Below are 53678 nucleotides of genomic sequence, written 5' to 3'. Positions count from 1 at the left end.
GACAAGGCGCCAGGCAAACTGGTGGGATAGGGGAAATGCCCCTTCGTGTCGTCTTCATGGGTACGCCGGAGTTTTCGGTGCCGACGCTGCGCGCCATTGCCGAAGTGGGACATGATGTCGCCGCCGTCTACACGCAGCCGCCGCGCGCCGCGGGCCGGCGCGGGCTGGAGCTGACGCCGTCGCCGGTGCAGCGCGAGGCCGAGCGGCTGGGCATCGAGGTGCGCACGCCGGCATCGTTGAAAGGCGAGGCCGAACAGGCTGCCTTTGCTGCGCTCGGCGCCGATATCGCCGTGGTCGTCGCCTATGGTTTGCTTCTGCCCAGGGCGGTTCTGGAGGCGCCCCGGCTCGGCTGCATCAACGGCCATGCATCGCTTTTGCCGCGCTGGCGCGGCGCCGCCCCCATCCAGCGGGCCATCATGGCAGGAGACCTGGAAAGCGGCATGATGGTGATGCGCATGGAGGAGGGCCTCGACACCGGACCGGTGGCATTGCTTGAAAAATGCGCCATCGACCCCGATATGACAGCCGGCGATCTGCATGATCGATTGATGAGCGTTGGCGCTGCCCTGATGGTGGAAGCGCTGGAACGGCTGGAACGGAATACTCTGACATTTACCGCGCAAGCGGCCGAAGGGGTGACTTACGCCAGGAAAATCGATAAATCCGAGACGCGCGTGGACTGGACGCGGCCTGCGGCCGACGTCCACAACCACATTCGTGGCCTGTCGCCCTTTCCCGGCGCCTGGTCCGAAATTGAAATTGGCGGCCGCATGGAGCGGCTGAAACTGCTTCGCTCGACTCTGTCCGAAGGCCTGTCGCCTTCGGAAGATTTGGGCGAGTCGGGAGGAATTCTCGATGACCGGCTGACGGTCGCCTGTGGAAAAGGCGCGATCAGGCTGGTCGAAGTTCAACGTGCGGGCGGAAAGCCCGCCGCCGCGTCGGAATTCCTGCGCGGAGCCAAGATCGAAAAAGGACTGAAATTCTCATGAGCATGATGTCGATACGCGCGGCGACGCCGCGGGACCGCGAGGCCATCCGCCTCGTCGAGGAACACGCTTTCGGCCAGCAGGCGGAGGCCGGACTGGTCGACGCGCTGGTGACCGGCGGTGATGCCGTCGTCGAACTGGTGGCGGAAGAAGACGGGCAGGCCGTTGGCCACATCCTGTTTTCGCGCCTGTTCGTGCAGAACGGCGGCAAGAGTTTTGCCGCCGTGGCGCTTGCCCCGCTGGCGGTGGAGCCGTCTTTTCACGGCTCCGGCATCGGTGGCGCGCTGATCCGCGAGGCCCATATCCGGCTCAAGGATGCTGGCGAGACGCTAGCCGTTGTGCTTGGAGATCCGGCCTATTACGGCCGTTTCGGCTATAGCCACGCCCGGGCTGAAAAGTTCGACAGCGAATACCAAGGCGAGGCGCTGCAGGCGCTGGCCTGGGGCGACGCACCCGAAGCCGGCAGACTGGTCTACGCCTCCGCCTTCACCGCTCTCGCCGCCTAGGCGAGAGCGTACAGCCGACCGGCATGCCGCGTTTTCGCCTCGACATCGAATATGACGGCAGCCTGTTTGCCGGCTGGCAGCACCAGGCCGATCAGCCTTCGGTGCAGCAGGCGATCGAACAGGCGATCGAGAAATTCTGCGGCGAGGCGGTCCGGCTGCGCGCCGCCGGCCGCACCGATGCCGGCGTGCACGCCACCGCGCAGGTGGCGCATGTCGACCTTGCCAAGGCGTGGCCCGACGACAAGGTGCGCGATGCCATCAATGCGCACCTGCAGGCGGCGGGCGCGCGCATTGCCATCCTGAAAGCTGCAGTCGTTTCCGACGACTTCGATGCGCGTTTCTCGGCCACCGGCCGGCACTATCTCTACCGTGTCCTCAATCGGCGCGCGCCTTCGGCACTGGAACAGGGCAAGGTGTGGTGGGTGCCGAAGCGGCTCGATGCCGCCGCCATGCACGAGGCGGCGAAGCTCCTGCTCGGCCGGCACGACTTCACCACTTTCCGCTCCACCCAGTGCCAGGCCAACAGCCCGATCAGGACATTGGAGCGGCTCGATGTCAGCCGAACGGGTGACGTGATCGAGGTGAGAGCCTCGGCGCGGTCCTTCCTGCACAACCAGGTGCGCTCCATGGTCGGCTCGCTGAAGCGGGTCGGCGACGGCGGCTGGACATCAGGCGACCTCAAGGCCGCGCTCGAGGCGCGAGACCGCGCCGCCTGCGGCCAGGTGGCGCCGCCCGATGGGCTTTTCCTGATAGGCGTCGATTACCCCGGATAGACACCAACTCTGCCCTGGCTAGAACTGGGCTCTACCCCGGATAGAGTCCCGAGAGGCTCTGAGCCCCGATATCGTCCGGCACGGCGATGCCAAGCAGCATCTGCAACCCGAACAGCACCAGCAGCGAAGCGATGAACATGCCGACGAAAACGGCGGTGCCGACGGCCGCGCCCTTGCCGATCGTGGCATTGGTCATGCGCCAGGTCAGCACCATCGACAGGGAAAATAGGAGCAGCGACACAAGGCTCGAGACCTGGCTTGTCGATGACAGGAAAAGCCTGATCAGCGCCGAGGGCAGCATCAGCCAGGCGGTGATGGCCGAGGCCCAGTTGCTGGCGACGACATAGTGGACGAAGCGCCCGCCAATGCCGGCGCGCGGCGCCACCAAGGCGAGCGCTACCAGCGGCAGCACCCAGGAGCCGATATCGACCGTCGCCAGCCGCACCAGCATGGAGAAGCGGCCGGCGAAGGCATCGGGATCGCCGATCTGGTTGGCGATGCCGACCCAGCCGACGATCAGCGCCGGAGCCGCGATGATGATGGCGAAGAACGAATTCCAGAAGCCGTCGGCCGACAGGTCGAGCAGGCGCAGCCCATCGGCCTTGCCGAGCATCAGCCGCCAGGCGCCGGTCAGCGAAGCTTGGGTTTCGTCCGCCGAAAGCATGCCGGTCAGCCCTGTCCGAACCAGTCGTCGATGAAGCGCTGGTAGATTCGCGTCAGCGTTTCCAGATCGGCAATGGCGACGCGCTCGTCGACCATGTGCATGGTCTTGCCGACCAGGCCGAATTCGACCACCGGGCAATAATCCTTGATGAAGCGCGCATCCGATGTGCCGCCGGAGGTGGACAGCGCCGGCTTTTTGCCGACCACCGCACCGACGGAGCCGCTCAGCGTCTCGACCAGCCTGTCGTCGCGGGTCAGGAAGACATGGCTCGGCCGGTCGCGCCAGACGAGGTCATAGTCCACCGGCGTCTTCTTGCCTGGCCGATACTTCTTGCGCCCCGCCGCCTGATCGAGGCGGTTGTGGATTTCGGCCTGGACCGTCTCGGCCGTCCAGCTGTCGTTGAAGCGGATGTTGAAGGTGGCGGTCGCCTTGGCCGGAATGACGTTGGTGGCCGGGTTGCCGACATCGATGGAGGTCACCTCCAGATTGGTCGGCTGGAAATCCTTCGTGCCCTTGTCGAAGACCGGGTGCAGCAAGGCATCCACCAGGCTCATCAGGCCGCGCACCGGATTGTCGGCAAGCTGCGGATAGGCGGCATGGCCCTGGCGGCCATTGACGGTGATGCTGCCCGACATCGAGCCGCGCCGGCCGATCTTGATCATATCGCCAAGCGTGTCCGGATTGGTCGGCTCGCCGACGATCGAGGCGTCCCATTTCTCGCCTTTGGATGCGGCCCATTCGAGCAGCTTGACCGTGCCGTTGATGGCAGGCCCTTCCTCGTCGCCGGTGATCAGCAGCGACACCGAGCCCTTCGGTCCGCCATTTGCCTCGACATGGCGCGCCACCGCGGCGATGAAGCAGGCAATGCCGCCCTTCATGTCGACAGCGCCGCGGCCATACATCTCGCCATTGGCGATCTCGGCGGCGAAAGGCGGGTGCGTCCAGGCGGCTTCGTCGCCGACAGGCACCACGTCGGTATGGCCCGCGAACATCAGGTGCGGGCCGTTGCCGGAGCGCCGTGCATAGAGGTTCTCGATATCCGGCGTGCCCTCCTCCGAGAACACTGGCCGGTCGACCAGGAAGCCGAGCGGTTCCAGCATCGCCTCCAGCGCGCTCAGCGCGCCGCCTTCGGCTGGTGTCACCGAGGCACAGCGGATGAGAGAGGCGAGGTTTGCGGCGGGATCAGTCGGCAGCGTCATGGCAAAAGCGATAGTCGAAAGCGAAAGGCCTGTCACGGCCAGACGTAGGGGCCAGCCCCATGGCCGACGATACCGCCGACATTATGGTTTTCATGTCGTATAGTCGACTGATGCGGAGCAAGAGATGGAAAACGGGGAAAAGAGGATCGTCATTGCCGGCGCCGGCAGCATTGGCTGTTATGCCGGCGGCTGCCTGGCACTCGCCGGGCGGCAGCTTGTCCTGCTCGCCCGACCGCGCATCGAGGCAGCGCTGCGGCAGGGCGGATTGCGCGTCAGCGACCTCAAGGGCCGCGATCGACTGATCAAGCCGGAAGCACTCGCCGTCACCGTGGATCCCGCTGTCGCCTTGCCGGTGGCCGATGTGATCCTGGTTACAGTCAAGAGCGGCGCGACGCAGGATATGGCGGCCCTAATCAAGGTCCATGCCCGTCCCGATGCCATGGTTGTGAGCCTGCAGAACGGCGTCGACAATGCCGACAGGCTGCACGCGGCGCTTGGCCGGCAAACGGTGCTGGCCGGCATGGTGCCGTTCAATGTCGTGCAATCGCCGGACGGCGAACTGCCGCTGCGCGTCCACCGTGCCAGCGACGGCAAGGTAATGGTTGAAGATGGGGACGCCGGCCTTGCCGGCCTTCTCGACGTCGAAGGCCTCGCCGTCGAAGCGCATGGCGACATGAAGGCCGTGCTGTGGGGCAAGCTTCTGATGAACCTGAACAATGCGCTGGTGGCGCTGTCGGGCCTGCCGCTAGCGACCGAACTCGCCGACAGGCGCTGGCGGCTGATCCTCGCCGGCCAGATCGATGAGGCTCTCCGGGCGATGAAGGCCTCGGGCATCGAGCCGGCGCGCATCGCCGGCCTGCGCCCTGCGCTGCTGCCGAAGGTGCTCAGGCTGCCCGACTGGCTGTTCAAGCTCTTGGCGCGGCGCATGCTGGCGATCGACCCCGAGGCGCGTTCGTCGATGTGGGATGATCTGCGGCGCGGCCGGCCGACCGAGATCGACGACCTGCAGGGTGCTGTCTTGCGGCTCGCCGAAAAAGCCGGCACGCAGGCGCCGACGGTCCAGCGGGTCAGCGCCTTGGTGCGCGCGGCGGAAGCCGAGCGGCTTGGCTCGCCGGGCCTGGTGCCGGAGAAGGTTCTGGCGCCGCCGGCCGGCCGTCGATCAACGTGATCTTCTGCCAGATCTTGCGCGACAGGTTGGACGCCAGGTTCTCGATGTCGTTGACGCCGTCGATGACGACGGCGTCGTTGACGGACTGGGCGAACAGCGCCGCGATCTTGCCGGTGATCGACAGCATTTCGGAGCAATAGTCGAGATAGCGCGCGAGATCGGCGGCATTGGTGATGCGGGCCGGCGAATGCGAGGTCGGCTTGAAACTGGCCGACAGGGCCGCCGGATCCTTGGTCAACTGGTGCATGTCGATGACGTGGATCAGCGAACGCAGGCCGTGCAACTGGCGAAACACCTGCTTGCGCTTGATGCGCTCCTCTGTGCGGATCAGGGCAAGGAAACCGAGTACGGCGAGGATGATCATGTTGATCGTGGCTTCGATGCCTTGCACCGACTGCACCGCGTCGTCGGCCTGGGAGATGTGAATGAGCGGCAAGATGGTGCCGACGAACAGGAAGATCAGCGCGCCCGCGATCACGGCGGCGACGATGATGCCGCGCAGCCACCAGATCGGCGCTTCCAGTGCCTTGGCGGCCTTGGCCAGATCGCGCGACAGCGACACCAGTTCGGCGGCGACGCCGCGCAGCCCGGCGTCCGGGAAACGGTCGGCGACGCGGCCTTCAAGCCGCTCGGCGGTTTCGATGATCAGTTTCGGATCAAGCGTGCGGTAGCGCATGGCGAGATATCCGATCGGCCCCTAGAACATGATGCCGAAAAGTGCGGAGCGGCTTTCGGACGACGTCATGCCTCTCTATCTCTTCGATTCAGCCGGCTCGTTGGTGCGCCGGCCATAGCGGTTGGGCCCAGGCTGCCCTGGAAACAGGCACAACACAAGGAAGGCGACGATCGAGACGACCGGCACGAACAGGATCAGCGCGGCAATGCCCGGCTTGTCGAGGTCGTGCAGACGCTTCACCGCCAGCGCGATGTTCGACCACAGCGAGGCGATGAAGGCGATGAAGAAGATGAACGACCACATATTGCTCTCGGCCGAGCCCTCCGGCACCAGCGTGAAGCGGTACAGCGGGAACGCCTGGATGATGGCGACGAGCAATCCGCCGAGAAAATAGGCCGCGCGGCTGACGCGGCCCGATGTCTTGAAGAAAAGCCAGTTGAGATCCGATCTTTCAGGCAAGCGGGTCCGATCCATATTGGTTGGCACCCTTGGTGCCTTCGAGGATGCCGAGTTCGACCAGCAGCCAGATGCCGCCGATGATGGGTACGAGGCCGATCAGCGTCCACCAGCCCGACTTGTTGCGGTCGTGCCAGCGTTTGGCATAGAGGGCAATCGCGAAATAGATCGATGCCAGCGCGAAGAGGATGCCGATGATGCCGATCTGGGCACCGCTGGCGGTGGTGAAACGCGTGCCGAGGATCGCATCGAGAATGAAAGCGATAATGCCGATCACGATGAATACGCCGATGCCGGCCCAGAACTTGGCTCGGTTGATGCGGCCATCAAAGCTTGTGAGCAGATACTTCCAGTCCATGTCACCCCCTCCATGTTGAACCAGCGCGACCGATCGTCGCGCCGGCGGAAGGTGCGCCTGACCGGGGCAAAGATCAATCGCGCAGCAATTCGTTGATCGAGGTCTTGGACCGGGTCTTGGCGTCGACCCGCTTGACGATGACGGCGCAATAGAGACCTGGGCCCGGTTCGTTGTTTGGAAACGGCTTGCCCGGCATCGATCCAGCGACGACGACGGAATTCGGCGGCACCTCGCCATAGAAGACCTCGCCGGTGGCGCGGTCGACGATCTTGGTCGACTGGCCGATGAAGACGCCCATGCCGAGCACCGAGCCCTCGCGCACGATGCAGCCCTCGACCACTTCGGAACGCGCCCCGATGAAGCAATTGTCCTCAATGATGGTGGGACCGGCCTGCATCGGCTCCAGCACGCCGCCGATGCCGACGCCGCCCGAAAGGTGGACATTCTTGCCGATCTGGGCGCAGGAGCCGACAGAAGCCCAGGTATCGACCATTGTGCCGCTATCGACATAGGCGCCGACATTGACGAAGGACGGCATCAAGACGGCGCCTGGCGCCACATAGGCCGAACGGCGCACGATCGACGACGGCACGGCGCGGAAGCCCGCCTTTTCGAAATCGACGGCGCTCCAGCCGTCGAACTTGGACGCCACCTTGTCCCACCACACGGCCTCGCCGGGGCCACCCTTGATGATCTCCATCGGATTGAGCCGGAAGGAGAGCAGCACGGCCTTCTTCAGCCACTGGTTGACGTGCCATTTGCCGTCGGTCTGCCGCTCGGCGACGCGGGCGGTGCCGCGGTCGAGCAGGTCGAGCGCCGACTGGATGGCGTCGCGCACCTCGCCGCGGGTCGCGGTCGAAATGGCGTCGCGTTCCTCGAAGGCCTTGTCGATGGTCTTTTCGAGGCTCGCCAGATCGGGCTTCGACATGAATTTGCTCCATTACCAAGCTGTTAAGGGGCTGCGCCTTAACCTGTTTAAAAGTCGCGCGGACCCTATGTTAAGGCTCAATGGGGGTCAATCGCGACTGCGTCACGGGACGACGCAAGTAAAGGAATGGACGGGTGGATTCGATGACTCCCATGGAAAAGGCGGGATGGACGCCGCTGCCGCATTCGGATGAGGATCTGGAGCGGTCGAAAAGCGTGCCGGACACGCCGCAGACGCGGGCCGAAACCTACCGCCTGGCCTGGAACGATCCCGACTTCATGACCCGGCGCGAACTGCGCGCGGTCAGGCTGCAACTGGAACTGCTGAAGCCGGAAATGATCCTGGCCGAGCGCGGCATCCGTTCGACGGTGATCCTGTTCGGCGGCGCGCGCCTGCCGGAGCCCGGTGGCGAAGCCTGGGCGGCCAAGAACGAGACGCAGAAGAAGAACCTCGAGGAAAACAGCAAATATTACGAGGAGGCGCGCAAATTCGCCCGCCTCTGCTCGCGGCAGTCAGCCACGTCATACTATCGCGAATATGTCGTGGTGACCGGCGGCGGACCCGGCGTGATGGAAGCGGGAAACCGCGGCGCCGACGATGTCGGCGCGCCGTCGATCGGGCTCAACATCGTGCTGCCGCACGAGCAGGCACCGAACCCCTATGTGACGCCGGAGCTCTGTTTCAATTTCCACTATTTTGCCATCCGCAAGATGCACTTCGTCATGCGCGCCAAGGCCGTGGCGGTGTTTCCCGGCGGCTTCGGCACGATGGACGAGTTCTTCGAGACGCTGACGCTGATTCAGACCGGGCGCATGGAGCGCGTGCCGGTGATCCTGTTCGGCAAGTCCTTCTGGAAGCGGGCGATCGACCTCGACTTCCTCGCCGAGCAAGGCACCATCAGCCCGGGCGATCAGGACATCATCGATTTCGTCGACACAGCCGACGAAGCCTGGGGCATCATCAGCCGCTTCTACAAGCTGGGGGAATAGGAGTTGGGGGAATTTGGGAAACGAAATGAGGAACTGGGGAAATGAAGAATTGACGAAATAAGGGGCATGGTCTTGCGTCCCTCCTCAATTCCTCAATTCCTCAATTCCTCAATTCCTCAATTCCTCAATTCCTCAATTCCTCAATTCCTCAATTCCTCAATTCCTCAATTCCTCAATTCCTCAATTCCTCAATTCCCTACTCCCTTGCGACTATGGTCGTGAGGAACGTGGCGAGATCGTCGGTGACGAAATCGACGTCATCCTCGTTGGCCGGGTCGCGTTCCCAGATTTCGGAGAAGGTCGGTTCGAAATTGCGCGGTACCACGAGAACCGTGGTCATGCCCAATGACTTCGGCACGGCCAGGTTGCGGGCGAGATCCTCGAACATCACCGCATTGTGGCCGGTGACGGCGTGCAGCTCGGCGAACTTCTCGTAGGTCTGGCGCGCCGGCTTGGGGTTGAGGTCGGCGGCGACAATATCGAAGATGTCGTCGAAATGGTCGAGGATGCCGAGCTGGCGCGCGGTGCGCTCGGCGTGCCTGCGGTCGCCATTGGTGAAGATGAACTTGCGACCGGGAAGCTGCCGGATGGCGGTGCCGAGAACGGGATCGGGCACCAGCCACGAATAGTCGATGTCATGGACCTTCTCGAGGAAGTCGTCGGGATCGATGCCGTGGCGCGTCATCAGCCCGTTCAGCGTCGTGCCGTATTCGAGATAGAGCTCCTTCTGCAGCTTGCGCGCCTCCTCGCGCGGCAGCGCCAGCAGCTCCCCGACATAGGCGGTCATCTTGACGTCGATCTGCGAGAACAGATTCGAGTGGTGCGGATAGAGCGTGTTGTCGAGGTCGAACACCCAGTCGGTGACATGGGCGAAGCGGGCGGGATCGGGAAGCGTCGTCATGCGCTCCTTATGGCATGAAACAGGGATTCCGAAAGGGACTTTATCCACAACTTCTGCCCGTTGAGGTTGCAGAAATGGCCTCACGGTTCAAATTTTAACCGTCCGGGAAAGGTGGCCTTCAGGGCTTGCTGGCACAGAGACAAGTCCTGAGGGGAGTTCGCGATGAACAGCATTATTCTCAAATCCGCCGCCATCGCTTTCGCCTCCGTCGCCGCCTCTCTCATGCTGACGTTGATTGTCGTCCCAGCCATGGGATTCCCCATAACGCGCACGATCTGGCTGACCTCGACGCTCTGTCCGCTGGTCCTTGCCTGGGCCGCATGCGCCAGCACGTTCTGGCAGAGCGACAGGCTGAAAAACGCGCATCGCGAGCTTGCCCGTGCTCATGCCCAACTCGCCGCCGCGCACCGCCGCCTGGCGGAAAAGGCGAGCCGCGACGACATGACCGGCATGCTCAACCGGGAAAGCTTCTTTGCCGCGCTGGACGGCTCCCGGCGCAAGTCCGACCGCGGCGCCCTGCTGATCATCGACGCCGACCACTTCAAGACGATCAATGACAATTTCGGCCACCTGACCGGTGATGACGCGCTGCTGTTGATCGCCAGCGCCATCGAGCGCGGCGTGCGCAGCGGCGACGTGCTCGGCCGCATCGGCGGCGAGGAGTTCGGCGCGTTTCTGACCGGAGCCACGGAACAGGAGGCCAAGCGCGTTGCCGAGCGGATCCGCCGCGAGGTCGAACTGATCCGCTTCCGGCCGGTCGATGAACGGACCATTCCGTTGACCGTCAGCATCGGCGGCACTGTCTGCGGCGAGGATGTCAACGTATCGGAGCTGATGCGCGCCGCGGACCGGCGCCTCTACCAAGCCAAGCATGCGGGCCGCAACCTGACGATCCTCGATACCGATATTTCCGAAGCGGCATGAGCAGGCCGGGCCGGCACACCTGGCCCGTTAAAAAATTTCTAACCCTGTTTGCATCCGGTTGTGCCGCTTGTCGGCACTTTCCCCGCCTTGATGCCATGCTTGGCACGATACTGGCTTCCGTGACGATGTGTGTGCCGTTCGGGGAATGTCATGCGCGCATCGAAGCCCTAGCCGAGAGACCTGCCATGAGTTTCCTCATAAAAAAAATGTCGCGCCGCACGCTCGTGCAGGCGCTGATCGCCCTGCCTGCCCTGTCGTTGTTCCGCAAGCTGCCTGATGCCGACGCCACCCATGCCGGTTCATCCCGGGCCGATCCTGACGAGATCGTCGAGGTCAATGGCTGGATCCTGAAGCGGAGCGACCTGGCATGATCTTCGACAGCTACGAGGCGTATCGCGCCGCCAACTTTGTGCCAAGGGTCTGCATCCTTGGTTCCGGTCCGGCCGGCACAACGATCGCCAGAAAACTTGGCGCTGCCGGCATTCCGGTCGTGGTGCTGGAAGCCGGTCCGCGGGAATTCAGCGACGACTCGCAAGACTTCTACCGCGGCACCACGGTCGGCGATTTCTATTTCGATCTCGACATCACCCGGCTGCGGTTCATGGGCGGCAGCTCCAATCACTGGGCCGGTTGGTGCCGCGTGCTCGACAAACTGGATTTCGAGCCCAAGGCCTGGGCGCCCGACACCGGCTGGCCGATCCGCCGCGCCGACATCGAACCCTACCTCTCGGAAGTGCGCGCTATCCTCGACCTTCCCGATTTCCGGCCTGATGTGCCGATTTCGGACGACATTCGCTGGGTGCAGTTGATCAAGAGCCCGGCGGTGCGGTTTGCCGAAAAATTCGCCGACGAACTCGACAAGAGCAAAAACATCGCCGTCGTGCTCAACACCTACGCCACCGAGCTTGCCGGAGACGGCAAACGCGTGACCGGCGCCAAGCTGTGGTCCAACGGACAGGACGCCGGCTCGTTCAGCGCTGACTATTTCATCGTCTGCACCGGCGGGCTGGAGAATTCGCGGCTGCTTTTGTGGTCGAACCAGCGCTCCAACGGCGGCGTCGTGCCGAACGCGACGGCGCTTGGCCGCTACTGGATGGAGCATCCGACCTTCGAGGGCGGCAACGCCATCCTGGCCGACTATGGTGCGTTCGAGGTCGATGCCGTCAAGGAGGCCTTCTTCTCGCCGATGCCTGCCGCGATGGAACGTCTCAAGATCATGAATTTCGGCATCCGGCTGATCGAGACGCCCTATCCGGGCGTCAAGAGCCTCATCGCCGACCTAGCCTGCACGGCGCCGCACATGGCGGAATGGGTATCTGGCAAGCTCGACCAGAACCTGCGTTGCGCCGCTCAGCTTTATGTCGCCTGGGAACAGGCGCCGCTGGCTTCGAACCAGATCGAGTTGTCGAAGACCGAGGTCGACCATGCCGGCGTGCCGCGCATCGAACTGCACTGGAAGAAATCGAAACTGGAACAACGCACCCTTCTCGAAGGCCTGAGGCTGTTCGGCACGACGCTTGCCCAGAAAAACCTGGGCCGGGTGCGCATTGCCGACTGGATCTCGAACGGCGAGGATTATCCGACCAACGAAGAGACGGCGGGCCATCATCATATGGGGGGCACGCGCATGGGCACGGATGTCACCAGGAGCGTGGTGGACGCCAATTGCAAGGTGCATGGCATGGACAATCTCTATGTTGGCGGCTCTTCCGTGTTCTGCACGTCGGGCCAAGCCAACCCGACGACGACGATCACCGCGCTCGCCTGCCGGCTGGGCGACCATCTGAGCAAGGTCGTCATGGCCTGAACGACCTCCACGAAGCCGTCGTCCTGCCAAGCCACGACCGGCAGGGCCGGCGCCAAGGATGGCGCCGGCAGAGGCTCAAAAGCCGTAGACGGCGATCCGGACCAGCACGGCGGCGGCGGCCAGCGACACCAGCAGGATACCGAGACCGATCGGAGAGCCCCAGCCATACCATTCCATGGCCAGCTTGGCGTATTTGAATTCTTCCTCGTGCGAGAGAGGCGTACGCTGTTGAATCAAACTCATTTTTCATATCCTTGCCCGGGAGCGGCTCTTGCCTTGTCGGGGGCGTAGCCGCATATTGCTATAATGGTCTAAATGTTAGACGGATTGATAGTTAGATGATCGAAGTAAATTCGTCAAGCGGGAATCGAGCCGAACTGACGACAGCCATCGGTCTTGCCATCATGCAGTGGCAGGACGCGACGCAGGCCTATGACGAGGCGGTGGGGATGAGACTCGGCCTCAACATGGCCGAGCGCCATTGTATCGGACTGCTCCACGGCGGCCCGCAATCGGCCGGCGCGATCGCGACCGCGACCGGGTTGACGCCGGCCGCGGTGACCGCGCTGATCGACCGGCTGGAGGCGCGCGGCCTCTTGACGCGCATGCGCAGCCTCGAGGACAGGCGCAAGGTGGTCATCGAGGCAACGGAGTCAACACGGGAGCTGTCGGCACGCTATTACGGCGCCATCGCGCGGGAAGGGGAGAAGCTCATTGCCACGTTCAGTGACGCGGAGCTTGCCACCATTCGGCGCTTCGTCACCGCCGCGCTCGACCTGCAGCGCGACCAGCTCATGCGGCTGAAGGCCGAGGCGCCGCAGCCGCGCTGATCTAGAGGGTCAGACCACCTAGCGTCCTGATCGGCCGAAGCGCCGTTCGAGATAGGCTTGGCCGAATTCCAGCGCGATCGACAGAATCCAGTAAATCATCGAGGCGGTAATCAGCATCTCGATATGGCGGAACTCCGTCTGGCCCATCGTGCGGGCGAGATACATGATCTCCCAGACGCCGACGACGGAGACCAGCGAGGAATCCTTCAGCATGGCGATGAACTGGTTGCCGGTCGGCGGGATGATGACGCGCATGGCCTGCGGCAGGATGACGAGCGCCATGGTTTGGCCGGGGCTCAGGCCGAGCGCCGTGGCGCCTTCGCTTTGACCGCGCGGGATGCTTTCGATGCCGGCGCGGAAGATCTCGGTCATGTAGGCGCCGTAACACAGCGACAGCGCGACGATACCCGCCGGCACCGCGCCGATCACGTAACCGATCTGCGGCAGCCCGAGATAGATGATGTAGATCTGCATCAGCAACGGCAGGCCGCGAAACAACGATGTGTAGAAGGTGGCCAGCCCGTAAACGATGCCGTTCCCGGTCAACTTGGCGATGGCGCCGACCAGTGCGATCAAGGTCGCGATCAGGATCGAGATCGCCGAAATGTAAAGCGTCGTGGTGACGCCCTGGGTGATCAGGAAGCCGACTTTCCTGGCGATGAAGGCGAGGGAGAGGTCGAAGGAATAGAAGAACAGCATCAGCAGCACGAACAGCTCGATCCAGACGCCGACGATCTGCTGGCGTCGGGGCAGGAGCAGAAGCAGCTTGCAATTCACCAGCACCAGCAGCGCGATCAACACGGCCGAGAGGGCTCGCGACAAGGCTGGGTTGGCCTGCAGCCAGTCGGACGCAAGCGGCATCAATGAGCCGATCCAGCTCGACTTGATGCCCATGGCGTAGAGGGCTGCGGCCAGCAGCGCCGGAAAAAGCGCGGCCGCGGCGCGGCGGGCGAGCCCTGGATGGGAGAGCATCAGCCTGCCGATCATGCCGTCACCTTGTCCTTGGCGATGGCGTTGCGTTCCCGCCACCAGTCCTGCGCCTGCAGTTTCCAATAGGTAAGCTGCGCGGCGGCCAGGCCGGCGGCGCCGCCGGCCCAGCTCAGTCCGAAGGGCGCGAACTGCCGGTACCGGTCCGAGGCGCCCAGAATGCCCTCGGCGACAATTTTTCCGGCAATCGCCGTGGTGTTGAGCCCATGGCCGCCGAAAGCGGTGCAGTACCAGACGCCTGGCTGCATCTCCCCGATCTGGGGCATCAGATGCCGGGCATAGGACATTAGCCCCGACCACGCCAGTTCGGTCTTGAGGCCGGCAAGCTGCGGGTAGGTGCCGACCATCTCGCGGCGCAATTCGCGCGCCAACGCGTCGGCGGAAGCGGCGCGCGTGGTGATGCGCCCGCCCCACAGGAGGCGGCGGCCATTCTCGACCAGGCGATAATAGTCGCCGGCCCGCCTGTTGTCGCCGACGGCGTCCGTCGTGGCGACCGCTTGCGCGATGAGGCGGGGGGCCGCCTCGGAAACCATGACATAGGTCGCGATGGGCAGGAACGCCCGGTAGAGCTGGCCGAATACCGGGCCGGTATAGCCGCCGGTCGCGAGCACGATCCGGGGCGCCCGAAGCGTGCCCTGTCTGGTGCGAAGCATCTTTTGCGGCCCCGAGAGGTCGCACTGCACGACTTCGGAGCTTTCATGAATCTCGCCGCCAAGCCGCTCGATCTCGTCGGCAAGGCAACGCAGATAGTTGAGCGGATGGATGTGAAAGGCGTTCGGGTCACGCAGGCCCTGGTGGTAGCGAGCGGACTTCAGCATCGATCGGACGTCTTCTCTCTCGAGATACTGAAGTTCATAGCCGTGGTCGCGGGCCATCTGTTCGGCATAGGCCTTCAGCGCATCGCCGTCGTCGTAGCGCAAGACGCTGAGCAGGCCGGCACGCGGCTGGGCGGCCGATATTGCGAGCGTCTCGATGGTGTCGCGCACGAATTCGACGCCTTCGATCGACAGCCGGTGCAGGTCGCGCGCGGCCTCCCCGCCGACACGTGCGGCGATATTGTCGCCGCCGGTGGCGAAGCCGGGCGTGACGAAACCGCCATTGCGGCCCGAAGCGCCGAAACCGACGAGCTGGGCTTCGAGCACGGCGACATGCAGTCCGGCCCGCGCCAGCTGCAGCGCCGTCGTCAGCCCGGCCAATCCGGCGCCGACGACGGCCACGTCACATTGCGCCTCGCCCTGCAGCGGAGGCCTCGTCTTCCGGTCGGCCAGGGTGCGGGCGTAGTAGGTATCCGGATAGGCCATCGACGACTTTGCGGTGAGGGGCATGTATTTGGTGGGTGACGCCGCCGGCTGCCGAGGGGCAGCCGGCGGAATGACTTTACTTGGCGCTGTAGTCCTTGCCGTACCACTTCGTGGTCAGCGCGGCGAGCGTGCCGTCCGTCTTCATCCCGGTGATGATGCCCGCGACCTTCGCGGTCCACTCCGGATCCTTCTTCTCGGCGATGACGACGAGCGGCTCGCGGAAGGCGTACTCGCCTTCGAGGATCTTCACGGGATAGCCGTTCTTGATGGCGTTCTGCGCCGTCTGCTCCGGTGCGATCACGGCATTCAGGCGCACGCCGTCGCCAAGCCGCAGGTCATCGAAGGGAAGCATGGAATCCGCGTAGGTGCGGACCTCGCCCGGTTCCAGCTTGTATTGGATGGGAGCCAGGCCGGGTGCGTCGATTTCGAGCTTGCGGCGGATGAAATCCTCCGAGGTGGTGGCCGTCTCGACGCCGATGATCTTGCCGTTGAGATCGGCGACCGACTTCGCGCCGCTGTCCTTGTGCAGGACGTAGACATAGGGGCTGTAATAATAGATGCCGACAAAGTCGATCACCTTGGAACGGGCCTTGGTCGGCGTGACCGATCCGACGCCGAGGTCGTAGCGTCCCTGCCAGCGTCCGCCGGTCAGCGTCGCCCAGTCGGGCGTTTCGAACGAGACCTCGACACCAAGCCGCTTGCCGATCTCGCGCGAGACATCGATGTCGAAGCCGGCGAGTTCGTTGCTGTCGTTGAGAAAGCTCTGCGGTGGCCAGGCCGCGTTGGTGGCGATGACCATCGCCTTTTTCGACGTGACGCGGTCCAGGGTTTCCCCGGCCATGGCCGCCGTTGTGATCGCGAATGTCGCGGCGGCAAGAACGGCTAAATCGAGCAGCTTTTTCAAAGTTATCCCTCCCTTGTGGTTGAAACTGATAGGATGCGTAACGTCGGACCTCAGCGCTTTCGGCCACAGGTTCAACGCGGATCGGTTTGTGCCCACCACAGCCGAAGCTCGTTCCCCCTGATGGACCGGCGTTTGTGACCCCAGACAGTCAGGTCGCAAAAAGAAGGGTTCCACCCGGCGAAATGCGGGATAATGGCGATCGCGCAGTCATTGCGTGCCTTGAGACGGCAAAGTGCCGGATATGTTCGCCTTGTTCCGTTCGCTAAGGCCGGTCTTCCGGATTGTCGCGGGGGCGGTTCAGCCGATAGGATCGCGGCGGTTACAGCGCGGATCGAGCGAGAGGATTTGTTTGTGGAATTGACCGAGAAGGATCGTCAGCTGCTCGCGCTGATGCAGAAGAATGCGCGTGAGCCGGTCGCGTCACTGGCACGTCAGCTCGGCGTATCGCGGACAGCGCTGCAGGAGCGGATCCAGAAGCTGGAGGCCGGCGGCATTATCGAAGGCTATAGCGTGCGGCTGACCAAGGAGGTGGCCCAGAACGCCGTCCACTGTTTCACGCTCGCCGCCCTGAACAACAAGAGCTATCCGGACGTCTCCAGAAAGATCAAGGCGATGCCTTCGATCCAGGCGGTCTACGCCATCACCGGCGAGTGGGACCTGATCATCCACCTTGCCGCCGAGACGCTCGAGAAGCTGAACCGGGAGGTGAATGCCGTGAATGAAATCAGCGGCGTCGTCAAAACCGCTTCCCATGTGGTGATGGAGACGAAGTTCAATCGGACCATCTACGCCTTGTAGGACGTGGCGGCGGGATTGCGGACCTCCCGGCGGCCGGGACAACGCTGGCGTTGCCGCAAGCGTCGGCGGGCAACGGGGCTATTTCGGTTGGACCCCATAGGCGACAAGAAACGCCTCGACCGAGGCATCCGCGTGCCGTTCAAGTTCGGCTTTGGAACGCGGGTTGCTCCCCGTGAACATGGCTTCATTCATGGGGATCCAAAGGATCATCCCAAAAAGATGGCTGGCCGCCAGACGGGGATCACTGGTTTGCATCAGCCCCCGATCGGTGAGCTTTTGAAAGCAGGACGCCGTCGAGGCAAGCATGCGCTCAAAGCCTTTTTCGTACCAGCCGCGGCCAAGCTGCGGCATTCGATCCGCGTTGGCGATGATCAGGCGGCGCAGCTTCAACAACTCGTCGTCCATGAGCATCGTTATCAAGCACCGAGCAAGCTGCTGCAGGCCGCCCTCCATGAATTTCGCCTCGGAAAGCAGTGTCGTCACGGACTCGATGATGTCGTTGACCTGGCCAGCGGTTGATAGAACGACTTCACCGAAAAGTGTCTCCTTGTCGGTGAAATGCTTGTACACGGTCTGCTTGGAAGCTCCCGCCCTGGTGGCGATTTCCTCCATGCTGGTTCCATCATAGCCCTTGGCGATGAACGCCGCCGTGGCCGCCTGGATGATTTCACGATCCTTGCGTGCCGATCTGGTCTCCCCCTTGATTTCCATGGCACCCCTTTGACCGGTACTAGACGGTACCGTTCTCTCGTGATAGTCGTCAAACGGTACTGGACTGACTAGTACCTGTCAACGAAGGCGAGGCTTTAGACCGATGACCAAGATGATCTTCATAAATCTGCCGGTGCGCGATCTGCAGGCAGCCACCAATTTTTATCTCGCGATCGGGGGCACGCTCAATCCGCAGTTCTCGAGCGACCAGGCCAGCTCGATCATGTTCTCGGACTCCATTGGCGTCATGTTGCTTTCGCATCAGTACTACAGCCAGTTCACCGAGCGGCAGATCGGCGACCCCAGGCGTGAAAGCCAGATGCTGATCGCGCTCACCGCCGACAGCAAGGACGACGTCAACGCCATGATCGAGAAGGGCGTGGCGGCAGGCGGACGCGCTGATCCCAATCCAGCGCAGGATCTCGGCTTCATGTTCAACCGCCACATCGAAGACCCCGACGGCAACGTCTGGGAGTTCATGTGGATGAACCCCGCCGCCCTGCAATAGCCTGCCGGGATCAAAGCGTCTGAAGCGCGTCGCGTCGAAACGGAGTCATGCGACGCGCTTTAGGTCTTTGTTTTTATGTCGTATTCCCAAAACCGAAACGGACTAGACCGTCGCCGGGTCGAGCGCCGGCTGACTCTTGCGGCGTGCGACGATCGCCTCGAAATCCGCGCTCTGGAAGGCGTCGCGCAAGGCGTCGAAGGACGGCAGCACGAAATAGGCGCGCTGGAACTTGTCGATCTCGTAGCCGGTGCGCATCACCGTTTCCAGGTCGAACGGCACATGGTGGGCGTCCTTGCCCTCCACCGCGAATTGCAATTCGGTGAACGACGACATCAGCCCGGCGCCGAAGGCTTTCAGCGGCTGGCCGGCTTCCCGCATCAGGCCATACTCGGCCGTGTACCAGTAGAGCCGGGTGATCATCTCGTCGCCGCCGAGCGCGATGATGTCGCCGGCCTTCCTGCCATACATCTGCATGAAATCGGCGAACACCGGCTGCGACAGCACCGGCACATGGCCGAAGAAATCATGGAACATGTCCGGCTCGACGATGTAATCGAGTTCCTGCCTGGTGCGCAGCCAGTTGGTGACCGGGAAGCGGCGATTGGCGAGGTGATCGAAGAACGGGGCCGCCGGAATGAGGCCGGGCACGGCGACGATCTCCCAGCCGGTCAGCTTGCGCAGCCTGGCGCTGACGTCGGCGAAATCGGGAATGGCGTCGAGCAGGCCGAGCTTCTCCACGCCGTCGAGATAGGAATGGTGGGCGAGCTTGCGCGTCAGCCTGGTCTGGCGGTCGCACAGCGTGCGCCACACCGCCTGCTCCTCGGCGCTGTAGTCATAGCCCTGTGCCACGGTGAAATCGGCGCGGCAGACCGAATAGTCGCCGCGCAACCCTTGCGCCGCGCAGTCGCGGGCATATTCGGCAACGCTCATCGTCGTCATATGTCTTCTCCCTCGCAAAGCATCGATGGCTGCGGTGCCGAAAGTGTAGCCCGACTTACCGAGGCAAATTGGTTTTGATCGTAGATGGAGCGGCATATTCGAGATAACATTCACTCAAAATCGACACAAGGAGAGTGAAAATGCCTCAGTTCGATGATTTCGAGATCAGGATGCTCGATGTCCTGCAACGCGACGGGCGCAAACCTGTCTCGGAGCTGGCGCAGGAGATCGGCCTCTCCACCACGCCCTGCGCGCGGCGCTTCGAAGCGCTGCAGGAAGCCGGCATCATCAAGGGATTTGCCGCCGTGATCAGCCGCCGCGCGGTCGGCCTGATGGTCGAGGTGTTCATCCAGGTGCGCCTGGTCAGCCACAGCGACGGCTCGCCCGAGAGCTTCATTGCCGCTGTCCAGCGTATGGACGAGGTGTCGTCGTGCTGGACGATGACCGGCGACCACGATTTCCTGCTGCATGTCATGGTGCCATCGGTCGACGAACTCAACGCCTTCGTAATGCATCGGCTGATGCGGCTCGAGGGCGTGCGCGACGTCCACACCCAGCTGGTGCTGCAGAACATCAAGGGACCCGGCCACGTGCCGCTCGCGCATCTCAGGCGCTGACAGCGCTCACTCGTTTCTGCGGAAAAGCTGCGAGCAAACTGCTGAAACGGGCCAACCGGGCGGCACGATCGCCGGCCAGCATGCGGACCAACGTCCTGGAGGTCCGCTATGAAAATCGTCCTGATCAATCCGCCGCACACCGCCATCGGCAGCCGCGTGCCCGACGATCACCTGCCGCCACTCGGCCTGCTGGCCATCGGCGGCCCGCTGGTCGACGCCGGCCACGACGTGCGGCTCGTCGATGCCGAGTTCGGGCCGATGCCGCTCGCCTCGGTCGTCGCGGAAGCCCTGAAGGACTGTCCCGACTTCGTCCTGATCGGCCATTCCGGATCCACTTCTGCGCATCCGACCGCCTTGTTGATCGCCGCGATGATCAAGGCGCGCGAACCGGCGACGATCGTCATCTATGGCGGTGTCTTCCCGACCTACCACTGGCGCGACATCCTGGCCGAAACGGACGTTTTCGACTTCATCGTGCGCGGCGAGGGCGAGGCGACCGTGGTGGCGCTGGTCGAGGCGGTGGAAATGCGCCAGCCGCCGGCAAGCGTCGCCGGCATCGCCTATCGCGACGATCTGCGCCGGCCCTTCGCCACCCAGGCGGCGATGACCATCGCCGACCTCGACGCCTACCGCGTCGGCTGGGAACTGATTGACGTCAGCAGATACAGTTACTGGGGCGGCAAGCGCGCGGTGGTCATGCAGTTTTCGCGCGGCTGCCCGCATCTGTGCAATTATTGCGGCCAGCGCGGCTTCTGGACCCGTTGGCGGCATCGCGATCCCAAGAAATTCGCGCAGGAGATCGCCTGGCTACACCGCGAGCACGGCGTCGAGCTGATCAACCTCGCCGACGAGAACCCGACCGTCTCGAAGAAGGCCTGGCGCGCTTTCCTGGATGCGATGATCGCCGAGAACGTGCCGGTGCTGATCGTCGGCTCGACACGCGCCGACGATATCGTGCGCGACGCTGACATGCTGCACCTCTACCGCAAGGCCGGTGTTATCCGCTGGCTGCTCGGCATGGAAAACACCGACGAGCAGACGCTGCGACTGATCCGCAAGGGCGGCAGCACCTCGTCCGACCGCGAGGCGATACGGCTGCTGCGAAAGCACGGCATCCTGTCGATGGCGACCTGGGTGCCCGGTTTCGAGGATGAAGGTTTTCGTGATCTCTGGCGTGGTTTCCGCCAGCTCATCGCCTATGACCCGGACCAGATCCAGGCGCTCTATGTGACGCCGCATCGGTGGACGCCGTTCTTCCGCATCGCGCGGGATCGCAGGGTCATCCAGAAGGACGCCCGCCTGTGGGACTACAAACACCAGGTGCTGCACATGACGCGGCTCAAGCCATGGATGCTGTTCTTCTCGGTCAAGCTGATCGAACTCGCCGTGCAGTCGCGGCCGAAGGCGCTGGCGCGCATCCTGTTCCACCCGGATCCCGAGCAGCGGCATTCGATGCGCTGGTACACCAAAATGGGCCGCCGCGTCTGGTTCCGCGAAGTGTGGGGTTTCCTGGTGACCGACAACCGGGTGAAAGGCGGCCCGACGCTCGCCGAATTCTGGGGCGCGCCGCAGGATGCGGAGGAAGAGTCGATGACCTTTCAGCGCCCGGCGAAGAGACCAGTAACGGCGCCTGCCGCCGAGCAGCATGCCTTTGGCGTCTCACCGCCGCCGGCCTGACCCGTCTCGCCCTGGCCGCCAGCGGACCTCGCGCTAATTTCTGGCGATCGGATGATGGTGGCCAGCAGGAGGAAGCGATGAAACTTGTCACGCATAAGAAGATGAAAGGTGGCCGGCCTATGCCTTGGGGGAAAGGCACCGTCGTGACCGGAGCCAAGGGGTATGTCTTCCTTGCCGGCAATACAGGCACGGCCGAGAATTATGACCCGTCGAGCGGCAAGGGGGGCGCCGTCGGCGACGCGGCGACGCAATGGCGTTCCATTCTGACGAACATCAAATCGGATCTGGAGGAGCTCGGCAGCTCGCTCGAATATCTCGTCAAGATCACCCAGTACGTCAAAGGGCCGTTTCCCGACGGAGGCGCGCTGAGCTCCCCAAATTTCCGGCTGGACGTGATGGACGAATTCTTCGCCGAGCACTGCCCGAAGCACTGCAGCTACAACAATCCGCCGCCCTCGGAAGTGATCGGGGTCGCCGCGCTCGCGCAATCCGATCTCGTCATCGAGATCGTGGCCGTCGCCGCTCTGCCGGACTGAGGATGCCGGGCTCCGAAGCGCAAAATGTCAAGGCACGATCAGTGTACCGGCGCCGTGTTCGGTGAAGAGTTCGAGCAGCACCGAATGCGGCGTCTTGCCATTGAGGATGACGACGCCCTCGACGCCGCGCTCGATCGCCTCGATGCAGGTCTCGACCTTGGGGATCATGCCGCCCGAGACCGTGCCGTCCTTGATCAGCGCCTTCGCCTCGGTGACCGTCAGCTCGTCGATCAGCTTCTTGTTCTTGTCGAGCACGCCCGGCACGTCGGTCAGGAACAGGAGGCGCGAGGCCTTGCAGGCGCCGGCGATGGCGCCTGCGAAAGTGTCGGCGTTGATGTTGTAGGTGTGACCGTCACGGCCGGGCGCCACCGGCGCCAGAACGGGGATCATTTCGGAGCGTGCCAGCAGGTCGAGCAGCGTGCGGTCGACCTCGACCGGCTCGCCGACGAAACCGAGATCGAGCACGCGCTCGATGTTGGAATCGGGGTCGATCATGGTCTTGCGCGCCTTTTCGGCGAACACCATGTTGCCGTCCTTGCCGCACAGGCCGATCGCCCATTCGCCCTCGGCGTTGATCAGTGCGACGATCTCCTTGTTGATCGATCCGGCCAGCACCATCTCGACGATCTCGACCGTCTTCTGGTCGGTGACGCGCAGGCCGCCCTCGAACTTGGATTCGATCCCCATCTTGTTCAGCATGGCGCCGATCTGCGGGCCGCCGCCATGGACGACGATCGGATTGACGCCGGACTGCTTCAACAGCGCGATGTCGCGGGCGAAGGCCTTGCCGAGCTCGATGTCGCCCATGGCATGGCCGCCATATTTCACCACGACCGTCTTGTGCTCGTAGCGCTGCATATAGGGCAGCGCGCGCGACAAGAGTGCGGCCTGCATTTCGGCGGTGGCGGCGACGTCCGTCATCGGCGTGGTTCCCTGGCTTTTGGTTTTATGCATGCCGTTGTCCCCAAACCGCTGGGCACTTTTGGGCGACATGCATCAGGTAAGGACGGCGGCGTCTTAGCGGGAATTGACGCGAGCCGCAAATGGCATTGCTGTCATATTCGAGCCGTTCACGGTGTCGTCATTGTGACGGCACCATCAGCGGCGCCCGCCGCTTCAGCCAGCCCGAGATCTTCTCCATCTGCGCGGCGAGCGACAAAAGCGTTTCCTCGTCGCCCGGGCGGCCGGCGGCCTGGATGCCGAGCGGCAGGCCGGCGTCCGTGACATGGACCGGTAGCGCAATCGACGGCTGGCCGCTGACATTGTGGATTGCGGGCCAGTGCGTGAACCATAGGCTCTTGTCCATCAACTGGCCGAACAGTGGTTTGATCCTGAGCAGCGCCGTGAGATGCAGCTTGTCGAGCAGGGTTTCGATCAACTCGTCGGCGCCTTTGGGATCCATGGCGCCGCAGGCAAGCGGCGGGTGCGCGATGACGGGCATCAGCACCGCATCATAGCGCGCAGTGTCCTCGATCAGGCGGCGCGAGGCGGCATGCAGCCGCTGCAGGCCGGCATAGACGTCGCCGGCCGAGACCATTTCGCCCAACCGGCCGAGCACCCGCGTGGCGCGCTCGATGTCGCCCGTCACGGAGCGGCCGACGCGCAGCGCTTCACCCCGCAACGAGCCGGCAACGGCGGAGGCGACCGTCGTGCAGAAATCGGCGAAGAAATCGCGGCCGATGAAGGGCAGCTCGATGTCCTCGACGGTATGGCCGCCCTCACGGGCGAGCGCCACGGCAATGTCGAGCGCCTTGAGCGTCTCGGCCGAAATCGGCAGGCCGAGCGGCGACTTGCGGTAGACGGCCAGCTTGAGCCTGCCGGGATCGCGCGCGGCAGCGGCCGCGAACGGACCCTTTGGCGGCCGCGCGGCATAAGGCGCCAGCGCATCTGGACCATGAGTGAGGTCGAGCAGCAGCGCACAGTCGCGCACCGAGCGGGTGACGGCGTGATCGACGACCATGCCGTACCAGCTTTCGCTTACCAGCGGCGACAGCGGGACACGGCCGCGCGAGGTCTTGAGGCCGACAAGGCCGCTGCAGGCCGAAGGCACGCGGATCGAGCCGCCGCCATCCGACGCATGCGCCGCCGGCACGACGCCGGCGGCGACCAGGGCTGCCGAACCGCCCGATGAGCCGCCGGTGGTGTGGCCGGTATTCCAGGGATTGCGGGTGATGCCGAAGGCTTTGGATTCCGTCATCAGCCGCAGCCCGTGCTCGGGCGAGGTCGAGGTGACGATCGGGATCAGCCCGGCGGCGAGATAGCGGTCGGTCATCACCGAATTGAAATCGGGCACCCATGCGGGAATGCGGCTGCCGCCATGCGAGGGCACGCCCTTGGCGGCGATGCCGAGATCCTTGATGGCAAAGGGGACGCCGGCCAGCGGCAAGGAGCGGTCGATGCTCTTCGCCCGCGCCCGCGCGGCGTCATAGAGCGTTTCGGCCGTGGCATTGATTTCGGGGCGAGTGGCCTCGGCGCGGGCGATTGCCGCTTCGGTCAATTCGATCGCCGACACGTCGCCCTTGCGCACCAGAGCGGCGAGGCCGGTCGCGTCTTCTTCCCAAAGGATTCGTTCGACCGACATGCGCGCTCCCCCGTTGCCGCCAAGCTAGTCAGCAGCGATTCCGTTGGCAATCCAGGCCAATAATGTCTCAGTTTGGAATTTGAGCGGCGAGTTTTTGTAAGACGCCTATCTCATGGAGTTGGAGGGGGAGCAACCGCCCCCGGAACAATGTCGGTATTCTGGGCAACCTTTATCCGCCAGCCCGACGGTTCTTCCTTCACAACAACCAGAAGCAGAATGCCTTTTCGCGTTCCAGCGGATGAGCCGTCCGGAGCGGATGCACCAGTCAGGATCCATGTATAATGCACCGATGCAATGCCGGAAGATAATTCAACAACTGACGAGACGGCACCTTCTAATCGGCTGTCGCGAAACATGGTTTCATGAGTTGCGCGGTGCGCCCTTTCGATCTCGGTGTGGTTCTTCCACCACATGCCCACGACATTGACAAAATTAGCGTCGTCGGCGAACAGCGCCGCGAAGTCGTCCATGTCATGTCTATTCCAAGCATCGGCAAAGGCAGTCGCGACATCCTCAGGTTTGGCGACTACCAATCTCATGCCAAATCTCCCTTGCTTTCCGCTAAAGTGTAGCATGTCGGGGTCATCGCCTCAAATGCGATTGCCAATCTTTGAATTCAAACTGGGACACAGCCTCGAGGCAGGTGTGCGGACGCCGGAACTTTAGGCGCGCGGAATATTTCCGCGTTGCAAATACATCGCAATTGCCTAATTTGGACCCGCATGACGCCGCAGGACATCACCAAGCTGATCGTTCGGACTTCGATGAAGGATCGGGCTGCGTTCGACCTGCTGTACCGGCAGACCAGTGCGAAACTTTTCGGCGTGTGCCTTCGTGTATTGAACGACCGGGGAGACGCGGAAGAGGCGTTGCAGGAAGTCTTCGTCAAGATATGGACGAAGGCGGATCGTTTTGCCGTCTCCGATCTGAGCCCGATCTCCTGGCTGGTGGCGATCGCGCGCAACCATGCGATCGATCGCATCCGAGCGCGGCGCAAGCCTGCAGTCGATATCGATACCGCGCTCGACGTGGCCGATCCGGCGCCGGGACCAGAAGCGATGGCGGTGGCGGGCGATGAGACCGAACGCATCCACCACTGTCTCGATGAACTGGAAAAGGACCGGGCGGCGGCCGTCCGCGGCGCTTATCTCAAGGGCGAAAGCTATGCCGAACTGGCGGAACGTCACGGCGTGCCGTTGAACACGATGCGTACCTGGCTGCGCCGCAGCCTGATGAAACTCAGGGAATGCCTGGAAAGATGACGCTGGCAGAGGACAATGGACCGGAACGTGGAGGCGACGACCTGTTCGCCGCCGAATACGTTCTTGGTGTTCTGCCGGCGGAAGAGCGGCAGATCGCATCCAGGCGCATCGACAGCGAGACAGAGTTCGCGCGGCTCGTCGATGGTTGGGAAGTTCACCTCTCGCCGTTGGGCGCGGGCTATCCGGAGATCGAACCGCCGGCTTCGGTGAAGCCGGCGATCGACCGCCGGCTGTTTTCATCCACCGCCGCCGCGCCCGCCGAACCGCGCGCCGGCCTGTGGTCCAGCCTCGCCTTCTGGCGTGGTCTCGCCGTGGCGGCTGTTGCCGCGCTGGCGCTCTATGTCGCCGTTCCCTATGTCAATCGGCCGGCCGAACAGCCGCAGGCGCGACTAGTCGCCTCGCTGGCCGCCGACGGCAGCGACGTCAAATATCTCGCCGTCTATGATTCCGAACGGCATGAAGTCAGCCTTTCGCATGTTTCCGGCGCGCTCGCCTCCGGCAAGGACTTCGAACTGTGGATGATCGAGGGCAAGAACGCGCCGGTCTCGATGGGCGTCATCCCGGCCGGTGCGACGGCGCACATTGGGGTCTCGCCCGCCACGCAGCAGAAACTCGCGCAGGGCGCCGTGCTGGCCGTCAGCCTCGAGCCTGCCGGAGGCTCGCCGACCGGCCAGCCGACCGGCCCCGTTGTTGCCGCGGGCGATCTGAAGGGCATCTGATCGACCCTCCGGATGGTGACAAGATAGAAATTACCCAGTCTATCTTCCATCACATATGTCTAATAGGCCCGTAAGCCGGCAAACCGTCGTGCTCGAAAATTTTTCCGCAATGCAAATAAATCTAAAACCAGGAAATAGTCTGAAACTCACGCATCTGTGTTCCGTATCTCCTCGCGTCCCCAAAAATGGGAAGAGAAACCCGAGGAGTCCAGATATCATGCGTAGATTCGCCACCCTTTTGCTCGCCGGTACGATCGCTGTCTCCGCGCTTGCCACGGCTGCTTATGCTGAAAACCCGATGGTCGGCGGCGCCGCCATGTTTGCCAACAAGACCATCGTCGACAACGCCGTCAATTCCAAGGATCACACGACGCTGGTCGCCGCCGTCAAGGCCGCCGGCCTGGTCGAGACGCTGCAGGGAGTCGGCCCGTTCACCGTCTTCGCGCCGACCAACGAAGCCTTCGCGGCACTGCCGGCCGGCACGGTCGACACGCTGCTCAAGCCCGAGAACAAGGACAAGCTGACCAAGATCCTGGCCTGCCACGTCATCGGCGCCAAGGCGATGGGGGCGGATGTGGCCGCGATGGCCAAGGCCGACGGCGGGACGCATAAGGTCAAGACGGTCGGCGGCTGCGAGCTGTCGCTCAAGGCCGATGGCGGCAAGGTCACCGTCACCGACGAGAACGGCAATGTCGCTAATGTGACGATCGCCGATGTCGAACAATCCAACGGCGTCATTCATGTCATCGACAAGGTTCTGCTCCCGAAAATGTGATGGGACCGAAAATGTAACAAGGCGCTTGCCGCGGACGAAACAGCAGGCAAGAGCTCTCTGTCGATCGCGTCGTCTCGCTCCCGTGATCCGCAATCGGCACGCCTGCTCCGCGCCGTTCCACGGTCAGCCGTGAACGGCGCGGAGTGTCGTTTGAGGGCAACCGTCACCGGCTTTTGACTTTTGCGTGGCGGGTATAGTTTGGCAAAACGGACGACAGGAGGAACTGGTCATGAACCGTCGCGACTTTCTTTTGAGCGGTGCCGCCGCGATCGGCGTTGTCGGTGCCGCGGCGACGGTGCTTCGCATGGGCAGCCCGCAGGCCGCCCAGGCCGCCGAGAAATTCGAGATCACCAAGACCGACGACGAATGGAAGGCCATCCTGTCGCCGGCCGCCTTCGACGTGCTGCGCAAGGAGGGCACCGAGTATCCAGGCACCAGCCCGCTGCTCAACGAACACCGCAAGGGCATCTTCGCCTGCGCCGGCTGCGACCTGCCGGTCTATCCCTCGGAGACGAAATTCGATTCCGGCACCGGCTGGCCGAGCTTCTGGCAAGAGATCGCGAATGGCATCGGCAAGACCGAGGACCGGTCGCTGGGCATGACCCGCACCGAAGTGCATTGCCGCCGCTGCGGCGGCCATCTCGGCCACGTCTTCGACGATGGCCCGGCGCCGACCGGCCTGCGCCACTGCATCAACGGCGTCGCGCTGACCTTCAAGCCCGCCACCGCCTGACGCTAGAGCAGTTCAGCGATTGGTAGAATCGCTGAACTGCTCTAACTATTTGTTTTTACGCAATTCCGGACGGAAAACCGCTACTCACTTTTCCTGGAATTGCTCTAGCAAGGGCAATAAAAAACTCCGGGCTTTGCGGCCCGGAGTTTTTTGCGCTGTCAGCGTTTCAGGCGTGGACTGGAGGAGCTTCCTGAAACCGCTGCCGCGTATGGTTCTTTTGTTTCAGTGCCCGCCGCCTCCGCCACCACCGGGCGCGGCCGGCTTCCTGATCAGCATGGTGAACAGGCCAAGCGTCGCGAACAGCACCGTGAGCATGTAGAACACGTCCATGAAAGACAGCAGCGCCGCCTGTTGATGGACCATGCCCGACAATTTGGAGATCGCCGCACTGGTGGCGTCCAGGCCTGATGTCTGCTCGAAGTTGAGCGTCATGTTCTGCAGCTTCTGCTGGGCCGCCGCGCTGCCCCACTGCACGTGCTCGCCGAGCCTTGCGTAGTGGAAGGCATTGCGGTCGATCAGCACGGTGTTGATGAGGGCAAGGCCGACCGCACCACCGAGATTGCGGGTGAGGTTGAACAGGCCGGATGCATTCTTCAACCGGTCCGGCGGCAAGGTGCCGAGCGCGATGTTGTTGATCGGCACCATGCACAGCATCATCGAACAGCCGCGCAGGATCTGCGGGATGAGCAACTCATAAAAATCCCAGTCGGCGGTCAGGTGGGTCATCCACCATGTGCCGGTAGCGAAGCCGAAGAAGCCGATCATCATCATCAGCCGCAAATCCATCTTGCTCGACAGGATGCCGGAGATGGGCGCGGTGAAGAACATGGCCAGGCCGCTGACGAACAGCGCTTCGCCGATCATCATCGAATCGTAGCCGCGGATGCGCCCCAGGAAGACCGGATAGAGATAGGTCAGGCCATAGAGGCCGATGCCGATGACGAAGGAAAACAGCGAGCCGAAGGCGAAATTGATGTTGCTGAACGCCTTGAGGTCGACGATCGGTTCCTCGGCGGTGAAGACACGCCAGAAGAAGATCACCGCGCCGATGGTCATGATGATGGCGCAGATGAACACGGCCTGGTCTTGCAGCCAGTCGTTGTTCGGACCCTCTTCCAGCACGTACTCCATGCAGCCAAGGAAGGCGGCCATGCCGGCGAGGCCCCACCAGTCGAACTTCGAGAACAACTTGAGATTGGGCTTGTCGAAATCGATCAGCGACCAGGCCACGGTCGCCACCAGAATGCCGGGCACGACATTGACCAGGAACAGCCAGTGCCATGAAAAGGCGTGGCTGATATAGCCGCCGACGGTCGGGCCGATGGTCGGCGCCAGCGTCGCCACCAAGCCGATCATCGGCGAGACGATGGCGCGGCGCGACGGCGGGAAGATGGTGAAGGCGGCAGCGAAGACGCTCGGGATCATGCCGCCGCCGATGAAGCCCTGCACGGCGCGGTAGACGATCATCTGGTCGATGTTGGTGGCGGTCGCGGCCAGCGCGCTGGCCGCGGTGAAGCCCGCGGCCGCGACGGTGAACAGCACGCGCGTCGACAGCATCCGGCTGAGGAAGCCCGACAGCGGGATCATGACCACCTCGGCGATCAGATAGGCTGTCTGCACCCACGGGATCTCGTCGGAACTGGCGCTGAGGCCGGCCTGGATTTCGGCCAGCGAGGCCGAGACGATCTGGATGTCCAGGATCGCCATGAACATGCCGAACACCATCGCCAGGAAGGCAATGACGCGTCGCGTCGAAATCGTGTCGGGAACCGCCGGCATGGCCGGTGGCGATCCTGCGGTGATGGTTGCGGTTGCCATGTCCTAAGCCTCCTTGAGGCAGGCCGGGCGGCCAGGTGCTTCAATCAGCCACCAAGCCGCCCTCCGAAAAGCGATTAGTTACTGGTCGCGGCAGGCGCCGTGCGGCTGTCGACGGCGACGACGACGCTCAAGCCGGCGCGCAGCTTGCCGGTTTTCAGCGCATCGGCCGGCACGTCGATGCGGACCGGCACGCGCTGCACCACCTTGGTGAAGTTGCCGGTGGCGTTTTCCGGCGGCAGCAGCGAGAACACCGCGCCCGACGCCGGCGCCAGCGAGGAGACGGTTCCCTGGATGGGGTAGCCGTCGATGGCGTCCACCGAGATGTTGACCTTTTCGCCGGGAACCAGCCGGGCAAGCTGCGTCTCCTTGAAGTTGGCGACGATGTAGAGCTTGTCCATCGGCACGACCACGGCGAGCTTCTGGCCGGGGCTGACCAGATCGCCCTGTTCGACGGAGCGGTTGCCGACGACGCCGTCATACGGCGCCTTGAGCACGGTGAAAGAGAGATCGCGCGCGGCCTTGTCGCGGCCGAGCTGCAAGGAGGCAAGCGTGCTCGCCGATTCGGCACGCTGTGCCTCGAGCACGCCGATATTGGCCTGCGCAGCGGCGATCTGCGCGTCGGCGCCGACGAGAGCGGCCTTGGCCTGGTCGAGCGCGGTCTGGGCGTCGTCCAGCTGTGCCTGCGTGCCGACATGCGTCTTGACCAGTTGCGCGGCGCGCTGCTGGGCGCGGCCGGCATTGTCGGCGGCGGCCTGGTCGGCGACCTTCTGCGCCTGCGCCTGCTGCAGGGAGGCCTGCGCGGCCTTGGTCTGCGCGTCGATGCGGTCGAGCGTCTTGGCCAGCGTGGCGATCTGCGCCTCGGCCTGGGCAACGGCGATCTTGTAGTCGCCGGCATCGATCGTCAGCAGCGGATCGCCGGCCTTGACCTGCTGGTTCTCGCTGACCAGGAGCTGATCGACATAGCCGGAAATTTTTGGCGAGACGAACGCCATGTCGGCCTGGACATAAGCATCGTCCGTGGAGATCATGAAGCGGCCCGTGGTCCAGTAATCATAGCCGTACCAGGCTCCACCGCTCAAAAGGGCAAGGCCGATGATCGGCAGCAGGAAAGAACGCACCGAGCGCTTCTTCTTGGCCGGAGCTTCAGCCTCCGGCGGCGGTGCGACGACTGGCTGGACATGCACATCGGGCGCTTCCGTCGCCGGGGCAACCTTGGCGTTGGGGAAAGGGCGGACTTCGGCGGTGACGGACGTATTCGAGGACATGACATCTCTCTAAAGTTATAATACTGAACCGTTCGGTTCGATCTGGGCGTTGACATAGCGCGTAAAGAGGACCATATCAAGAGGCAATCGAACCGGTTGGTTCGAATTATTTTCGGGGTGTGATTTTTATGGTTGAGACTGTGCGCAACGCCGAAGCCGACCAGTGCGAGGATCTGCTGGATGGTCTGCGCCGTGGCCGCCCGGCAGCCGGACAGGATCCGGTCAAGCGCAGCCAGATCATCGACGGTGCCCGCCGCGTCTTCATCGAAAAGGGCTTCGAGGCCGCCTCGATGAACGACATCACGCGCGAGGCCGGTGTCTCCAAGGGCACCATCTATGTCTACTTCGCCAACAAGGAAGAGTTGTTCGAGGCGCTGATCGAGGAAGAGCGCGGCACCATCTTCAAGAACATGTACGACATGCTCGACCGCGCCGACGATTTGCGCCAGACGCTGGTCAAGTTCGGCAAGGTCCTGTCGATGAAGATCACCTCGGCCAGGGTCATCCAGGCGCAGCGCACGGTTATCGGCGCCTCCGACAGAATTCCGGACATGGGCGCGCGTTTTTACGAACGCGGGCCCAAGCGCGGCCATGACAAGGTGGTGGTCTTCCTCAACGCCGCCATCGAGCGCGGCCTGCTCGAGATCGACGATGTCGACCTCGCCGCCTATCAGTTCACCGAACTGTGCCTGGCCGGTCTTTTCCGGCAGTGCATCTTCGCCTACCGCACCAAGGCACCGACCCAGGACGAGATCGATCACATTGTCCGGTCGGGCGTCGGCATGTTCCTCAAGGCCTACGGCACCGAAAGGCTGGCAGAGGAAGAAAACAGCTCACACTCGCCCTGACAGGAATCTCCGAAACGGCCGTCCAGTGGCCGATTTTTTGCGGAGGGCGGCTTGACCTCAAGGCGCGGAGCGTCAACGTCTGGATCTGGGTAGAACCGATCATTCGGCGGGAATGGTTCTCGTTCGCGAGCGTGAGGGCAGATCGGGATGGGCGTTCCGAAGCTCCAGAATCAGATGCGACGCATCGTGGCGGACTTCAACGCCGGTCGCCACGAGCAGGCACGGCTGCTTTGCGGGGAGGCTCTTCGCGAGGCGGCTGACGACCCTGCTCTCAACCACCTTATGGCTGCCGTTCTTTTCGCCAAGGGAGAGATATCGGAAGCCCGCGCCCATATTCAGGCAAGTCTGGCGATCCGGGCTGACAACGCATCCGCCCAATTGCTCGCCGGCCGCTTGGCGCGGGCGGCGCGGGATTTTGACCAAGCACTGTTCCATCTCGCGCGCGCGGCGGAATTGGCGCCTGGCGCCGCTGTGCTCATCGAGCAGGGGCGCACGCTCGATGAGGCAGGCGACCGGGCCCATGCGCTCGAGGTATGGCGACAGCTGACACTTGCCGATCCCTTTTCGGCGGAGGCGGCAGCACGCCTGGGCCGCATGCTGTTCGAGGACGGAATGCCCGCCGATGCGGCACCCTTGCTGGAGCGGGCCGTAAAGGGAAGCGCGCCCGCGTCGGCATGGTTCGACCTCGCCCTTGTCAGGCAGGATCTGCATGATCATGTGGGGGCAGCGGCCGCCTATCGCAAAGCGCTGGAGATACGCCCCGACGACGCCGAGGCGGCGGTCAATCTGGGGGTAGCGCTTCAGGAAGCGGGCGATATGGACGCCGCGATCGAGGCCTATCGAACGGCCTACGGGCAGCGCGCCACAACCTTTGGCACCATCGCGATGGCCCTGACGTCAGCGCCGCACGGCAAGCTTTGGATCGATCGCGAAACGTTGAAGGGCTTGCTTGGTAAAAACAAAAATTAGGTCGGGTCGCATTTGGAGCGGCGGCACTCGGATCGGAGCTCTAGCGGGTGCGTTTCACGCGAAACTGCTTACGGTAGACGCCGGGTTCGGCAAGAACATCGGCGACGGTTTTTTCATAGGAGGCTTTGCGTGTGACATCGAAGCTTTCGAAAACGAGTTCGGGCGCAGCGCGCGGCACGGGAAAGCATTGCGCAACCGGCGTGCCCTTCGCCAGCACGCCGGAGAAACCCTGGTCGGTCCAAATCGCCGGGAAATTGATGCCGGCGTCCTGGAAGTGATCCGAATCGACGACACCAGTCACCAGGCGGAAAGGAAGATCATCGCGGTTGACCGGATGGGTGGCGAAGAGGGACCAGCCTTCCTCCAACTCGATCGTCCAGAAACTGTTGAATTTTATCGCCGCCAGCCCATTCGACAACGGTGCGCCGGAGAGCTGTTCGGCGACATGGAAGCTGAGCGGCGAACGCGGGTGGCCCTTAGTTGACGGCTCGGCGATGTCCCACCGCCATTCAAAGGCCCCGTTCTCAACTGTCACATCGCATGGCAGCAGGATCATGAAGCCATGTGTCATCGCATCAACGAAGGGCGGACACTGTTTTACTGTCCTGATCTCTCGCCCATGGATTTCCGAATAGGCTTTCGGAGGCATGTTGCGGAGCCAGTCAGGCAGCACGCCACGCGCGGGAACCGGCCGGGGCAGCATTTCGGCAAGCGCGGGATCACAACGAAAAACGATACGCATCCGGTTGCCCTCGAACGGCACTGCGATGTTGACGGATTGCCAGGGCGCGGTCAACGTATGCGCGCACGACGACTAGCCGCCATTCGCCGCGAGCACGATGGCAGCCTGCAATTCCTCCAGGCCTTCGCCCTTTTCCGATGACGTCGCCAACACGAACGGGAACGCCGCCGGACGCTTCTTGATCTTTTGCAGCGTCTCCTCGATCAGCCGCGGCACGCCGGCAGCCTTGATCTTGTCGGTCTTGGTCAGCACGATCTGGTAGGATACCGCCGCCTTGTCGAGCAGCGACAGCACCTCGTCGTCCTTGGCCTTGATGCCGTGGCGGGCATCGATCAGCACATAGACCCGCTTCAGCGTGACGCGGCCCTTGAGATAGTCGAAGACCAGCTTGGTCCACTCGTCGACTTTCTCCTTGGGCGCGGTGGCGTAGCCGTAGCCCGGCATGTCGACCAGCGCCATCGGCGGCAGGTCGGTGCCCTCGCCTGAAAATCCGTCCGGCACGAAATAGTTGAGTTCCTGCGTGCGCCCCGGCGTGTTGGAGGTGCGCGCCAGGCCCTTCTGGTTGACCAGGGCGTTGATCAGCGACGACTTGCCGACATTGGAGCGGCCGGCAAAGGCGATCTCCGGCGGCCCTTCCGGCGGCAGGAACTTCATGGCCGGCACGCCGCGGATGAAGATCCATCCGCGCGTGAACAGGTCGGTTTGGATCGCGGTGCTGTTGGGAACGTTCAAGCTGCTGCCTCCAGTAGAGAGATATCGGCGCTCCTGATGGCGTCGAGATTGCGGCCGATCTTGTCCACCGGCCAGTCCCACCATGCCACCGCCAGCAGCCGTCGGATCGTCCTGTCGTCGAAACGCATCTTCACCACTTTCGCGGCGTTGCCGGCAACGATCGCATAGGGCGGCACATCGTGCGTCACCACCGATTTGGCGGCGATGATGGCGCCATGGCCGATTTCCACGCCGGGCAGGATCACGGCCTCCATGCCGATCCAGACATCGTTGCCGACCATCGTGTCGCCGCGCAGTTCCTTCGACCATGTCTGGGGGTCGAAACCCTTTTCCCAGCCATGGCCGAAAATGTTGAACGGATAGGTCGAGAAGCCGGACATGGCGTGATTGGCGCCGTTCATGATGAAGCGCGCGCCCTCGGCGATAGCGCAGAACTTGCCGATGATGAGCTTGTCGCCGATGAAGGGATAGTGATGCAGCACGCATTTTTCGGCGAATTTGTCCGGCCCGTCCGGGTCGTCATAATAGGTGAAGTCGCCGATCTCGATGTTCGGCTCTGTCACCAGAGGCTTCAGGAAGCCGACGCGCGTGTGCATCGGGATCGGGTGCTTGATGCTGGGGTTGGGTCCGTCCATGTCGAAGTCCGTCCAGGAAGTGATAGCCACGCGGATCCGCAATCCGCGCGCCTGGTCAAAATAACGTGATCCGCCCTATAGCACCAATCGGCTGACGAGCGAGCCTTCCTTGCCCGCCACGCTCATTTGTTGCCGCGGCAGATCACGATCGGGTTGGACAGCGCGCTGTCGAAACCACTGCCCTGATAGACCTGAACGTTCGACGCTCCGGGCGGCAGCATGAAGCTGCCTTCGACGACCTTCTGATCTCCCGCCATCGTGTGAAGATCCCAACTAAACGTGCAGAACTGCGGCGGTGCCTTGGGTTCGACATGGCTGCAGTTGAGCTGCGCGCCGCCCAGCATGGCGGCGCCGCCGCAGCTGACCGCATCCTTCGCGGCAGCGGCGCCGGGGCACCCAACGACAGCCGTGAGAGCCGCGATCCTGATCCAATCCATCGCCAAAATCCTTGCCGGCAAATCCACATCGCCACGCGGCTTTTGCATGCCGTGGCCCATGCGTTTTTTCTTCCCCGGGGCTTAATCGGTCTTGCGCGGGGCGTCCAGCAGGATTATGTGCATGATGATAATAAGCATGCTCACGAAAAGTTGCCACCCGACCCCGACCTCCTCCCATGCCCTCTTCCCCCAATATCAGCTTCGTGCTGCACGACGTCGCGCGCCTGCTTCGCAAGCGGTTCGAGCAGCGGTCACGCGCATCGGGGCTGACCCGCGCCCAATGGCAGGTGCTGGCCTTCCTTTCGCTGCATGAAGGCATCCACCAGAACAAGCTCGCCGACCTCATCGAGATCGTGCCGATCACGCTCGCCCGGCTGCTCGACAAGATGGAGGCGCGCGGCTTCATCGAGCGCCGGCCCGATCCCGTCGACCGCAGGGCATGGCTGCTTTACCTGACACCGCGGGCCCGTCCGCTGCTCGAGATCATGCGCGGCAACGGCCAGAAAACACGAGACGAGGCCTTCGCCGGCCTTTCGTCCGAAACACAGCAGCATCTGCTGCAAACCCTAAGCTTGATCAAATCCAATCTGCTCGCGGCTTGCACCCAGCCAGCCGTCGACCGGGAGAAAGTACATGGCTGAATCGACATCCCCCAAGAAGCCTGCCGGAGACGAAACACCGGCGGGTCGGACCGACCAGATTATCCAGCTCGACAGTGAGCGCGAACAGCGGCGGGCCAGCGCCGTCATCGAAAATGACGAACTGGAAGCGCCGGTCGCCCTGGAGCCGGCGGCGCTGGAGGCTCCGGCCAAGGAGCCGCCGCCACGGCAGGCCCCTGCCGCCGTCGCCCCTCCTGTTCCGGTCAAACCGAAGCGCAGCCTGGCGCGGCCCGTCCTTTTTGCCCTGCTTCCCGTCGCGCTTGTCTTCGGCGGCTATTATTATGTCACCGGCGGTCAGCTGATGACGACCGACAATGCCTATATCCAGGCTCAGTCGCTCGGCGTCTCCACCGACGTCTCCGGCACGGTGCAGGAGATCGACGTGCATGAGAACCAGGCGGTCAAGAAGGGCGACGTGCTGTTTCGCCTGCGGCCGGCCTCCTTCGAGACCGCTCTCGCCGCCGCCCAGGCCCAGCTCGGCACCGTCCGCAACCAGGTGCTGACCCTGGAGGCGAGCTACCAGCAGTCGCTGTCGCAGATCGAGCAGGCGCAGGCCGACATTCCCTATTACGAAGCCGCCTTCCAGCGGCAGCAGGATCTGCTCAAGACCTCCACCGCCTCGAAGGCGTCTTTCGACAGCGCCCAGCACGATCTCGTCGCCGCGCGCCAGAAAGTGTCCGTCGCCAAGGCGCAGGCGCAGGCCACGCTCGCCCAGCTTGGCGGCGACGCCAACCAGCCGGTGGAGAAGAACCCCTTCTACCTCCAGGCCCAGTCGGGCGTCGACGACGCGCAGCGCAACCTCGCCGATTCCGTTGTCAAGGCACCGTTCGACGGCATCGTCACCAATGTCGACGCGCTGCAGGTCGGCAAGTACCTGCCGGCTTCGCAGCCGGCGTTCAGCCTGGTCTCGTCGACCGATCTGTGGATCGCGGCGGAACCGAAGGAAACCGAGCTGACCTATGTGCGTCCCGGGCAGACGGCGACGATCAGCGTCGACACCTATCCCGGTGCCGTCTGGCACGGCAAAGTTGCCTCGATCAGTCCCGCCTCGTCGTCGAGCTTCTCGCTGCTGCCGGCGCAGAACACCACCGGCAACTGGGTCAAGGTCGTGCAGCGCATCCCGATGCGCGTCACCATCGCTGACATCGACGGCAAACCACCGCTGCGCGGCGGCATGAGCGCCGTGGTCGACGTCGACACGGGCCATGCACGCGGCCTGCCGGACTTCGTCACCAATCTCATCGGCCTGTTCGGACAAAAGTCATGACCAGCGCGTCCGCGACAGGTGCCACGCCGGTGGTCGCCAATCGCGGCGCCATCACCGCCTGCGTGATCCTGGCCGTCATCATGCAGGCGCTGGACACGACCATCGCCAATGTCGCGTTGCCCTATATCCAGGGCAGCGTCTCGGCCAGCGCCGACCAGATCAACTGGGTGCTGACCTCCTACATCGTAGCGGCGGCGGTGATGACGCCGCCTTCCGGCTACCTTGCCAACCGCTTCGGCCGCAAGCGCATCCTGTTGACCTCGATCACCGGCTTCGTCGTCGCCTCGGTGCTGTGCGGTTTCGCGCAGTCGCTGCCGCAGATCGTCGGCTTCCGCCTGCTGCAGGGCCTGTTCGGCGCGGCGCTGGTGCCGCTGTCGCAGAGCATCCTGCTCGATATCTACAGTGTGGAAGAGCGCGGCTCCGCCATGGCGCTGTTCGGCGTCTCGGTGATGGTCGGGCCGGTGCTGGGGCCTGTCATCGGCGGCTGGCTGACCGAGAATGTCAGCTGGCGCTGGGTGTTCTACATCAACGTGCCGATCGGCGCGCTGGCCTTCGCCGGCGTGTCGCTGTACGTCCTGGAAACCAAGCTGGATTTCAAGGCAAGGCTGGATTGGCTGGGCTTCGGCATGCTCAGCATCACCATCGCCGCCTTGCAGATGTTTCTCGATCGCGGCGAGCAGCTCAACTGGTTCTCGTCATCCGAGATCCTCGTCGAGGCGCTGATCTGCGCTTCGGCCTTCTACATCTTCCTCGTCCACACCTTCACCGCCCGCAACACCTTCGTCAATCCGAGGCTGTTCCTCGACCGGAATTTCGCCGTCGGCATGATCTTCATCTTCATCATCGGCATCACCTATCTCGCCTCCCTGGCGCTGATGACGCCTTACCTGCAGACGCTGATGGGCTATCCCGTGGTGACTGCCGGCATCGTCATGGGGCCGCGCGGGCTTGGCACGATGGCCTGCATGTTCCTGGTCGGCAGGCTGATCGGCAAGGTCGACACGCGCTGGCTGCTGCTCATCGGCCTGCTGATCACCGCCTGGGCGATGTACGACATGACCGGCTGGACGCCTGACGTTTCGCAGTGGACCATCATCTCCACCGGCTTCATCCAAGGTGCGGGCCTGGGCTTCCTGTTCGTGCCGCTGACCACCATCACCTTCGCCACGCTGGCGCCGGAGCGGCGCGCGGAAGGCACCGGTCTTTACAATCTGTCGCGCAACATCGGCTCCAGTGTCGGAATATCGGTGGTCACCGCGCTTCTGACGCAGAATGTGCAGATCAACCACGCCAACATTGCCACCTATGTGACGCCCTTCAACCAGGCGTTCAGCGATCCGGCGATCTTCCAGGCGATGAACCCTTATACCGCCGCCGGCCGCGCCGCGCTCGACGGCGTGGTGACGCTGCAGGCGACTGTTATCAGCTACATGAATGACTTCAAGCTGATGATGATCCTGTCGCTGGCGGCGATCCCGCTTGTGCTCCTGCTGCGCAAGCCGGGGACGCCGGCCAAGGTCGACCACAGCGCCGTCATGGAGTGATGTGGCGGAAGCGGTCGGGCTTCGAACGCCGAGGCAAAGCGCTCTCACCAAAAGAAACCGGGGTCCTGTGAGGGACGACAGGACCCCGGCCTCGCCGATACGGCTTCGCAAGAAACATGGCACCTCGTCATGAGGCGGGGATGGCGGACCGGGAAAGCACCAACGATCCGCCGACGCCCCCTTTTCGCCGGAAGCCGCTACTTCGGCAACAGAACCTTGTTGACGACGTGAATGACGCCGTTCGACTGGTTGACGTCGGCGATCGTCACCTTCGACTCGCCGCCGGACTCGTCCATGATGTAGAGCTTGCCCTTCTTGACTTCGGCGGTGAGCGTGTCGCCGGAGACGGTCTTCATCTCGTATTTGCCACCCATCGCCTTGACTTTCTTCATCATCTCGGCGCCCGAAATCTTGCCGGCCACGACATGCGCGGTCAGCACCTTGGTGAGCTTGTCCTTGTTTTCGGGCTTCAGCAGCGTGTCGACCGTGCCGGCCGGCAGCGCCGCGAAGGCTTCGTTGGTCGGGGCAAAAACGGTGAACGGGCCGACGCTCTGCAGCGTCTCGACCAGGCCGGCGGCCTTGACGGCGGCGACCAGCGTCGTGTGGTCCTTCGACTTGACCGCGTTCTCGACGATGGTCTTGGTGGCGTACATCGGCGCGCCGCCGACATTCGGGTTCTTGGCATAGGCCGGCGCGGCAATCGCCATGCCGGCGATGAGGGCTGATAGGGCGATGGTCCTGAATGTGGGCAAGCGCATGTGGTCTTCCTCCGGGTGAGGGCTGATCGGGATTGATAGCCTTTGGAAACGCACACGCAGTCACGCCCCGCGCGTGATTGCAGTTTCGCCGATCACGGGATCGTGAAGCGATACCTGGTGCAAACAAAAAGGCCCGGACAAGCCGGGCCTTTTGAGGAGGGAAGGTGCCGGCTATTCGGCCGGCGAAGGTTTCTTGCGGAACAGCGCCACCAGATTGTCCCACAGCTCGATCTTGGCGCCCTGGCGCTTCATGATCACGCCCTGCTGCAGGATCGACAGCGTGTTGTTCCAGGCCCAGTAGATGACCAGACCCGCCGGGAACCCGGCCATCATGAAGGTGAAGATGACGGGCATCCAGGTGAAGATCGCGGCCTGCGTCGGATCCGGCGGCGTCGGGTTCATGCGCATCTGCAGGAACATGGTGACGCCCATGATCAGTGGCCAGACGCCGATCATCAGCATGTGCGGCAGGGTGACCGGAACGAGGCCGAACAGGTTGAACAGCGAGGTCGGATCGGGCGCTGCCAGATCCTGGATCCAGCCGAAGAACGGCGCGTGCCGCATCTCGATTGTGATGTAGAGCACCTTGTAGAGCGAGAAGAAGACCGGGATCTGCAGCGCCACCGGCCAGCAGCCGGCGAGCGGATTGATCTTTTCGGTCTTGTACAGCTCCATCATAGCCTGCTGCTGCTTCATCTTGTCGTCCGCGTATTTCTCGCGAATCTCGAGCATCTTGGGCTGCACCTTCTTCATGTTCGCCATCGACGCGTAGGACTTGTTGGCGAGCGGGAAGAAGATGGCCTTGACGATGACCGTGGTGGCCAGGATCGCCAGGCCGAAATTTCCGAAGAATTTGTAGAGCGTGTCGATGAGCCAGAACATCGGCTTGGTGATGAAATAGAAATATCCCCAGTCGATCACCAAGTTGAACTGGCGAATGTGACGGTCAGTCTCATATGCGTTGATCTTGGCAACTTCCTTGGCCCCAGCGAAGATCTCCGTCTCGACTGTTGCGGATTGGCCGGCGTCGACATTGATTGCATCGGTCAGGAAGTCGGACTGATAGCGATGGCGACCATCCTCGAAAAAGGCATAGCGTGGCTGGAAAGGCTGCTTTTCGGTCGGCACGAGCGTCACGGCCCAGTATTTGTCGGTGATGCCGAGCCAGCCGTCGGTCGACTTGCCCGGGGTGACCTGCTTTTCAGATTCGATCTTGGCGTATTTATATTCGGCCAAGCCCTCGGTGCCGGTGACGCCGATCAAACCTTCATGCAACACGTAGGTACTGGCAACGGCCGGCTTGTCGTATCGCGTGACGCGGCCATAGTTGAACAGCGAAACGGCGCTGCTGCCCGAATTCTGCACCGTGTCCGAAACCGTGAACATGTAGTCGCTATCGACGGAGAAGGTGCGCTTGAAGGTCAGGCCCTTGTCGTTGGTGTAGGTGAGCGTCACCGGCGTCGACGGCGTCAGTGTCGGATTGCCGTCGACCGTCCACGCCGTTTCCGCGCCCGGCACCGTTCCGGTCTTGTCGTTGCCGACAAAGCCGATCTCGGCGAAATAGCCGGTGGGCAGCGCCTGCGGGTTGAGCAGTTCGATCTCGGGCGAATTCTTGTCGACGGTCTCGGTGTAGTGCTTGAGCTTGAGGTCGTCGAGCCGCGCGCCGGTCAGATTGATCGAGCCCTCGAGGCTCGGCGTGTCGATCTTGACGCGCCTGGAAGCCGCCAGCGCCTGGTCGCGGCCGGCCGCGGTGACGATGTCACCGCCGGGGGCGTTGGGAATGGCACCCGGGGCCGTGGTGCCCGGCGCCGGCGTCGATGCGCCCGGATTGGCGGCATCGGCCGCCTTCTTCTGGTCCTCGACGCGCTGCTGCTCGATGCGAGCCGCCTCGCGTTGCTGCTCGCTGCGCGGCAGGACATAAAAATACTGCCACAGCGCCAGGATCAGCACCGACAGGGCGATGGTGATGAAGAAGTTCCGGTTGTTTTCCATCGAGAGCCCTTGGCCTATCGTGTTCCGCGAATCCGGCGGGAGAGTTCGGCCTTCAACTGGCCGAAGGGGGCGCGCAGCGCATCATCGCGCCCGACGATGACATAATCATTGCCGGGCACCATGTCATCTGCGGCATGGACGCGGACGGCCTCTTTCAGCCGCCGCCTGACGCGGTTGCGCACAACAGCGTTGCCGACCTTCTTGGTAACGGTGTAGCCGACGCGCGGCACCCCGCCGTCGCCGCGGTCGAGGACCTCGACGAGGAAAAACCGTCCGCGTCGCTTTTCACCACGACGGACGGCCAGGAATTCCGCGCGTTTCAGAAGCCGCTTGGGATTTTGCCCCACTGGCTTGCCGGTTGCGGGCAACGATCTCGTCTCGCTTAGGCGCTGAGCCGCTTGCGGCCGCGGTTGCGGCGAGCTGCGACGACGCCACGACCACCCTTGGTGGCCATGCGAGCACGGAAGCCGTGCCGGCGTTTGCGGACGAGTTTGGACGGTTGGTAGGTACGCTTCATTTGTTTTAATACCGCGGGGTGCGGCCCTTCTTGATTCTGTCACTTTGTAACAGGAGCTTTGCCGGGCCGGTTTTGGCGCGATCGAAACCGCGCCGGGACGAATGGCCCGAGCGTGAGCGGGCTTATAGAAAGAAGGGTTTTGGAAGTCAATCCGGCGTCGGCGCGCTAAAGACGCACCTCTTTTGGAGCATCTATTTTTCCGACCAAGGGAGAAATTGGCAAAAAAGCCGTAATCGCCTAATCTTGGCTGATCAAGTGATTGTGAAGATCGAGTCGCATGAGCGAAGCCAGCCAAGCAGGGGAAGGGACCGGAACGGCATCAGCCGCCGTCCGCACGGTACCCCTGTCGCGCGGTTTGTCGACGAAGCTGCTGCTGCTCACCATCGTTTTCGTGCTGCTGGCCGAAGTGCTGATCTTCCTGCCCTGGATCGCCAGCTATAGGTTGAGCTGGCTCAAGGAGAGGCTGAGCACGGCCGCCGCCGTGTCGATCGTGCTGGTGCAGGGCGAGTCGACCTCGCTGTCGCGCACGGCCCAGAACGACGTGCTGATGGCCATCGGCGCCAAGGCGATCGCGGTGCGCGACGGCGGTGTCTCGCGGCTTCTGGTGGTGGCCGACATGCCGCCACAGGTCGACGAACACATCGATCTCGCCAGCGTCGGCATGGTCAAGGGCATGACCGGCGCGCTGGACACGCTGTTTTTCGGCGGCGACAGGATGCTGCGGGTTTTTGGACCGGTCGGCGACAGCGACAAGGAGTTCGAGCTGATCATGCCGGACTACTCCCTGCGCAAGGCCATGCTCATCTATTCGCGCAACGTCGCCTTCGTCTCGCTCCTGATCTCGCTGTTCACCGCCATGCTGGTTTATGCCGCGATCGACCTGATCATGATCGGCCCGATCCGCACCATGACGCGTTCGATGCTGTCCTTTTCCCAGGCCCCCGACGATCCTGGGCGGATCATTCACCCCGCCGATCGCGCCGACGAGATCGGCGTGGCCGAACGCGAACTGTCGCAGATGCAGGAGCGGCTGCAAAAGATGCTGGCCGAGCAGAAGCATCTGGCCGACCTCGGCCTCGCCGTATCGAAGATCAATCACGATATGCGCAACATTCTGGCCTCGGCCCAGCTGCTGTCGGACCGCCTGCGCCAGGTCAAGGATCCGACCGTGCAGGCCTTCGCGCCGAAACTGGTGCGCGCGCTCGACCGCGCCGTCGCCTATTCGGAGGGCGTGCTTCATTACGGCCGCACGCAGGAGCCGCCGCCCTCGCGCCGCAGGGTGCGGCTGCGCCAGCTTGTCGAGGACGTGCACGGCCTGCTGGCGATCGAGGAGGGCATCGAGTTCATCAACGCCGTCGAGACGGCTTTCGAGGTGGACGCCGATTCCGACCAGCTGTTCCGGGTGCTCACCAACCTTTGCCGCAACGCGGTGCAGGCGATGGCGGCCGACACCGAAAGCGCCGTCGTGCGGCGGCTGGCGGTCTCGGCCGAGCGCATGGGCAGTGTCAGCCGCATCGCCGTCACCGACACCGGCCCCGGCCTGCCGCCGAAGGCGCGCGAAAACCTGTTCGCGGCCTTCCGCGGCTCCGCGCGCAGCGGCGGCACCGGCCTTGGCCTGGCCATCGCGCATGAACTGATCCGCGCGCATGGCGGCACTGTGGAGTTGGTCGAGTCGATTGGCGGGCGCACGACATTCGCCGTCACCATCCCCGACCAGCCGGTGCGCCTCGACCAGGCCCGTGGCAGCCTGCGCCGCCCGGCCTGACGGCTTCCGGCCGTTTGCTGAGGATTACTGGCCTTCCGGACCCGTCGCTCTTCCCTGACCTTGTCCGATTGTCCGCCGTCTGGATTCAGGCTGATCCCACGGCTCGAAGTGCCAGGATCGGCGCCGGCATCGCTGGATGACAGGCTTGCGACAAAACTTTTGCCGGATCGGCTTGCTTTTCGCAAATTCAGTCGTTAGGGAACTGCACACATTCGCGGCCGGTCTTTCGGATCGGATCGCGGGGCCGTCGAAAACATGGCCTGATGCGCGCCCGTAGCTCAGCTGGATAGAGCACCAGACTACGAATCTGGGGGTCAGGAGTTCGAATCTCTTCGGGCGCGCCATTTCGGTACAGAACTATGAGCGCCGACGCCGCCGATTCTTCGCTGGAAGCGGCAACGAGGGTTCGCAGCAGTTCCGAACTCGATCCCATGATCCATGATTGCGACCGCCGCCGCTGCCAATCTTGGACGTGCTTCTTCTAACTCTTTGTTTTTACGCAATTCCGGACGGAAAGCCGCTACACGCTTTTCCTGGAACGGCTCTAGATTGCTCGAAGTGCGGCAGTGCGCCGCTTCTCGCGACAAATATCCGCTATCGCTAGCGGGAGACCGCGGCGCCCTTGTCGGTCCAGGTGGGCGGCAGGCCGAAGCGGGCGGCGACCATTCCCGGAATGCCGGGAGCCGTTCCGAACGCCTTGCAGGCATCGTATTTCGGATCACCGCCGAGCGAGGCCCGCAGTCTTTGCATCGATGGTATCGCCGGCATTCCCTTGAACGGGTCCTTGCCCTTGAGCAGCATGCGGCTGAAGTCAGCGGCGAAGGCCGAAGAGAGGGAATACGCATCCCCCACCGTGGACACCCGAGCCTTGGTCGTGATTATGTTTGCACCGCGCGACCAGAGCATGGCTGCCTTCTGGGAACTGTCCTTGTCGACGGCCTCGGCCTCGATGGCCAGGCCGCCGAGGCCGATCGGAAGCCGGGGGACTGGAACGCCGAGCCCCGCCACCGAGGCGCCGAGCGACGCAACGACGGAACCCGCCGCCGCCGTACGATTGGTCGCAACGATGTCGGTGACGGTAGCGTGGACGATGAGGTCCGCCGGCAGGCTCGGGGCCACGACCTGGAAGCGGTCGCTAAGGTCAGTGCAGAGCGCCCGGTCGACCGCGTTGGCGACGAGCGCCAGGTCTTTGGGATCGAAGCCACTGCTGCCGATCTGCGTCGCGGTCGGTACAATGCGCACGGTCTGTGCGGCGAGCAACGGCGCCGGATCCACACGCAATCTCGCTTTTGCGAGGATGCCCGTGGATGGGCTCATTCCGGCGTAGGAACTGAGGGACGTGCCCTGGGGCAAGGGCACACTCGTGCACGCGGACAACCACAGGGCCGCGCAGAGCGCTGCTCGCGGCCGCATTTCAAGTCGTCGAAGCTTCAGGATCATTGTCAAATCGTCTGAACCGGCATCATGGGTTCAGCTCTAGCGGCCCCAGCGTTAATCGCGGTAAAGGCAGTGTAAAGTTGGGTAAAACCCACGATCGGCACGGATCTTCAGCCGGCGCATACGTCGCCGGAAGCGCCAGCGTGATGGTGCGGCCAGCGGGGCGTTTCGCCTCAGAACCGTACGCGGGCCGGAGGAAACTTGTTTCATCGGGCCGGCAGCCCAGCCATCAAAAGAGGTGCAGTATTGGTTTGAGGAGCTTTGCGGATTGCAACGACTCGATGAGTTCGGACCCGGGGATTGCAAGGAGAAAGCAGGAACTGTCGATAGCGGTACGCTTCAGCGCAACCGGGTTGAACGTCCTGGGCAATTGATGCGCGACGTCGCCAACGCTTCGTCCGAAGCGAGGGAGGAAGGCGGGCACCTCATGGCAATATTCCCGGTAGGCATCGCCAAAAAGCCCGTCAAGAGCAATCGATTCGCGGCCTGAGACATAAGCGAATACCAGATACCCAAACAGGAAGTAGAAGGCCGCAATCGCCACTGACCCGAAAATCAGGCCGATGCCGGCAAGCCCCAGGGAAGAAAAGAAGTACAGCGGATTGCGGGTGTGGTTATAAGGGCCGTTCGTTATGAGTTCCCGGTTCTTGCGTCCGCCTATATACAGCGATGCCCAGCACCGACCGGCGACACATATGATGATAAATGCGGAGCCAATAAGCTCCATGCCTTGGCGAGGAAGAGTCTCCGGCGGCCAGGCGCTCTGCGACAATAGGACCGGCGTCAAAAGTAATGGCACGGCCAGCCAGAGGAGCCGCATCCTCTTGCCCTGCTGAAACACCGTCGTGGTCACCGACATCAGTCCACTCTCTCGCATTTGAAGAACCGGGGTCGCGGTCCAGCTTTAGCGATGCCAGCGTTAATGGCGGTAAAGGCAGTGTAAAGTTGGGTAAACCTTGCCATCAACCTCGATCGTTGGCCGGCTGCCGAGGAATCTCCAGCATGATGGCCAAGCCGCCGATGTCCGGCAGCGACGCGTATACGCGCCCGCCATGGCGCTCGATTGCCTGTCTCGCGATCGCAAGGCCAAGACCGTACCCGCCTCTGGGTGCCGCGTCGTTGCCGCGGGAGAATGGCTGGAAGATTCGTTCGAGTTCGTCTCGCCTGACGCCCGGCCCCTGATCCACGACGCACACCTTGAGGAGGTGTTCCGTGGTCTCGCATTGCACGATGATTTGCGAATGTTCGGCGGTGTATTTGACAGCGTTGCGAATGACGTTTTCCAGCGCCCGGCAGATCAGCTCGCCTTCGACCTCGGCAAGAAAGCTGTCGTCGACATTGGTGGTGATCGAAACCTGGCGTGCCTGGGCTTCGAACGCCGCGTCGCTCAGGATTTCGTTCAGGAGATCGATGACGTCCAGCCTCTGTGTCGACAGAGGGAGGCGGGAACCGGCCGTCAGCCTGGCGAGCGTCAGCACTTCGCCGACCAGCGCATCGAGCCGTTCGATCTCCCGGTCCATGCGATCCAGCATGGCATCGAGTTTGCCCGGACTCTGCCGAAGGACACCCCCAACGGCTTGCAGACGTGACAGCGGGGAGCGCAGCTCATGGGACACGTCGTGGAAAAGTCTCTGCTGTGCCTCCTGCAGCTCCTGCAACCGCGCGGCGCTAGAATCGAAATCATGCGCGAGCGCGGAGACCTCGTCCTTCCGGCCCGCCATCTTGTGTCCGATGCGGACGTCGAAGCGGCCATGGGCGAGCGCGCTCAGGCCGTCGCGAAGGTGCACGACGGGACGAATGAGATATCGGGCGAGCGCGGCCGCCGATATCGCGCTCGAAATCAGAATACCGAGCCCTGGTACGAACGGACCAAGCTTGTCGAGAATGACGCTGTATTGCCGAGGCACGGAGATCCGGTAGCAACTCCCGTCCTTCAGGACGGTTCTTGTCTCCGCCGTGCTCCTATCGGTGCATGCGCCGGATCCCGCGATCTCGGAGATCGTGAGGCCGACCGGCACCGTGTCCTCGCTTGCACGGGCAAAGCGCCGAGCGGCATCTTCACCGTCCTTGACAAGGAGGTTTTCAGTCAGGTCGAGGACGACTTCCTGCTTCTGGCGTTCCAGTTTCGAAGCGGAAGGAAGCGTCTGAAAGAAGTCGAGCGTTAGGACTATGATCGCGACGGACGCGGCAAGCGTCAGCCAGGTTATCGCGAAGAACTTCTTGAACAGCCGGGGCATGTCAGTCCAAAAGAAGTTGATAGCCTTGGCCGCGAACAGACCTTATCCATGACTGTCCATCGTCCCTGAGGCCGAGCTTCTGACGCACGCTGCTGATATGGACGTCGATGCGGCGATCGAACGGGGCTAGCGGCTTTCCAAAAGCCCGTTTCGAGATGTCTTGCTTCGGCACCAACTGACCGGCATGGCGAGCGAGAACTTCGAGCAGGCTGAACTCCGTACCGGTAAGCTCTAGCAGCTGCCCATCCCATTCGGCGGTTCTGTTGCCCGGATGGATCACCAGCGGTCCCGCTCTCAGCGTGTCAGTGGACGCGCCGACCGCAGGCTGGTTCGCACGGCGAAGGATCGCACGCACTCTGGCCGCGAGCTCTCCCGGCGAACAGGGTTTTGTCACATAGTCGTCGGCACCGAGGTTAAGGCCCGATATCCGGTCGATGTCATCGCCTCTCGCCGTGAGTAGCAGCACCGGAACCTGGCTCAGCTTCCTGATCCTTTGCAGGACCTCGATACCGTTCATTCGGGGCATCATGATATCGAGCACGATCAGGTCCGCCGCGTTGCGCGCGGCGGCGGCAATCGCCGTGCCGCCGTCCGTGCCTGTCGCCACGTCATACCCTTCTTCGACCAGGTATTCCTGCAGCAGCGTCGTCAACTCGACATCGTCGTCGATGAGGAGGACCTTGTTCATTCCACTCCGTCCGTCATTCATGCCGGCCCCTAAGGCACAAATGCGGGCGGGCGGCGGGATTTTACCCAACTTAACACAACTTGACTGCGTTTAACGTTCACCCGGCCAAGCATGGAGCGGCGACACGGGTCGCGTTCAACCACCCTGCGGTTCGTCGGTTGCACGGCCGATGGCGTCGGCCTTGCCATGCCTGGCCAAAGCGCCTGCAAGACGCCGCCATCTCACCCCACCGAGCGTGCCGCCGCTCGGCCGGCGCTGCGGCCCGAGAAGACGCAGCCACCCAGGAACGTGCCTTCGAGCGCCGCGTAGCCGTGCACGCCGCCGCCGCCGAAACCGGCGGCTTCACCGACAGCATAGAGGCCCGGTACCGGTTGGCCGGTGGGACCTAGCACGCGGCTGTCGAGATCGGTCTGCAGGCCGCCCAGCGTCTTGCGGGTCAGGATGTTGAGGCGCACCGCGATCAGCGGTCCGTTCGCCGGGTCGAGCAGCTTGTGCGGCTTTGCCGTGCGGATCAGCCGGTCGCCGAGATAGGCGCGCGCGCCGCGCAGCGCGGTGATCTGCATGTCCTTGGAGAACGGATTGTCGAGCTGCATGTCGCGGGCGCGGATCTCGCGCTCGACCCCTGCTACATCGAGCAGCGGTTCGCCGCCGGCCAGCGCGTTCATGCGCGCCACCAGCTTCGAAAGATCGGCCTCGACGATGAAATCCTCGCCCTTTTCCATGAACGCCTTGACGGGACCGGGGATGCCCGACGTGGCGCGGCCGAGCACCTGGCGCCAGCTTTTTCCCGTCAGATCGGGGTTCTGTTCCGAGCCCGACAGCGCGAATTCCTTCTGGATGATTTTCCTGGTCAGGATGAACCAGGAATAATCGAAGCCGGTACTCATGATGTGGCTGAGCGTGCCCAGCGTGTCGAAACCGGGATAAAGCGGCACCGGCAGGCGTTTTCCCCGGGCATCGAGCCACAGCGAGGACGGTCCGGGCAGGATGCGGATGGCATGATCGGTCCAGATCGGCGCCCAGTTCTTGATGCCCTCGACATAGTGCCACATACGGTCGCGGTTGATGATCGAGCCGCCGGCCTGTTCCGATATGGCCAGCATGCGACCATCGACATGGTCGGGCACGCCGGTGATCATGCGCTTCGGTGCCGTGCCCAGCCGCTTGGGCCAATTCTCGCGGACAAGCTGATGGTTGGCGCCAATGCCGCCGGAGGCGACGATCACCGCCTGGGCATGCAGTTCGAAGTCGCCTGACACATCGCGCGAACTCTTGTGGCCACGCTCGACAGTGCTCGGCTGCAGGATGTCGCCACGCACGCCGGTCACGGCCGCACCCATCCGCGTCAGCTCATTGACCCGATGGCGGAACCTGAAGTCGATCAATCCGCGCTTTTGCGCCTCGCGCACGCGTTGGACGAACGGCTCTAGCACGCCGGGACCGGTCCCCCAGGTGATGTGGAAGCGCGGCACCGAATTGCCATGGCCGATGGCATTGCCGCCGCCGCGTTCGGCCCAGCCGACGACAGGAAAGAATTTCAGGCCGCGCTGCAGGAGCCAGGAGCGCTTCTCGCCGGCGGCAAAGCCGACATAGGCCTCCGCCCATTTGCGCGGCCAGAAATCCTCCGGCCGGTCGAAAGCGGCGGTGCCCATCCAGTCCTCGAGCGCCAGATCATGGGAGTCGCGGATGCGCATGCGCCGCTGCTCCGGGGAATCGACGAGGAAAAGCCCGCCGAACGACCAGAACGCCTGGCCGCCCAGCGATTGCTCCGGCTCCTGGTCGACGATGATGATTTTCTTGCCGGCCTCGGCAAGCTCGGCGGCCGCAACCAGCCCGGCAAGGCCGGCGCCGACAATGATGACATCCGCATCGTCAGCCATTTTTCCTCCAACCGGCTAAGCAAGCAATTCCAGGAAAAGTGTGAGGCGGTTTTCCCGGGAAAAGCGCGTAGCGCTTTCCCAAGGGAATTGCGTCAAACAATGGCTCAGACGGTCTCCCAGCCGCCCGTGTCGCCGGCGCGGAAGATGGCGTCGATGACTTTCTGGTTGAGCACGGATTCTTCCAGCGTGAAGACCCGCTCCTTACCGCCCTGCGCCGCCCGCGCGAAGGTCTCGACCTCGAGCCTGTATTGCTGCGTGCCGGGAAAGCGGAAGACCTGCGCCTCGGTGTGATTCTGGTTGTGCAGTTCGACGCGGTGATGGTCGTACAGCCCGGCATTGAAGGGCGAGAACACTTCGATGAAACCCTTCTCGCCATGGAACACCATCACCTGGCGTGCCGCCATCTGGGTCGACAGGTAGAAGGACAGTTCGAAATCGCCGAAATCGGCGCGGATCGAGGAATAGATGTCGGTGCCGAATGTCCTGTCGCGCTCGATCGTCGCCTGTACGCGCAGCGGCTCCTTGCCGGTCGAAAAGCGCGTCGACACGGTCGGGTAGACGCCGATGTCGGGCAGCGCGCCGCCGCCGAGATCGAGCTTGTTGCGCATGTTGTTGGGATCGACATTGTAGTAGGAGAACGCGCCCTGCACATGGCGCAGCCGGCCGATGGCGCCGCTGGCGATGAGATCACGCACCTTGATCCATTGCGGATGGTAGATGACCATGAAGGCTTCGCAGACCAGCACCTTCTTGGCGTCACGCAGCTTGATCAGGGGCGCGATGTTCTTGGCGTCGAGCGCCAGCGGTTTTTCGACCAGCACATGCTTGCCGGCCTCGATGGCCTTGGCCGTCCATTCGACATGCTGCGACGTCGGCAAGGGGATATAGACGCCGTCGACTTGGTCGGAAGCGAGCAGCTCCTCATAGGAGCCGAAGGCATGGCGCGCGCCGAAGCGGTCGCCCAATGCCTTGGCCTTCGACAGGTCGCGGCTGGCGATCGCCCACAGCACGCCGTTCTCCGCCTCGACGATTGCCGGCAACAACTGCTCGCGGCCGATCTTTGCCGTCGACAACACACCCCATCGGAACATCGCGCTTCTCCTTGTCGGTTACAGGCAAGGAGGTTTGCCCGAAATCGCCGGAAAAGCCAATGCGGGTGCTCTGTCCCCCGCCCCACGAAGCTGTGGCGAGGAACCAGGTCGCGCCTAGCCCCTTCTCCCGGTCAGCGTCATGTCGAAATCGACGACGTTGGAATAGAGCGGCGTGCCGACATCCATGCCGTAGCGCGAGCGCAGCACCTTGCCGGTGACATGGAATTTGATCGTCCCGCCCTTCAACCCGTCGAGATCGGCGGTGAATTTTTCCGGAAACGTCTTGCCGCGCGCCGTCAGCCGGCCGGTGACGAGCGCCGTCGTGTCACCGGTCCGGCTCACGCTTGTCGAGCGGAACTGGATTTCGGGACTGTTGGTCGCATCGAACACCGCGTCGGAGCGCAGGAAGGCATCGATGCGGCCCTGGCCGGTGCCGACACTTTCGGGATAGATGGTGAGGTCGACTTTCGAGCGCCCGACATCATTGTTGTCGATGCGGATCGTGCCCTTGAAACGGGCAAAGGCGCCATCGAAGCCGCCGCCGCCGGCCTTGCCGATGGTGAAGCGGATCGCGGAACCAGCCTGGCTGATCGTATAGCTGCCGGTGGCATCGCCGAGTACGACTGCCGCATTGACGGGCATGGCAAGACAGGCGGCGGCAGCCGCCAATCCGAGGATTCGCGCACGCATTGGATTGTTCCTTGTTCGGAGGCAACGCTCTCTCGCGTCCTCACCGCACCAACGAGATCAAGGCCCGTTCTATTCCCCGGTTGACGAAGGCGTGATCATGCGTGTCAGCACGCTGTCGCGCAGCAGGAAATGGTGGCGCAGGGCCGCGCAGACATGCAGCGCAACCAGCGCGATGCCGGCATAGGCGAGATACCAGTGCGCCGACGCCCAAAAACTTTCGGCGGCGTCGGATTCGGGCAGCGACAGGTTGGGCATGACGAACAGGTTGAACGGCATGCTGGGGATTTCCAGCGTCGAGACCGAAACCAGCGCCCAGCCGGACAGAGGCAGGGCCAGCTGGAAGACATAGAGCGCCAGATGCGCCAACGGCGCGGAGCGGCGCTCCAGGGCGCCGACAGAAGGCGGCAAGGGCGGTGCGGCGTTGCCGAGCCGCCAGGCGATACGCAGGATGATGAGCCCAAGCAGCAGAAAGCCCAGTGATTTGTGCAGCTGGATCAGCTCGAAGGCGGTACGCTGGCTCTGGGTCCTGACCATGACGAAGCCGAGTGTGAACTGGCCGATGAAGATGATCCCGATCAGCCAGTGGAGGACGATGGTTGCCCAGCCATAGCGGGTCGTGGTGTTGGTGATGGTCTGCATGGGAGGCGAACGATGGCGCGGTCAGCTTTCTTCCCCTTGCCGCCAAGGGGCAGAGTTGCCTACCCGCTCACCCTGAAGAAATCGACGAAAGCCCTCAGCGCCGGCCGCATCTGACGGCGGCTGGGGTAATAGACGAAGAATCCCTCAAAGGGCGGGCACCAGTCCTCCAGCACGCGGATCAGCCGGCCGTCGGCGAGCGGCGCGCGGACATAGTCCTCGAAGACGAAGGCGAGCCCGGCGCCGTCGACCGCCGCCTGGGCGATCAGATGGTCCTCGTCGAGGATCAGCGGTCCTTGCGCGGCAATTTCGATCTCCTCGCCGTCCTTCTCGAATTCCCAGCGGTAGAGGACGCCGCTGGAGAAACGGAAGCGGATGCAGCGATGGTCGGCAAGCTCGCGCGGATGGCGAGGTTTCGGCATCGTCGCGAAATAGGACGGCGCGCCGACGACGGCGCCGCGAAGATCGGGCCCGATGCGCACCGCGATCATGTCGCGCTGCAGGCTTTCGCCGAGCCGCACGCCGGCGTCGAAACCGCCTTCGACCACGTCGGTGAAGCGGTCCTCGATGACGATCTCCAGCACGATCTCGGGATAGGCGGCGGCAAAGGCGCCGAGCCGCGGCGTCAGCGTCAGATGCGCAGCCGTGCGCGGGACGGTCAGCCGCAGATTGCCGGCAGGCCGGTCGCGCGCCTCGACGGCCGTTTCCAGCGCCAGGTCGATCTCGGACAGCGCCGGCCGCAACCGTTCAAGCAGCCGTGCGCCTTCCTCGGTCGGAGCGACGCTGCGCGTGCTGCGCGCCAAAAGGCGCACGCCAAGCCGTGCTTCCAGGCTGGAGACTGCGTGGCTGACCGCCGAA

General features: G+C 63.3%; 60 protein-coding genes and 1 tRNA gene (2 of these 61 running past the window's edge). 26 read left to right on the top strand and 35 right to left on the bottom strand.

The genetic code is table 11. The features are described from left to right. The 4 genes in view from def to truA are tightly spaced (at most 23 nt apart) and all read left to right on the top strand, a layout consistent with a single transcriptional unit that may run on beyond the window. A protein-coding gene (gene def / locus EN861_RS04545) for a peptide deformylase (RefSeq protein WP_135862584.1) crosses the window boundary here: on the top strand, positions 1 to 30 show its final stretch. 501 nt of this gene lie to the left of the window's left edge; 30 of the gene's 531 nt are visible here — the last part of the coding sequence; its start codon lies beyond the left edge, outside the window; the stop codon is at positions 28 to 30. Positions 31 to 35: 5 nt separating this feature from the next. After that, on the top strand, positions 36 to 989 hold the full coding sequence (gene fmt, locus EN861_RS04540) for a methionyl-tRNA formyltransferase (protein WP_135862582.1): 954 nt from the start codon (positions 36 to 38) through the stop codon (positions 987 to 989). Continuing rightward, on the top strand, positions 986 to 1492 hold the full coding sequence (locus tag EN861_RS04535; protein ID WP_127280837.1) for an N-acetyltransferase: 507 nt from the start codon (positions 986 to 988) through the stop codon (positions 1490 to 1492). Before fmt ends, EN861_RS04535 begins: the two co-directional genes overlap by 4 nt. 23 nt (positions 1493 to 1515) lie before the next feature. Next, on the top strand, positions 1516 to 2265 hold the full coding sequence (gene truA, locus EN861_RS04530; protein WP_127280838.1) for a tRNA pseudouridine(38-40) synthase TruA: 750 nt from the start codon (positions 1516 to 1518) through the stop codon (positions 2263 to 2265). 31 nt (positions 2266 to 2296) lie between these two features. Here truA and EN861_RS04525 read toward each other — a convergent pair whose 3' ends face one another. Together EN861_RS04525 and dapE are read right to left on the bottom strand one after the other, a co-directional pair. Next, positions 2297 to 2929, bottom strand: coding sequence for a transporter (locus tag EN861_RS04525; RefSeq protein ID WP_127280839.1), 633 nt, complete (start codon positions 2927 to 2929; stop codon positions 2297 to 2299). 5 nt (positions 2930 to 2934) lie between these two features. Then, the gene (gene dapE / locus EN861_RS04520; protein WP_127873291.1) at positions 2935 to 4128 is read right to left on the bottom strand and encodes a succinyl-diaminopimelate desuccinylase; all 1194 of its coding nucleotides are present in this window, start codon (positions 4126 to 4128) and stop codon (positions 2935 to 2937) included. A 124-nt stretch (positions 4129 to 4252) separates the two neighbouring features. Here dapE and EN861_RS04515 point away from each other — a divergent pair, with 124 nt between their 5' ends. Next, positions 4253 to 5296, top strand: a complete 1044-nt coding sequence (locus EN861_RS04515) for a 2-dehydropantoate 2-reductase (RefSeq protein ID WP_135862580.1) — start codon at positions 4253 to 4255, stop codon at positions 5294 to 5296. On the opposite strand, the gene EN861_RS04510 is transcribed toward EN861_RS04515, so the two are convergent. From EN861_RS04510 to dapD, 4 genes are all read right to left on the bottom strand, one after another. Beyond that, a complete protein-coding gene (locus EN861_RS04510) occupies positions 5196 to 5972 on the bottom strand; it encodes a hypothetical protein (protein ID WP_127873293.1) in 777 nt (258 codons plus the stop codon). The genes EN861_RS04515 and EN861_RS04510 overlap by 101 nt on opposite strands. Before the next feature lie 75 nt (positions 5973 to 6047). Then, entirely contained in the window at positions 6048 to 6431 is a 384-nt protein-coding gene (locus EN861_RS04505; protein WP_245458575.1) for a DUF805 domain-containing protein, read from the bottom strand. Continuing rightward, positions 6424 to 6786 (bottom strand): DUF805 domain-containing protein, encoded by a 363-nt coding sequence (locus EN861_RS04500; RefSeq protein ID WP_127873295.1) that lies wholly within the window; start codon positions 6784 to 6786, stop codon positions 6424 to 6426. Before EN861_RS04500 ends, EN861_RS04505 begins: the two co-directional genes overlap by 8 nt. A gap of 73 nt (positions 6787 to 6859) precedes the next feature. Further along, positions 6860 to 7714 carry a 2,3,4,5-tetrahydropyridine-2,6-dicarboxylate N-succinyltransferase gene (dapD, locus tag EN861_RS04495; protein ID WP_127276047.1) on the bottom strand — a complete coding sequence of 285 codons (855 nt, stop codon included), beginning with the start codon at positions 7712 to 7714 and terminating at the stop codon, positions 6860 to 6862. A gap of 143 nt (positions 7715 to 7857) precedes the next feature. Between dapD and EN861_RS04490 the strand changes: the two genes are divergently transcribed. After that, positions 7858 to 8703 (top strand): LOG family protein, encoded by an 846-nt coding sequence (locus EN861_RS04490; protein ID WP_135862990.1) that lies wholly within the window; start codon positions 7858 to 7860, stop codon positions 8701 to 8703. A 196-nt stretch (positions 8704 to 8899) separates the two neighbouring features. Here EN861_RS04490 and EN861_RS04485 read toward each other — a convergent pair whose 3' ends face one another. After that, positions 8900 to 9604, bottom strand: a complete 705-nt coding sequence (locus EN861_RS04485; RefSeq protein ID WP_135862578.1) for a pyrimidine 5'-nucleotidase — start codon at positions 9602 to 9604, stop codon at positions 8900 to 8902. 162 nt (positions 9605 to 9766) lie between these two features. On the opposite strand from EN861_RS04485, the gene EN861_RS04480 reads away from it, so the two are divergent. From EN861_RS04480 to EN861_RS04470, 3 genes are read left to right on the top strand one after another with little or no spacing between them, the layout of a single operon-like run. After that, positions 9767 to 10528 (top strand): GGDEF domain-containing protein, encoded by a 762-nt coding sequence (locus tag EN861_RS04480; protein WP_127276044.1) that lies wholly within the window; start codon positions 9767 to 9769, stop codon positions 10526 to 10528. Next, positions 10525 to 10899 carry a hypothetical protein gene (locus EN861_RS36045; protein ID WP_245511989.1) on the top strand — a complete coding sequence of 125 codons (375 nt, stop codon included), beginning with the start codon at positions 10525 to 10527 and terminating at the stop codon, positions 10897 to 10899. The genes EN861_RS04480 and EN861_RS36045 overlap by 4 nt, the downstream gene beginning before the upstream one ends. After that, positions 10896 to 12335 (top strand): GMC family oxidoreductase, encoded by a 1440-nt coding sequence (locus EN861_RS04470; RefSeq protein WP_135862574.1) that lies wholly within the window; start codon positions 10896 to 10898, stop codon positions 12333 to 12335. The genes EN861_RS36045 and EN861_RS04470 overlap by 4 nt, the downstream gene beginning before the upstream one ends. Before the next feature lie 75 nt (positions 12336 to 12410). Here the strand turns inward: EN861_RS04470 and EN861_RS35290 are convergent, their stop codons facing one another. Next, on the bottom strand, positions 12411 to 12578 hold the full coding sequence (locus tag EN861_RS35290) for a hypothetical protein (RefSeq protein WP_167531521.1): 168 nt from the start codon (positions 12576 to 12578) through the stop codon (positions 12411 to 12413). A 95-nt stretch (positions 12579 to 12673) separates the two neighbouring features. On the opposite strand from EN861_RS35290, the gene EN861_RS04465 reads away from it, so the two are divergent. Beyond that, positions 12674 to 13165 carry a MarR family transcriptional regulator gene (locus EN861_RS04465; RefSeq protein WP_135862573.1) on the top strand — a complete coding sequence of 164 codons (492 nt, stop codon included), beginning with the start codon at positions 12674 to 12676 and terminating at the stop codon, positions 13163 to 13165. 18 nt (positions 13166 to 13183) lie between these two features. Here the strand turns inward: EN861_RS04465 and EN861_RS04460 are convergent, their stop codons facing one another. The 3 genes from EN861_RS04460 to EN861_RS04450 form a co-directional block, all read right to left on the bottom strand. Next, positions 13184 to 14152, bottom strand: a complete 969-nt coding sequence (locus tag EN861_RS04460; protein WP_127276041.1) for an amino acid ABC transporter permease — start codon at positions 14150 to 14152, stop codon at positions 13184 to 13186. Continuing rightward, positions 14149 to 15453 carry an FAD-binding oxidoreductase gene (locus EN861_RS04455; protein WP_135862987.1) on the bottom strand — a complete coding sequence of 435 codons (1305 nt, stop codon included), beginning with the start codon at positions 15451 to 15453 and terminating at the stop codon, positions 14149 to 14151. The genes EN861_RS04460 and EN861_RS04455 overlap by 4 nt, the downstream gene beginning before the upstream one ends. Before the next feature lie 76 nt (positions 15454 to 15529). Continuing rightward, on the bottom strand, positions 15530 to 16294 hold the full coding sequence (locus EN861_RS04450) for a transporter substrate-binding domain-containing protein (RefSeq protein WP_245464268.1): 765 nt from the start codon (positions 16292 to 16294) through the stop codon (positions 15530 to 15532). A 255-nt stretch (positions 16295 to 16549) separates the two neighbouring features. Between EN861_RS04450 and EN861_RS04445 the strand changes: the two genes are divergently transcribed. After that, complete coding sequence (locus tag EN861_RS04445) at positions 16550 to 17155, top strand: Lrp/AsnC family transcriptional regulator (RefSeq protein ID WP_245511988.1); 606 nt, start codon at positions 16550 to 16552, stop codon at positions 17153 to 17155. 78 nt (positions 17156 to 17233) lie between these two features. Here EN861_RS04445 and EN861_RS04440 read toward each other — a convergent pair whose 3' ends face one another. Continuing rightward, positions 17234 to 17866, bottom strand: coding sequence for a TetR/AcrR family transcriptional regulator (locus EN861_RS04440; protein ID WP_135862571.1), 633 nt, complete (start codon positions 17864 to 17866; stop codon positions 17234 to 17236). A gap of 103 nt (positions 17867 to 17969) precedes the next feature. Here EN861_RS04440 and EN861_RS04435 point away from each other — a divergent pair, with 103 nt between their 5' ends. Continuing rightward, positions 17970 to 18374 carry a VOC family protein gene (locus EN861_RS04435; RefSeq protein ID WP_135862569.1) on the top strand — a complete coding sequence of 135 codons (405 nt, stop codon included), beginning with the start codon at positions 17970 to 17972 and terminating at the stop codon, positions 18372 to 18374. A 102-nt stretch (positions 18375 to 18476) separates the two neighbouring features. Here EN861_RS04435 and phhA read toward each other — a convergent pair whose 3' ends face one another. After that, the gene (phhA, locus tag EN861_RS04430) at positions 18477 to 19313 is read right to left on the bottom strand and encodes a phenylalanine 4-monooxygenase (RefSeq protein ID WP_127276037.1); all 837 of its coding nucleotides are present in this window, start codon (positions 19311 to 19313) and stop codon (positions 18477 to 18479) included. A gap of 140 nt (positions 19314 to 19453) precedes the next feature. On the opposite strand from phhA, the gene EN861_RS04425 reads away from it, so the two are divergent. The 3 genes from EN861_RS04425 to EN861_RS04415 all read left to right on the top strand — a co-directional run bounded on the left by EN861_RS04425 (position 19454) and on the right by EN861_RS04415 (position 22143). Further along, a complete protein-coding gene (locus EN861_RS04425; RefSeq protein WP_127276036.1) occupies positions 19454 to 19930 on the top strand; it encodes an Lrp/AsnC family transcriptional regulator in 477 nt (158 codons plus the stop codon). Between the two features lie 108 nt (positions 19931 to 20038). Next, positions 20039 to 21607, top strand: coding sequence for a magnesium-protoporphyrin IX monomethyl ester anaerobic oxidative cyclase (bchE, locus tag EN861_RS04420; protein WP_135862567.1), 1569 nt, complete (start codon positions 20039 to 20041; stop codon positions 21605 to 21607). Between the two features lie 77 nt (positions 21608 to 21684). Next, positions 21685 to 22143, top strand: coding sequence for a RidA family protein (locus EN861_RS04415; RefSeq protein WP_127276034.1), 459 nt, complete (start codon positions 21685 to 21687; stop codon positions 22141 to 22143). 27 nt (positions 22144 to 22170) lie between these two features. On the opposite strand, the gene argB is transcribed toward EN861_RS04415, so the two are convergent. The 3 genes from argB to EN861_RS04400 all read right to left on the bottom strand — a co-directional run bounded on the left by argB (position 22171) and on the right by EN861_RS04400 (position 25263). Beyond that, on the bottom strand, positions 22171 to 23064 hold the full coding sequence (argB, locus tag EN861_RS04410) for an acetylglutamate kinase (protein ID WP_127276050.1): 894 nt from the start codon (positions 23062 to 23064) through the stop codon (positions 22171 to 22173). Between the two features lie 160 nt (positions 23065 to 23224). Continuing rightward, the gene (locus EN861_RS04405) at positions 23225 to 24724 is read right to left on the bottom strand and encodes an amidase (RefSeq protein ID WP_135862565.1); all 1500 of its coding nucleotides are present in this window, start codon (positions 24722 to 24724) and stop codon (positions 23225 to 23227) included. Positions 24725 to 24834: 110 nt separating this feature from the next. Then, complete coding sequence (locus tag EN861_RS04400) at positions 24835 to 25263, bottom strand: SgcJ/EcaC family oxidoreductase (RefSeq protein WP_127280227.1); 429 nt, start codon at positions 25261 to 25263, stop codon at positions 24835 to 24837. Between the two features lie 183 nt (positions 25264 to 25446). Between EN861_RS04400 and EN861_RS04395 the strand changes: the two genes are divergently transcribed. The 4 genes from EN861_RS04395 to msrB all read left to right on the top strand — a co-directional run bounded on the left by EN861_RS04395 (position 25447) and on the right by msrB (position 28213). Beyond that, positions 25447 to 25986 (top strand): sigma-70 family RNA polymerase sigma factor, encoded by a 540-nt coding sequence (locus tag EN861_RS04395; RefSeq protein ID WP_127280228.1) that lies wholly within the window; start codon positions 25447 to 25449, stop codon positions 25984 to 25986. Then, entirely contained in the window at positions 25983 to 26705 is a 723-nt protein-coding gene (locus EN861_RS04390; protein WP_127280229.1) for an anti-sigma factor, read from the top strand. Before EN861_RS04395 ends, EN861_RS04390 begins: the two co-directional genes overlap by 4 nt. A 217-nt stretch (positions 26706 to 26922) precedes the next feature. After that, a complete protein-coding gene (locus tag EN861_RS04385; protein ID WP_127280230.1) occupies positions 26923 to 27480 on the top strand; it encodes a fasciclin domain-containing protein in 558 nt (185 codons plus the stop codon). Between the two features lie 229 nt (positions 27481 to 27709). Further along, positions 27710 to 28213 (top strand): peptide-methionine (R)-S-oxide reductase MsrB, encoded by a 504-nt coding sequence (msrB, locus tag EN861_RS04380; protein ID WP_127280231.1) that lies wholly within the window; start codon positions 27710 to 27712, stop codon positions 28211 to 28213. Positions 28214 to 28435: 222 nt separating this feature from the next. Here msrB and EN861_RS04375 read toward each other — a convergent pair whose 3' ends face one another. Next, positions 28436 to 29992 carry a DHA2 family efflux MFS transporter permease subunit gene (locus EN861_RS04375; RefSeq protein ID WP_245511842.1) on the bottom strand — a complete coding sequence of 519 codons (1557 nt, stop codon included), beginning with the start codon at positions 29990 to 29992 and terminating at the stop codon, positions 28436 to 28438. 113 nt (positions 29993 to 30105) lie between these two features. Then, positions 30106 to 31296, bottom strand: a complete 1191-nt coding sequence (locus EN861_RS04370) for an HlyD family secretion protein (RefSeq protein WP_135862564.1) — start codon at positions 31294 to 31296, stop codon at positions 30106 to 30108. 128 nt (positions 31297 to 31424) lie between these two features. Between EN861_RS04370 and EN861_RS04365 the strand changes: the two genes are divergently transcribed. Continuing rightward, positions 31425 to 32144 carry a TetR/AcrR family transcriptional regulator gene (locus EN861_RS04365; protein ID WP_135862562.1) on the top strand — a complete coding sequence of 240 codons (720 nt, stop codon included), beginning with the start codon at positions 31425 to 31427 and terminating at the stop codon, positions 32142 to 32144. 147 nt (positions 32145 to 32291) lie between these two features. Then, the gene (locus tag EN861_RS04360; RefSeq protein ID WP_245511987.1) at positions 32292 to 33113 is read left to right on the top strand and encodes a tetratricopeptide repeat protein; all 822 of its coding nucleotides are present in this window, start codon (positions 32292 to 32294) and stop codon (positions 33111 to 33113) included. A gap of 40 nt (positions 33114 to 33153) precedes the next feature. On the opposite strand, the gene EN861_RS04355 is transcribed toward EN861_RS04360, so the two are convergent. The 4 genes from EN861_RS04355 to EN861_RS04340 all read right to left on the bottom strand — a co-directional run bounded on the left by EN861_RS04355 (position 33154) and on the right by EN861_RS04340 (position 35719). Beyond that, positions 33154 to 33876 (bottom strand): hypothetical protein, encoded by a 723-nt coding sequence (locus EN861_RS04355; protein ID WP_348630895.1) that lies wholly within the window; start codon positions 33874 to 33876, stop codon positions 33154 to 33156. 51 nt (positions 33877 to 33927) lie between these two features. Beyond that, positions 33928 to 34587 (bottom strand): ribosome biogenesis GTP-binding protein YihA/YsxC, encoded by a 660-nt coding sequence (gene yihA, locus EN861_RS04350; protein WP_127278556.1) that lies wholly within the window; start codon positions 34585 to 34587, stop codon positions 33928 to 33930. Beyond that, positions 34584 to 35222, bottom strand: a complete 639-nt coding sequence (locus EN861_RS04345) for a CatB-related O-acetyltransferase (RefSeq protein WP_189343552.1) — start codon at positions 35220 to 35222, stop codon at positions 34584 to 34586. The genes yihA and EN861_RS04345 overlap by 4 nt, the downstream gene beginning before the upstream one ends. A 122-nt stretch (positions 35223 to 35344) precedes the next feature. Continuing rightward, entirely contained in the window at positions 35345 to 35719 is a 375-nt protein-coding gene (locus tag EN861_RS04340) for a hypothetical protein (protein WP_245511986.1), read from the bottom strand. 116 nt (positions 35720 to 35835) lie between these two features. Between EN861_RS04340 and EN861_RS04335 the strand changes: the two genes are divergently transcribed. Genes EN861_RS04335 through EN861_RS04325 form a run of 3 tightly spaced genes read left to right on the top strand, consistent with a single transcriptional unit; the run spans position 35836 to position 39129 of the window. Then, on the top strand, positions 35836 to 36300 hold the full coding sequence (locus EN861_RS04335; protein ID WP_135862560.1) for a MarR family transcriptional regulator: 465 nt from the start codon (positions 35836 to 35838) through the stop codon (positions 36298 to 36300). After that, the gene (locus tag EN861_RS04330) at positions 36293 to 37585 is read left to right on the top strand and encodes an HlyD family secretion protein (RefSeq protein ID WP_127278554.1); all 1293 of its coding nucleotides are present in this window, start codon (positions 36293 to 36295) and stop codon (positions 37583 to 37585) included. The genes EN861_RS04335 and EN861_RS04330 overlap by 8 nt, the downstream gene beginning before the upstream one ends. Continuing rightward, on the top strand, positions 37582 to 39129 hold the full coding sequence (locus tag EN861_RS04325; protein ID WP_135862558.1) for a DHA2 family efflux MFS transporter permease subunit: 1548 nt from the start codon (positions 37582 to 37584) through the stop codon (positions 39127 to 39129). The genes EN861_RS04330 and EN861_RS04325 overlap by 4 nt, the downstream gene beginning before the upstream one ends. A 197-nt stretch (positions 39130 to 39326) precedes the next feature. Here the strand turns inward: EN861_RS04325 and EN861_RS04320 are convergent, their stop codons facing one another. From EN861_RS04320 to rpmH, 4 genes are all read right to left on the bottom strand, one after another. Next, complete coding sequence (locus EN861_RS04320) at positions 39327 to 39887, bottom strand: fasciclin domain-containing protein (RefSeq protein WP_135862556.1); 561 nt, start codon at positions 39885 to 39887, stop codon at positions 39327 to 39329. A 171-nt stretch (positions 39888 to 40058) separates the two neighbouring features. Beyond that, on the bottom strand, positions 40059 to 41879 hold the full coding sequence (gene yidC / locus EN861_RS04315) for a membrane protein insertase YidC (RefSeq protein WP_135862554.1): 1821 nt from the start codon (positions 41877 to 41879) through the stop codon (positions 40059 to 40061). A gap of 14 nt (positions 41880 to 41893) precedes the next feature. Continuing rightward, on the bottom strand, positions 41894 to 42247 hold the full coding sequence (gene rnpA, locus EN861_RS04310) for a ribonuclease P protein component (protein ID WP_127278550.1): 354 nt from the start codon (positions 42245 to 42247) through the stop codon (positions 41894 to 41896). A 14-nt stretch (positions 42248 to 42261) separates the two neighbouring features. Continuing rightward, positions 42262 to 42396 (bottom strand): 50S ribosomal protein L34, encoded by a 135-nt coding sequence (gene rpmH / locus EN861_RS04305; protein WP_008833937.1) that lies wholly within the window; start codon positions 42394 to 42396, stop codon positions 42262 to 42264. Positions 42397 to 42673: 277 nt separating this feature from the next. Here rpmH and EN861_RS04300 point away from each other — a divergent pair, with 277 nt between their 5' ends. Together EN861_RS04300 and EN861_RS04295 are read left to right on the top strand one after the other, a co-directional pair. Further along, on the top strand, positions 42674 to 44161 hold the full coding sequence (locus EN861_RS04300; protein WP_127873310.1) for a HAMP domain-containing sensor histidine kinase: 1488 nt from the start codon (positions 42674 to 42676) through the stop codon (positions 44159 to 44161). A gap of 267 nt (positions 44162 to 44428) precedes the next feature. Further along, positions 44429 to 44505 (top strand) — tRNA-Arg (locus EN861_RS04295). 256 nt (positions 44506 to 44761) lie between these two features. On the opposite strand, the gene EN861_RS04290 is transcribed toward EN861_RS04295, so the two are convergent. The 9 genes from EN861_RS04290 to EN861_RS04250 form a co-directional block, all read right to left on the bottom strand. Then, positions 44762 to 45601, bottom strand: coding sequence for a DUF3313 domain-containing protein (locus EN861_RS04290; RefSeq protein ID WP_135862552.1), 840 nt, complete (start codon positions 45599 to 45601; stop codon positions 44762 to 44764). 226 nt (positions 45602 to 45827) lie between these two features. Next, positions 45828 to 46457, bottom strand: coding sequence for an isoprenylcysteine carboxylmethyltransferase family protein (locus EN861_RS04285; protein WP_189343551.1), 630 nt, complete (start codon positions 46455 to 46457; stop codon positions 45828 to 45830). A gap of 103 nt (positions 46458 to 46560) precedes the next feature. Continuing rightward, complete coding sequence (locus tag EN861_RS04280; protein WP_135862548.1) at positions 46561 to 47835, bottom strand: ATP-binding protein; 1275 nt, start codon at positions 47833 to 47835, stop codon at positions 46561 to 46563. A gap of 1 nt (position 47836) precedes the next feature. Next, entirely contained in the window at positions 47837 to 48523 is a 687-nt protein-coding gene (locus EN861_RS04275) for a response regulator (RefSeq protein ID WP_135862976.1), read from the bottom strand. Between the two features lie 221 nt (positions 48524 to 48744). Continuing rightward, the gene (locus EN861_RS04270) at positions 48745 to 50403 is read right to left on the bottom strand and encodes an FAD-binding dehydrogenase (RefSeq protein WP_135862546.1); all 1659 of its coding nucleotides are present in this window, start codon (positions 50401 to 50403) and stop codon (positions 48745 to 48747) included. Between the two features lie 104 nt (positions 50404 to 50507). Continuing rightward, the gene (locus EN861_RS04265; protein WP_135862544.1) at positions 50508 to 51494 is read right to left on the bottom strand and encodes a Gfo/Idh/MocA family oxidoreductase; all 987 of its coding nucleotides are present in this window, start codon (positions 51492 to 51494) and stop codon (positions 50508 to 50510) included. Positions 51495 to 51608: 114 nt separating this feature from the next. Next, complete coding sequence (locus EN861_RS04260) at positions 51609 to 52184, bottom strand: YceI family protein (RefSeq protein WP_135862542.1); 576 nt, start codon at positions 52182 to 52184, stop codon at positions 51609 to 51611. A 69-nt stretch (positions 52185 to 52253) separates the two neighbouring features. Beyond that, positions 52254 to 52823 carry a cytochrome b gene (locus EN861_RS04255; RefSeq protein WP_135862540.1) on the bottom strand — a complete coding sequence of 190 codons (570 nt, stop codon included), beginning with the start codon at positions 52821 to 52823 and terminating at the stop codon, positions 52254 to 52256. 59 nt (positions 52824 to 52882) lie between these two features. Beyond that, a protein-coding gene (locus EN861_RS04250) for a LysR family transcriptional regulator (protein WP_135862538.1) crosses the window boundary here: on the bottom strand, positions 52883 to 53678 show its 3' portion. Its footprint extends 95 nt past the window's final position; the window shows 796 of its 891 coding nt (coding positions 96-891); its start codon lies beyond the right edge, outside the window — the gene reads right to left on this strand; its stop codon occupies positions 52883 to 52885.

The sequence above is a fragment of the Mesorhizobium sp. M8A.F.Ca.ET.218.01.1.1 genome (assembly GCF_004791165.1).
GTDB lineage: Bacteria > Pseudomonadota > Alphaproteobacteria > Rhizobiales > Rhizobiaceae > Mesorhizobium.
The sequence above is the reverse complement of the archived record's forward strand: the minus strand, read 5'-3'. Positions and strand labels throughout refer to the sequence as shown.

What these genes read in the sequence shown, in the direction of transcription:
- EN861_RS04445 (WP_245511988.1), top strand. Translation starts at nt 16,550, where the DNA reads ATGGCGATCGCGCAGTCATTGCGTGCCTTGAGACGGCAAAGTGCCGGA.
- msrB (WP_127280231.1), top strand. Translation starts at nt 27,710, where the DNA reads ATGAACCGTCGCGACTTTCTTTTGAGCGGTGCCGCCGCGATCGGCGTT.
- dapD (WP_127276047.1), bottom strand. Translation starts at nt 7,714, where the DNA reads ATGTCGAAGCCCGATCTGGCGAGCCTCGAAAAGACCATCGACAAGGCC.
- EN861_RS04450 (WP_245464268.1), bottom strand. Translation starts at nt 16,294, where the DNA reads ATGGCCGGGGAAACCCTGGACCGCGTCACGTCGAAAAAGGCGATGGTC.
- EN861_RS04480 (WP_127276044.1), top strand. Translation starts at nt 9,767, where the DNA reads ATGAACAGCATTATTCTCAAATCCGCCGCCATCGCTTTCGCCTCCGTC.
- EN861_RS04455 (WP_135862987.1), bottom strand. Translation starts at nt 15,453, where the DNA reads ATGGCCTATCCGGATACCTACTACGCCCGCACCCTGGCCGACCGGAAG.
- EN861_RS04365 (WP_135862562.1), top strand. Translation starts at nt 31,425, where the DNA reads ATGGTTGAGACTGTGCGCAACGCCGAAGCCGACCAGTGCGAGGATCTG.
- EN861_RS04395 (WP_127280228.1), top strand. Translation starts at nt 25,447, where the DNA reads ATGACGCCGCAGGACATCACCAAGCTGATCGTTCGGACTTCGATGAAG.
- truA (WP_127280838.1), top strand. Translation starts at nt 1,516, where the DNA reads ATGCCGCGTTTTCGCCTCGACATCGAATATGACGGCAGCCTGTTTGCC.
- EN861_RS36045 (WP_245511989.1), top strand. Translation starts at nt 10,525, where the DNA reads ATGAGCAGGCCGGGCCGGCACACCTGGCCCGTTAAAAAATTTCTAACC.
- EN861_RS04435 (WP_135862569.1), top strand. Translation starts at nt 17,970, where the DNA reads ATGACCAAGATGATCTTCATAAATCTGCCGGTGCGCGATCTGCAGGCA.
- yidC (WP_135862554.1), bottom strand. Translation starts at nt 41,879, where the DNA reads ATGGAAAACAACCGGAACTTCTTCATCACCATCGCCCTGTCGGTGCTG.
- EN861_RS04260 (WP_135862542.1), bottom strand. Translation starts at nt 52,184, where the DNA reads ATGCGTGCGCGAATCCTCGGATTGGCGGCTGCCGCCGCCTGTCTTGCC.
- EN861_RS04265 (WP_135862544.1), bottom strand. Translation starts at nt 51,494, where the DNA reads ATGTTCCGATGGGGTGTGTTGTCGACGGCAAAGATCGGCCGCGAGCAG.
- EN861_RS04500 (WP_127873295.1), bottom strand. Translation starts at nt 6,786, where the DNA reads ATGGACTGGAAGTATCTGCTCACAAGCTTTGATGGCCGCATCAACCGA.
- EN861_RS04320 (WP_135862556.1), bottom strand. Translation starts at nt 39,887, where the DNA reads ATGCGCTTGCCCACATTCAGGACCATCGCCCTATCAGCCCTCATCGCC.
- EN861_RS04485 (WP_135862578.1), bottom strand. Translation starts at nt 9,604, where the DNA reads ATGACGACGCTTCCCGATCCCGCCCGCTTCGCCCATGTCACCGACTGG.
- EN861_RS04470 (WP_135862574.1), top strand. Translation starts at nt 10,896, where the DNA reads ATGATCTTCGACAGCTACGAGGCGTATCGCGCCGCCAACTTTGTGCCA.
- EN861_RS04460 (WP_127276041.1), bottom strand. Translation starts at nt 14,152, where the DNA reads ATGATCGGCAGGCTGATGCTCTCCCATCCAGGGCTCGCCCGCCGCGCC.
- phhA (WP_127276037.1), bottom strand. Translation starts at nt 19,313, where the DNA reads ATGACGACGATGAGCGTTGCCGAATATGCCCGCGACTGCGCGGCGCAA.
- rpmH (WP_008833937.1), bottom strand. Translation starts at nt 42,396, where the DNA reads ATGAAGCGTACCTACCAACCGTCCAAACTCGTCCGCAAACGCCGGCAC.
- EN861_RS04375 (WP_245511842.1), bottom strand. Translation starts at nt 29,992, where the DNA reads ATGCCGGCGGTTCCCGACACGATTTCGACGCGACGCGTCATTGCCTTC.
- EN861_RS04345 (WP_189343552.1), bottom strand. Translation starts at nt 35,222, where the DNA reads ATGGACGGACCCAACCCCAGCATCAAGCACCCGATCCCGATGCACACG.
- EN861_RS04440 (WP_135862571.1), bottom strand. Translation starts at nt 17,866, where the DNA reads ATGGAAATCAAGGGGGAGACCAGATCGGCACGCAAGGATCGTGAAATC.
- fmt (WP_135862582.1), top strand. Translation starts at nt 36, where the DNA reads ATGCCCCTTCGTGTCGTCTTCATGGGTACGCCGGAGTTTTCGGTGCCG.
- EN861_RS04340 (WP_245511986.1), bottom strand. Translation starts at nt 35,719, where the DNA reads ATGGGCCACGGCATGCAAAAGCCGCGTGGCGATGTGGATTTGCCGGCA.
- EN861_RS04465 (WP_135862573.1), top strand. Translation starts at nt 12,674, where the DNA reads ATGATCGAAGTAAATTCGTCAAGCGGGAATCGAGCCGAACTGACGACA.
- EN861_RS04335 (WP_135862560.1), top strand. Translation starts at nt 35,836, where the DNA reads ATGCCCTCTTCCCCCAATATCAGCTTCGTGCTGCACGACGTCGCGCGC.
- EN861_RS04415 (WP_127276034.1), top strand. Translation starts at nt 21,685, where the DNA reads ATGAAACTTGTCACGCATAAGAAGATGAAAGGTGGCCGGCCTATGCCT.
- EN861_RS04405 (WP_135862565.1), bottom strand. Translation starts at nt 24,724, where the DNA reads ATGTCGGTCGAACGAATCCTTTGGGAAGAAGACGCGACCGGCCTCGCC.
- EN861_RS04300 (WP_127873310.1), top strand. Translation starts at nt 42,674, where the DNA reads ATGAGCGAAGCCAGCCAAGCAGGGGAAGGGACCGGAACGGCATCAGCC.
- EN861_RS04525 (WP_127280839.1), bottom strand. Translation starts at nt 2,929, where the DNA reads ATGCTTTCGGCGGACGAAACCCAAGCTTCGCTGACCGGCGCCTGGCGG.
- dapE (WP_127873291.1), bottom strand. Translation starts at nt 4,128, where the DNA reads ATGACGCTGCCGACTGATCCCGCCGCAAACCTCGCCTCTCTCATCCGC.
- EN861_RS04280 (WP_135862548.1), bottom strand. Translation starts at nt 47,835, where the DNA reads ATGCCCCGGCTGTTCAAGAAGTTCTTCGCGATAACCTGGCTGACGCTT.
- EN861_RS35290 (WP_167531521.1), bottom strand. Translation starts at nt 12,578, where the DNA reads ATGAGTTTGATTCAACAGCGTACGCCTCTCTCGCACGAGGAAGAATTC.
- EN861_RS04285 (WP_189343551.1), bottom strand. Translation starts at nt 46,457, where the DNA reads ATGTCGGTGACCACGACGGTGTTTCAGCAGGGCAAGAGGATGCGGCTC.
- EN861_RS04535 (WP_127280837.1), top strand. Translation starts at nt 986, where the DNA reads ATGAGCATGATGTCGATACGCGCGGCGACGCCGCGGGACCGCGAGGCC.
- bchE (WP_135862567.1), top strand. Translation starts at nt 20,039, where the DNA reads ATGAAAATCGTCCTGATCAATCCGCCGCACACCGCCATCGGCAGCCGC.
- EN861_RS04370 (WP_135862564.1), bottom strand. Translation starts at nt 31,296, where the DNA reads ATGTCCTCGAATACGTCCGTCACCGCCGAAGTCCGCCCTTTCCCCAAC.
- EN861_RS04360 (WP_245511987.1), top strand. Translation starts at nt 32,292, where the DNA reads ATGGGCGTTCCGAAGCTCCAGAATCAGATGCGACGCATCGTGGCGGAC.
- EN861_RS04400 (WP_127280227.1), bottom strand. Translation starts at nt 25,263, where the DNA reads ATGAGATTGGTAGTCGCCAAACCTGAGGATGTCGCGACTGCCTTTGCC.
- EN861_RS04390 (WP_127280229.1), top strand. Translation starts at nt 25,983, where the DNA reads ATGACGCTGGCAGAGGACAATGGACCGGAACGTGGAGGCGACGACCTG.
- EN861_RS04385 (WP_127280230.1), top strand. Translation starts at nt 26,923, where the DNA reads ATGCGTAGATTCGCCACCCTTTTGCTCGCCGGTACGATCGCTGTCTCC.
- argB (WP_127276050.1), bottom strand. Translation starts at nt 23,064, where the DNA reads ATGACGGACGTCGCCGCCACCGCCGAAATGCAGGCCGCACTCTTGTCG.
- EN861_RS04330 (WP_127278554.1), top strand. Translation starts at nt 36,293, where the DNA reads ATGGCTGAATCGACATCCCCCAAGAAGCCTGCCGGAGACGAAACACCG.
- EN861_RS04490 (WP_135862990.1), top strand. Translation starts at nt 7,858, where the DNA reads ATGACTCCCATGGAAAAGGCGGGATGGACGCCGCTGCCGCATTCGGAT.
- EN861_RS04255 (WP_135862540.1), bottom strand. Translation starts at nt 52,823, where the DNA reads ATGCAGACCATCACCAACACCACGACCCGCTATGGCTGGGCAACCATC.
- EN861_RS04325 (WP_135862558.1), top strand. Translation starts at nt 37,582, where the DNA reads ATGACCAGCGCGTCCGCGACAGGTGCCACGCCGGTGGTCGCCAATCGC.
- EN861_RS04270 (WP_135862546.1), bottom strand. Translation starts at nt 50,403, where the DNA reads ATGGCTGACGATGCGGATGTCATCATTGTCGGCGCCGGCCTTGCCGGG.
- EN861_RS04515 (WP_135862580.1), top strand. Translation starts at nt 4,253, where the DNA reads ATGGAAAACGGGGAAAAGAGGATCGTCATTGCCGGCGCCGGCAGCATT.
- EN861_RS04425 (WP_127276036.1), top strand. Translation starts at nt 19,454, where the DNA reads ATGCCTCAGTTCGATGATTTCGAGATCAGGATGCTCGATGTCCTGCAA.
- EN861_RS04510 (WP_127873293.1), bottom strand. Translation starts at nt 5,972, where the DNA reads ATGCGCTACCGCACGCTTGATCCGAAACTGATCATCGAAACCGCCGAG.
- EN861_RS04275 (WP_135862976.1), bottom strand. Translation starts at nt 48,523, where the DNA reads ATGAACAAGGTCCTCCTCATCGACGACGATGTCGAGTTGACGACGCTG.
- EN861_RS04290 (WP_135862552.1), bottom strand. Translation starts at nt 45,601, where the DNA reads ATGATCCTGAAGCTTCGACGACTTGAAATGCGGCCGCGAGCAGCGCTC.